Consider the following 57671-nt stretch of genomic DNA (forward strand, 5'->3'; position numbering starts at 1 on the left):
TAGTCCTGCTTGGGTTTTTTCCACATTTTTTCTTTGGTTACCAACAGCTCTTCTTAGCAATAAGTGAAAGGGGTTCGCCCCGTTTGTGCACAGAATGCCTTAGCTTTGTAAGCTGCAAAAAAAACAGCACAGCAAAATATGGCGGGCGACAAATACCAGGATGGCAATAAGCCAGCCTACCGAAAAGGCGGGCGGCAGAAAAAGGAAGAACTTTCCAACTTCGTGTTCGGAAAGGTGCAGCCACAGGCCGTGCCCCTGGAGGAAGCCGTGCTGGGCGCCATTATGCTGGATAAGGAAGCCCTCACCGTGGTCCTTGATATTTTACGGGCCGAAAGCTTTTACCTCGATGCCCATCAGCTGATTTACAAAGCCATGATGCGGCTGTTTGAGAAATCGCAGCCCGTTGACCTGCTAACCGTCACGGAAGAACTGAAGAAAACCAGCGACCTGGAAGCCGCCGGCGGCCCCTACTACCTCATTGAGCTGACTAATAAAGTCGCTTCCGCCGCCAATATCGAATACCACGCTCGTATCATTGCTCAGAAATTCGTGCAGCGGGAGCTCATCACCGTATCCACCAAAATCATCACCGACGCCTACGAAGACTCCACAGATGTTTTTGAATTGCTGGATGATGCCGAGCAGGGGCTTTTTTCCATTGCTCAGCAGAATATGAGCCGGGGCGTGGAGAGCATGTCCTCCCTTGCCGCCAAGGCCCAGAAGCAAATGGAAGAGCTGCGCAAGAAGGAAGATGGCCTGACCGGAGTGCCTTCCGGCTTTACCGACCTGGACCGCCTGACGTCCGGCCTGCAGCGGTCAGATTTGATCATTTTGGCGGCGCGTCCGGGCATGGGTAAATGCCTGGGCAAAGGCACTAAGGTGCTGATGTACGATGGCAGCCTAAAGAAAGTAGAGGACGTGGTGCCCGGCGACCTGCTCATGGGTGACGATTCTACCCCGAGGCGTGTCCTGACGATTGCAAGAGGCCGGGAACGGATGTACTGGATCCGGCAAAACAAGGGTAAGGATTACCGGGTGAACGAAAGCCATATCCTTTCCCTGAAGAAGAGCCGTCAGGAAGGTAAAGGGGAGCGTGGCAGCATTCTTGATATTTCGGTAAGAGACTACCTGGCAAAGTCTGCTAAATTCCAGAGTAATTACAAAGGCTATAAAGTTGCCGTCGACTTTCAGGAACAGGCGGTTCCACTTCCCCCCTATTTTCTGGGGCTTTGGCTGGGTGATGGGTCTTCCTACAAAAGCAACATCATCAATCAGGATGAGGAGGTAGTTGCCTATTTGGAGGAACTGGCTCAGGCAAAAGGGCTGGAGCTGGTCACTTACAAGCAGGAAGGAAAATGCCCGGAACACCGGATCAGCAACCGGGCAGAAGGCCGGCATGGGTACAGTATTCAGGGCGTACTCCGGGAAATGGAGGTACTGCAAAATAAACATATTCCACAAGCCTACCTTATCAATAGCCGTCAAAAGCGGCTGGAGTTGCTGGCCGGGCTGATTGACAGCGACGGGCACTATCTCGCGCAGTCCAATGGGTATGAAATCACTCAAAAGAATGAAGACCTGGCCCGGCAAATCAAATTCCTCTGCGACAGCCTTGGCTACCGGGTGAGCTTCAAGCCCAAGCAAGCGGTCATCAGCAGCATCGGCTATGAATCTACCGTTTACCGGCTCCGGATTTATGGCAATCTGGATGAAGTGCCGGTCAAAGTGGAGCGCAAACAAGCCGCCCCGTGGAAGAGCCTGGTCAACTGGCAAGTCACCGGTATTCAGGTGGAGTACGACAAAGTAGACGATTACTACGGTTTTGAGATTGACGGCAACCGGCGCTTCTTGTTGGAAGATATGACCGTCACGCATAATACCGCCTTTACCCTCTCTCTGGCCCGAAACGCCGCCATGACCTTCAAAAAAGCAGTCGCCTTTTTCTCTCTGGAGATGTCTGCCCTGCAGCTCGCTCAGCGTATCATTGCGATGGAAGCGGAGATCTCCGGTATGAAAATGCGGAACGGGCAGTTGGAGGACTACGAGTGGGAACAGCTCAATGCAGCCCTCGAACGGGTCAGCGAAGTCCCCATCTACATTGACGACACGCCGGGCATCAACGTCTTCGAGCTCCGGGCCAAATGCCGCCGCCTGAAGATGCAGCACGACATCGACCTGATCGTGATCGACTACCTGCAGCTGATGAGTGGCGGCGGGGACAATCAGCGCGGTAACCGGGAACAAGAGGTCAGTGCCATCTCCCGTGCCCTCAAAGGCCTGGCAAAAGAACTTAACGTGCCGGTCATCGCCCTTTCTCAGCTGAGCCGTGCGGTAGAGACCCGCGGGGGCAGCAAACGGCCGCAGCTGTCGGATTTGCGTGAGAGCGGAAGCATCGAGCAAGACGCTGATATTGTGGCGTTTATATATAGACCAGAATACTATGATATCCTAGAAGACGAGGAAGGCATGTCCCTCAAAAACGTAGCCGAACTGATTGTCGCCAAGCACCGGCATGGTGCCCTGGAAACCGTCCGCATGCGCTTTGAAGCCGAGTTCGCGCGCTTTTCCGACCTCGATGACCCTGACTTTGGCGACCTGCCCGGGGATACCTTTGGGGACCCACAGGCGCCCAACATCATCACCCGGCCTTCTAAGATGAATGATGATGAGGATATCCCGTTTTAGTTAAGATTGAGCAGCTGACAATAAAAACACACCTAAACCTGTCTTAGTACCAGGTACAAAACCACATCCCTATTACTTAATGGTGTAGCATTATGAAGGCAGAACAGAGCGTCCCAACCCTCTTATCGTTACTGCACACCTCGAAAAGAACGATCCTTTTCCTGGCAGTAGCTTTTGTCTTTTTCCCGGGCTGCAACAAAACTGCAGATTTTGAGGATTTAGATCTTTTGACTCAGAAGGACTGGCACCTCACTTCAAGGGTGCAAGGTGGCATAGCCTTAACCGATGATTGTGATTTGGATGACGTATTGGTCTTCACAGACGCGACCGATTTCGATTATAATTTCGGTGACCTAATCTGCGGTGACAGCAGCTTCGTCAAAGATGCTGACACCTGGAAAATCATAGATGACTTTACTGTATTAAGAATGAAGTATAGACTTCAGGGTAATGGGACAGGTACCATCATTGAGTATTGGAAAATACTCGAGCTCAATGACACCTTGCTCCTGGTAGAGGATGCATTAGCTGAAGGGAATGATCAGGTGCCTGAAATCCGAACTTATCAGCATTGATCAAAGCTAAGAGCTGTCCTTCAGATCGCTCTAAGAACATATCGTATAAACCCCTGTCATTATGCCTGTTCGCTACTTTCTTCCGGGTATACTGTTCCTGCTTGCTTGTTCCGCCGCCTTTGGCCAAAGCCATCTGGCCCTGTCTGTGTCAGACGCAACATCCGGTGCACCACTGGCCTTCGCCCACTGCTATTTGCAAGAAAATAAGACCGGGACAACTACTGATCTGGCAGGTAAAGCCCTGCTCCATTTTTCGAAAGGAGGGCCCATCAGGGATCAGTTGACTCTTTCTTATGTAGGGTACCGGGACACCATCATTCAGGTGCAACCCTCAGATCAGGAACTGCGCATTGGGCTGCAACCCAAACCCGTACTGCTGGAAGCCGCTGAAATCAAAGGGCAGGCGGAAAATCTGAGCGCAGAGGAAATCGTCCGCAACGCTATCAAGTCCATTCGTAAAAATTACAGCCGGGATGCGGTTCAGCTCCATACGTTTTACCGGGAGTCCTTTTCGGAAGGCGGGCAACTGGCTACCGTAGATGAAGCCATGGCTGATATTTACTACACCCCCTACCCCCGCCGCTGGTTTACCAGGCGCTCCTTCCGGCATTACTACGATGGCGCCTACGAAGGCCGGGCCGACAACCGCTTTGCCAACCACTTTGTGCTGCTTTCCAACCCCGTGTATTTCAAGTACTACAACACAGTGAAGGATCAATGCAAAATGCTGGGCGTCCGGTTAAGTGATAACAGCAGTACCGAAGATTTGCACCCACATGTACAAGGTGGGCCCCTTGCACTGCTTTCTCAGGATAAAGTGAAGTACCGGTCAGATTTCCTGGACCCCACCATGCGCGACAAATATGCCTACGCTAAATCAAGTGCGGTGATGTTTAACGGCCACCCCTGCTACGCCATTACTTTCAAGCCTTTACCTGGTGAAGATCCTATTTTTCAAGGCTGGCATCAGCGTATGAAAGACCCGATCTTTTCAGGAATCATCTATGTCGACATTGAAAGCTTTGCCGTGGTCGCTATCCGGTGTCAGCTTTCTCCCCTGGCCCGGTTTGACAACTATAAACGACACCGCGCCTGGCAGGTCTTTCCCGACCGCAGTACGCTCGCCGTTGATTACCAGAAGCAAAATGGGCGCTGGTTTCTCAAAAACATCAAGACGGAGCAGCACATCAGCCGCGCGGAGTTCCTCAGTCCGGGGCAGCCTGTCTTCCAACGCCTGAGCCACAATTACCGGCTTACCCGGCAGATTTGGGTACAAGGTATTGAACCCGATGCATCCCCATTCGATGAGGCAGATGACCAACTGCTGCATGATCAGCGCGATGCACGCCTGGCCACCTTTCCTTTCGAATACAAAGACTCCCTTTGGCAGGCGTTTGAACAGACCGCGCGGTACCCTGAGTTAAGTGCCGGGGATGTGCAGTCGTTGGAGCGGAAAGGGCCGTTGCATCAGCAGTGGAGCAGGTGGTTCGTCAAAGAGGAAATGCTCCCGCCTGCTGCCAATGCACAAGCCGATACGCTTTTGCTGCCCGATGGCAGGCTTATCGCTGATCCCTACCGGTGGATGGAGAGACGGGACAACCAAACCCAGGCCTACATCAATACCGAAAACTGCTACTTTTTCAATGAATACATCCCCTGGAAGCGGCAGCAGTTTTCCGCTTTCCGCAAAATGCTAATGACGCTGGGGCGCTGCGATACCAATTCCACACCACCCAGGCATCCATATGTCTACCGGGATAACCGGGGCCTGTTCCTGACCGATAGCAGCGGGAGTGATCCCAGAATGCTCCTCAGCTTCACCACTGACCTGCCTGATGGCAAAAGCTTACGCTCCTACCAGCCCAGTCCGGAGTATGGGAGTCTTGCATTTACCCTGAGCAACGGTGATGCCTATGCCAACTCTGCCAGAATAAAAATGCTGGCCTCCAACCAGGTAGACTCCCTTTCTGACCAGTTGTATGAAATGGAATGGCTTAGCGAAAACACGCTGGTCTATACCGTTGTGAATGAAAGCAAACGCGCCTATGCCTGCTATGCTTACCAGCCTCAGCACGGTGACAGACGACTGCTGTTTGAGGCGACTGACCCTGAGTTTGAATTAGAGCTATATGAAGTGCAGGGCACCCTGCTGCTCAGTTGTTTGAACAGCAATGGCAATGAATTATTCAGGATCAAAGAGGGTACCGAAGGTGTAGAACTCCTCCGCCTACATGGCACAGACTGGTACAGCACCGATTTCTATTTCGACGAGGATTTGTACTACTTGGCAGCAAGGGATACCGCATTCCAATCCTGCATTCTAAAAACAGATGGCCATTCGGACCAAATACTCTGGACAGCCCCTCCTACAGTAGCCCTTGACGAAGTACGTGCCACAGCGGACTACCTCCTGGTCAAAGCGATTGACCGGGCCATCGTCAAATTGTATTTATTTTCCAAAAATGGGGTATTGCAGGACAGCCTCTCCCTGCCGGAACTTCATGGATCCGTGCAATTGGACAAAGTTACAGACTACGCTTCCAATACCTGCCGGTATTACTTTGAATCGCCCAATCAGCCCTTCACGCAGTATACTATTAATCTGGCTACCCGGCAGCTCACGGAACAACCAATTGATTGCCTGCGCAACCCACTGGAAGCCGCTTATGAAACCACCCTATATAAAGTCCCGGCGGAAGACGGAGAGCGGGTACCGCTGCGGCTCAGCTACCGGAGCGACTTCAAAAACCTGAAAACCACCAGAGGCGTGCTGCTATCCGTATATGGTGCCTACGGTGGCTTTAGCGAGGCCAACTTTGACGAGTACGAGCGCCTGCTGATGGACGAGGGCTATGTGGTGGCCCAGGCTAGCGTACGGGGCAGCCGTGCTAAAGGCTGGCAGTGGTACCGGGCGGGCCGGGGAGCTAACAAAACTGTTGGCATTTCAGACTACCTGGCCTGCGCCGCTTACGTCCGTTATGAATTACACCTTCCCAGGACCTTTGCTTACGGGCAAAGTGCTGGGGGGCTGATCGCCGCCGCCGCCCTTAATGAGCACCCTCAGCTGTTTGACGCTGCTATTCTGGACTACCCCTTTCTCGATGCCCTCGGTATTTCCCTGGACAGCCTCCTACCGCTCACTAGCCTGGAATACCCGGAGTGGGGCTACCCCGACCGGCCTGCAGAGCTTCAGGCGCTGCAGGCTTACTCGCCCTACCAAAACATCAAAGCACAGGCTTATCCGCCCATCCTGATGCTGGGCGGCCTCTACGATTTGCAAACGCCCTACTGGCAAATCATGAAAGCAGCCGCCCGGTATCGCGCCCTGCAGACCAATGATGCTCCCATTCTTCTGCACTTAGGCAAGAACTATCACCCAGGAGATATCCCCTACCGGACGCGGATCCGGGAGATGACATATCAGTATTTATTTCTTGAGCATGTGCTATCTCACTAACAGTAAATGCTCAGAAGCGGACTTTAAAAATATAGCTCCACCGCTTCCCATTCCACAATACGCCGTTCTGTTGAAGAGAAATTGATGCCTACTGCAATTTTTTGCCGGAGCGAGTCCGCGTAGGGCTCAAGGTATCCTTTATCCTGAATTTGCTGAAGCGCTTCTCCCGCACTTTTATCCAATTTGAACTCAAGCGCATAAACACGATCAGCCGTTTCTACCAGCGCATCGCAGCGACCCCGGGAAGAATGTACTTCTGAGCGAATGTAGGTCCCTAACAATGAAAAAATCAAAGCTACTACAGCGTGGTAAAAATGCTCCGTTTGCCCTTTCCAATGATCGTAAGGAATTTCTGAAAAAGCCGAATTGATAATCTGAAAAGCTTCCTCTAAATGACCGGAGCGCATCGCCTCCCGCAACCGCAAGACCTTTGGCACCGGATTCTCAGACGGATAATCGAGGTACTCTTTCAAAAGCACTTCCTGAAGGGAATGCCGGACTTCCTGGTTGGGGTAATCCAGGGTATAAACCAAGTCTGCCGGCTCATAGTGCTTAATGGTGAGGTATCCCGTTTGAAAAAGGATGGGGATAGGCTGTAAATTACGAAGGTCGAAACTATTGAGGTCATGCTGGGTGGCCAGCGTATCCCTCAGGTTGAAATAGCTGCGCTTCTTCATTTCTTTTACGAGAAAGGTCGGTGTACCGGTCTCGAACCAAAAATTTCGGTACTCTCCCCCACCCCGGAAAAAACTAAGAATAGAGAAGGGATTATACACTCTCTCTGTGCCGCCCCAGGAATAGCCATTGTACCACCGCCGGACCTCCTCCTTATCCACGGTTTTCAAGGGCTGCGCAAAATAGTGCTCCAGCTCTTCCTGTGTGATGCCGAGCAAGGTTCGGGCCGGGGCCACGAGTGAAAGGTTGTACAGGTTGTTGAGGTCAGAAAAGATACTGACTTTACTGAAGGCCGAAACGCCGGTTATGAAAACGAGTTCCAGGTAGGGGTCGCTATCTTTCATAACCGAATAAAACCATTTCAGTGTATCCCGGTTAGCTTCCGCCTTCTCAGGTTCGTCAAGGTAGTCGATAATCGGCTTGTCGTACTCATCAATAAGCAATACCACTTTCTGACCAAAGTGATGATACGCTTTTTGAATGAGCTGTTGAAGCGGGTGCGTAAGTTCACGATTATCCAATTCAATCCCCAAGCTTTCGGCGGCTTCCTCCACGCCTTCCCGAATGGCTGCTTTGAGCTCGTTATGCTTGTAGTTGAAGGAGGCAAACCGCAACCAAATGACGGGCCAGTACTTCCCTTCCCAATCCCAGTGATTTTCAATCCAAAGCCCCTGAAATAACTCCTTGCTGCCTCTATACAGTTCATTTATGGTAGAAAGTAACAGGCTTTTGCCAAAGCGGCGGGGACGGGAGAGGAAGAAGTGTTTTCCTCCTTCAATAATCCGATGAAGATATTCCGTCTTATCCACATAAACATAGCCGCCTTCGCGCAACTCCCGAAAATCCTGTATGCCGATTGGATACTTCATACGTTCAAAGATAAGAAATTAATGCCGCTACTACCCGAGATTTACCTCCCAACTCCTCCCTCACTTCCATCAGGGCAAACCCTGGTGAAGTTACCCCTTTTTCTACCGGCCAGGAGGACAAAAAAGTTCCCGGCAGTACGGAATTCGCCGGGGCTTACTTTACAGGTACTCTACAATTTTTCCGTATTTTTAGAGCAGAAACCCACACTATTATGAAAAAACTACATCTCCCATTACTGATACTCGCCTTTCTGTCCGTGCTCTCTTACCGAAGTTTATTGGCTCAGATCACCATTATTGGGCAGATGCCCGCCGACTATCCCTTTCAAAACATTCTCTACACCAATGCAGGCGAATTCGAGCTGCCCCGAGCTTACGATACGCTGTTGTTAAAAAAGCAGTCCTTCCGACTGAGCCTTCCGGCTGAAAAGATGCGGGCGGTAACTATCGGGCTGCCGCAGGAGTACGCCCCCCAACCCAGGCAGTACCACACCTTTTACCTGTATCCCGGCGATAGCGTTCAGCTGGATTTTCAGTACCTCTCTGGTAGTCGGGAACTTGAATTGCACGTACAGGGCCCTAATGCAGCTGGCTACGAAGCCCGGGCTGTTTTCGACCGGCAATACTCCCCTCCTATCCGGTTTTTGCAGCCGTTTTATGACCTCCAGCCCACGCTGCCAAACATACAGAATACCATCATTGCTAAAATTGAATCCATCCTTCACCCTTACGACAGTTTGCTGCACAGGGATGAGATTGATACCGCTTTTCACGCGATTGTAAGCGCGCACTTCCGGGAGTACATCTGTCAGAGCCTCATCAATAGCCTGTACCATGACCAGTGGGGGAAATCTGACGAGGCGCTTACTACAGAGAAAAAAATTAACCTTTCGGAACAGCTCCTCCGGTATGGGAAGCCCGCAGCAGCTTCTCCTTTTCGGGACGCAGCATATGCGTTTCGCCGTATCGACCGGCTTCGCTACGAATGGCTCCGGGCACTGAAAGCTGAACGATACGCAAACCTGCCCGATACTACAGTGGAAGTTAATGGGCAACTCTTTTACATCCCTGCGAAATATGCACCTGCTATTTTGGAACCCAATGATACACTACGTGAATTTTTGCTGGCCCGCTACCTGCATTTTTCCTACTCCTCGCTGATTGGCCCGGAATTTGACCGTACACGGGAGCCTGTGTTGGCTTACTTCAAGACTATCTACCCGTCGAGCCGCTACTTGCAGCCCTTATCTGCTGCCCGCAATAAGAACCCGGTTCGCTACGCCGAAATCGTTCAGGAATCAGAACCGCAACCGCCTCCGCCCCACGATCAGCCCTGGCGCACAGGCATCATAGACGATATTGGCAGGATGACGGATTTCACTTTTGTGAATCAGGGAGTTAACCTGAAATTAGGCAAGTACTACATCGACCTCTGGGCTACCTGGTGCAAGCCTTGTCTGCAAGGTTTTGCCAATAACAAAGCTGCCGATAGCCTACTCAATGCCAACGGGTACAACCGATTGTATATTTCAATTGATGATCCGGATTATCATTATTCGCGATGGGTGGAAACGATTGAACGCTATCAGCTTAACGGGCGCCATGTGTTGGCGGGGACGGTATTGCGAAAATGGATTGCTGAACAGTTTTATGGAGGTGGCCCAATTGTCCTCCCCCGGCACCTACTGCTGATCGATGGGCAGGTTGTGGAGCCCTATGTCCCCGGGCCGGCGGACTTGAGAGGGCTGGAGGAGAAACTGCGATCGTATTGAAATTCCTTTTCCTGTCGGTGCTGGCTAAAAGGTAGGTTTAAATTATTTCGAACCGGAAGCGATAAAACTCCGGGATCGTTTATGATCTAAAACCTTAAGCAAGCTAACGCAAGGTTAACCCTTGCTCTGATTTCTTCCCACATGACGGAAGACCGTATTTTCGGTCAAATCATCAACTGAATCATTGTTATGAAAACATATACTATATGCTTACTATCTGTCTTTGTGCTCCAAAGCTGCAGCCGCAGCCTCGTCTACAGCCCTGCGGTCAGCCTACCTTTCCGACCGCTTTCAGAAAACCAGATCGACTTGCAGGGCAGTGCTGAGCTTTTACCCGAAACCCGACCTTCCCACAGTGAAGGTTTAGCTGCTCCTGGCATTAGTGGACAACTGACTTATGGATTCTCAGATCGTCTGGCCATTGGTCTACGCGGCTGGGCAGCTACCCGGAACTGGAACAGCAATCTACGCACCGGCTATAGCCTGCATGCACAATACCGATGGCAACGCGCTCCAAACCAGAGTTTATATCTCATCCCGCGGGTCGGTATGGCACTAAATGGCAACTGGATAGAGGGATTGGGGCTTAGCCACTCAATAATCTGGAAGCATCAGCCCCTCGAAAAACTAAGTTATTATTTTGGCTTTGGCGCTGCTTTCGGGCATACTGCATTTAATGGTCAGGATATCCGCATTACGGTTAACCGAAGTCCAATGGGTTTTGCAGGACTCGCTCATCTTGGCATACAATGGGCTTTCGCTGAAAAGGCATATCTCAACCTGGAGGCGAACCCCATTTTATTCTTCAATGCTTATGACCAGGAAAACGGATTGTTACTATCGCCACAATTGAGCATTGGATACACCCTGGGGCCACATTAACCTGAACGATTGCTTACCCTAAGCTCATCTAAAAATGCATGAGCATCTGTTTTACAGAGACCTTCGCTGATGCCCGTATGCTCGCCTAGTGTGCCCTCTGTGCTCTTTTCCGGCCGAACCTGCTGACCAAGGAATTTGGCATAAAGCAGTATCCCCCCAATTTCCGTACCTTAGCCCCTCAAACAAAGCCAAGCCATCCGTATATGCCGCCACCCAAAAAGCACGACCGCAACCGCAAGAAGCACAACCGGCCATTTTCCAAAAAACCGGGCCCACCGAAGCCACCCAAGCCCGGCCCGGTGCACGAAAAGCCAGAAGTGGAGGGCATGCGACTGAACAAGTATGTAGCGCATTGCGGCGTTTGCTCCCGACGGCAGGCGGCCGACTATGTCAAAAACGGGCAGGTGACTGTTAACGGGCAGGTGGAACGTGCGCCGGGCTATCAGGTACAGGAGGGGGATGAAATCCGCTTCAAAGGGGAACTGATCCAACCGGAAGAACGCAAGGTGTACCTGCTGCTCAATAAGCCCCGGGGCTATATTACCACCACAAGTGATGACCGGGGGCGCAAAACGGTACTCGACCTGGTAAGCGATAAAGTCCCGGAACGCATTTTCCCCGTAGGCCGCCTCGACCGGGAAACCACCGGGCTGCTGCTGTTGACCAACGATGGCGACCTCGCGAAAAAACTGGCCCACCCCAGCCACGAGATTAAGAAATTCTATCAGGTCACCCTCGACAAAAATGTTACCCCGGAGCATATTGAAGCCATCCGGCAGGGGCTTGAGCTGGAGGACGGCCCTACCCCAGTAGACGGCGTGGACTACCTGCGTGGCGGCAAGAAAAATGAAGTCGGCATCGAAATCCACATTGGGCGCAACCGGATTGTGCGCCGTATCTTTGAGCACCTGGGTTATGAGGTCAAACGGCTCGACCGTTCCTACTACGCCGGGCTCACCAAAAAGGACCTGCCCAGAGGCTTCTCCCGCCACCTCACCGAGCGGGAAATTATTATGCTAAAGCACTTCATCTGATATGTATAGCAAAGAAGAACAGCAATCGCTTTACAGCCTGTCGAAGGAATTCCTGAATGCGGGCAGTGCCTTGCACCAGCAATCACCGGATGAGCAAATCAATGAGCTCCGGCAGCTGATTGTCTACCATGAATACCGGTACTACATCCTCAATGATCCGGTCGTGAGCGATTATGAATACGATCAGCTCTATAAGTTGCTGGAAAAACTGGAGGCGGACCATCCTGACCTGGTTACCCCAGACTCTCCCACGCAACGTGTTTCCAGCGATCTGATTGAGGACTTCCCGTCGGTGGAGCACCTCACGCCCATGCTGTCCCTGGCCAATTCTTACAATGAGGAAGATCTGGTGGAATTTGATAAGCAGATCAAGCGCTACGCCAATATCCCGGAGGAGCAGGATATCGAATACGCTGTGGAGCCCAAATTCGACGGGGGCAGCATAGCGGTGGTGTATGAGAATGACCAACTGGTCCGCGGCGCTACCCGGGGCAATGGGCAAATGGGCGAAGAGATGACCGCCAATGCCCGTGTGATCCGGTCTGTACCGCTGAAAGCCGCCTTTTCTAAATACGGTATTCAAAAAGCAGAGCTAAGGGGCGAAGTGCTCATCCGGAAAGATGTATTTGAGGAGATCAATGCCACCCGCCAAAAGGAGGGGCTGACGCTGTTTGCCAATGCCCGGAACACCGCCACTGGTGCCCTGCGCATGAAGGACCCTAAGGAAGTGGCCCGGCGCGGACTGGAGGCTTTCATTTACACCCTTGGATTTGCTACCGGCGAAAACGGTGAAAGCGTGCTGAGCAACTTCAACTCCCATAAGGAGAGCCTGGATATGCTGCATCAGCTGGGCTTCAAGGTACCTGCTGAAGGCGACGAGCGGAAGGTTTGCAAAAATATCAGGGAGGTGGTGGATTTTTGCCTGAAGTGGCAGGAAAAGCGGGAGGAATACCCCTACGAAATAGACGGCATGGTGGTCAAAGTGAACAACCGGGAACTACAGGAGCGGACCGGGTATACAAGCCATCATCCCCGTTGGTCCATCGCCTTCAAATTCAAAGCCAAACAAGCGACCACCAAGTTGTTGAATGTAGAGTATCAGGTAGGCAAAATCGGATCCATCACTCCGGTGGCTAAGGTGGAGCCTGTACAACTGGCGGGCGTAACGGTCGCTTCTGTTTCCCTGCACAATGAAGACTTCATCACCGGCAAAGACCTGCACCTTGGAGATACGGTGCTGGTTGAGCGTGCCGGTGACGTCATCCCCTACATCGTCAAAGCGATGGACGAGCTCCGGGACGGTTCCGAACAACCGATCAAATTCCCGCAGACCTGCCCGGTGAATGATACGGATGAACCGGTGGAGCTGGTCCGGGCAGAGGGAGAAGCCGCATGGCGCTGCCCTACCTGTGTGTGCGGAGCGCAAAACCTGCAGCAGATCATCTTCCACGTCTCCAAAAACGCTATGGACATCGACGGTATGGGCAAGTCCATCATCGAGCGGTTCTACGAGCTTGGGTGGTTGCGCACGATTGCCGATGTTTACCGCCTGGACTACGACCAAATTGCCCAACTGGAAGGCTTCGGGCAAAAGTCAGCCGACAACCTAAAAGCCTCCATTGAGAAGGCCAAACAAAACCCCATTTACCGGTTGCTGCACAGCCTCGCCATTCACCACCTGGGACGCAAGGTCTCTAAAATTATCGCAGCGGAGATTAAGCATGTGCTGGACCTGCGGGAATGGACCACAGAAGATTTCACCAATATAAAGGATGTCGGGCCGGTAGTCGCGGAGAACATTGCCCACTACTTTCACGACGAGCACAACATCAAAATGCTGGAGGAGATGGAAGCCCTTGGCGTCAATCTGAAGCAGACTGAAGACGATATCCCCAAAGCGGCTTCCGGTGACGGGCCCTTTGTCGGCAAAACCATTCTCTTTACCGGCTCCCTTCAAACGATGAGCCGTAAGGAAGCGCAGGCCAAAGCGGAAGCAGCCGGTGCCAAAAACATCAGCGCCGTAAGTGGCAACCTGGATGTACTGGTGGTGGGTGAGAAAGCCGGGGCTAAGCTCAAAAAAGCGCAGGCGCTGGGTACTGTTCAGGTCCTAACGGAGGAGGAGTTTCTGGCGCAGCTGGGTTGATTTCCCCAGCTTAACTTTGGTAGTGAACGTTCAAAAGCTTTGCATTACCGAAGGGCTGCGAGGGTGATATGCAAGATTTAATGTTTTCGGCCAGTTGCTCTGGTGCGCAAAAAAAATGTTGGATGCTCCAAAGCAGGAACATCCAACATTTAAATTATCATAAGCTGTTTTAAAACTTACGATTCGTCATCAATGATTTGCTGGATTTCTTCCTGGGTCAGCGCCCTGTTGAAAATCCGCAATTCATCCAGTTGACTTACGTCAGAGTTATGGTTCCAGTGTGTGAAGTTTGGTGCGCCAGACATGATTGACATGATTTCAACACCTTCCCAGCTAGGACCAGCAAAGTCACCCGTTCTCACCACGTTTCCGTTGATGTAGACTGTGTTGCCTTCCGGGGAAATGGTGAAAGCAAGGTGCTGCCAGTCGGTGTCCACTGCCGGATTCAGGCTGGCATCCTGACCACCATCAAACCAACTATTCCCCTCGCCAGTGCCGGCATTCAGCTTGAATACCTGATTGTCTCCTCCAGCTTCTCTGAAGAATTTAAATCCATTGTTCAAGGTAGCAGGGGGAGCATCCTCCCCTTCAGGCCCCATAACAAGGACACCGGCGCGGTTGGGCTCTGCATTCAACTTATACCACATTACAGCTGTAAATTCCTCATTGACCAGCCCTGCTGCCGGAAATGTGAGGTACGCGCCTTCTGCACCAGCATAGGCGCCAGTTCCAACTTTGGCATCTGTAGTAAATCCTGGGCTACCTACTTCCGTAGCAGGTGTCAGGGTAAGCAGCTCCAGATACTCATTGTCAAAAGGCATGTAGAACACTTCACCGTCATACTTAGCGCTATAAGGTTCTGTTTTTTCGAAGTCTACTGAAGCGGAGCCTGTTTTGCCCTCTCCATCCACTGCCGTAATGGTCAGGGTGTGCGGGCCATTGGTTAGATCTTCATAGACTACATCTTCAACTACCCTTCTAAAATCTTTGAAATTAGACAAGGTGGCAAAAGTCGTACCATCTAACTGTAGGGTAACCTCTTCCAGAAAGATGTCATCAGTCACTTCGAAGCTAACTGTAATGTCGGTCAGGTCTTCTACCACCCGAATCAGAGTCCCGTTTGCAGGGAAATTGATGGTCACCTCCGGGTTTTCCGTATCGGAACCAGCCTCTACGGGAGTGATATCATCGATGTAGCCTTCGTCACAACCAAAAGCTAACACGATGACAAAAAGCCAAATATATTTTGAGAGTTTCATATCAAATTGTTGTTATTATTCATTGTTGTTGTGGTCCTTCAATTGCGGCAGCAGGTCTAGCTGCAACAGTGGGTACGGCAGATACCGCTCGTTCCGCTGGTAGGTTACCTGCTCACCATTTATTTCATGGTCAAGCTCCTCAATGCGATCGTGCCGCACCAGGTCATAGAACCGGTGGCCCCATTCCATTGCCAATTCTGCATACTTTTCATCCAAAACAGCATCCAGGTCGACAGAAGTTAAGGCAGGCATTCCTGCTCTTTCTCGCACCATATTGACCGCTTCCTCTGCGCTCATCACACTGCTTGATGCTCCGGAAACCAGTGCTTCTGCGTGCATAAGCAGCACCTCTGCATACCGAATGACCCGGAAGTTGTTGTTATCTCCGAAAGTCGTTCTGCCCGGTGTGTATTGATTCGAAGGCATGTAGTGCTTCGCGCTCTGGAAGTTATACCTCGGGTGATTGTTGAAAATGTCTCCATCAGGTGAAACATTGGTAACAAAATCAGGTAGCGGGCTGTATTGAGGATCGCTTTCGAGGCTTGCTATCCCGTCAGGCGTAAAGTTCACACTACCAATAAGGCGCGTTTCTTCACCCCGGTCAAGCATAAACTTGATAAACTTCTCATTAGGCTCCCAGAAGCCCCAGCCTCCACCGATGCCTTCTACTGCAGGTGAGTAGCTTGAAGGCCCGAAGAAGTTCCACAGATAGCGGGTATTGGTACCTGAGCTCTGCCCAAAATCGGAGTACTGCAGTTCCAGAATGCTTTCGTTGCTGTTCTTGCCCGGAATATTAAAGGCGTCGTAAAAATCCGGATACAGTTCAAAAAGCCCAGAACTGATGATCTCATCGGTTGCGTTTACCGTTTCCTGCCAGTTCTTCAACTCCAGGTTTGCGTAGGCTTTAATGGCCAGTGCAGCATATCTGGTTATGCCATTTTGAATATCTGTCCGTTGGTTAGGACGGGCATCGGGCAGGTCAGGAATCGCCAGATCCATCTGATCTGAAATATGTTGCATGACTTCTTCAAACTCAGCTATTTCCATATCAACAAGTGTTGTAGGATCACTTGATTCGAAGATGAACAAATCGCCCCACAAACGGGCGGCCTGTAAATAGGCAAAGGCTCTCATCACACGGATTTCCGCGATGTACTGATCAGCCAGCTGAGCGTCAGCTCCATTCTCCTTGAACCTGTTGATACCCTCAATCAGACCATTGGAGTTGATAATATCTCCATAAAGGTTGAGCCAGCTGGAGTTGTACATCCAAAAGCTCCTATCGTAGCGGAACGCATCCGTTTCTATGAGCGGGAATTGGTCGCCAGCAGCATTCACATCATCTCCTCTGACACTTATCAGGGGGTAAGTTTCCCACTGTAGGAAGTTGAATTCGCCATAAGCGCCCTGAATAAGGAAAACCATATCCTCAGACCTGGTGTAGTCTACTTCCTCAGCAGGCTGCACATTTTGCAATGGCTCGTCGACAATGTCTTGGCACGAAGGCAGTATTATTGCAGAAAGCAACAATGCCGTCGTAACTTTAAATACTATTTTTATAGTCTTCATCATTTCAAAAATTTAAAATTTCACATTCAATCCCAGTGTGTAGACTGCTGCTACAGGATAGACCTGACGATCGATTCCGTTAGGTACTTCCGGATTAAATCCATTATAATCAAACACAGTAAGTGGTCTTTCGGCTGTTGCATATACCCGAATTGTCGGCATATTGGCATTTGGGGAGCGATCATTTCCAAATGTGTAGCCAAGCTGAATATTTTGGATGCGCCAGAAGTCTCCATCCTCAATGTAATACTCGCTACTGTTTTGGTTCCAGCCTTTTCTCAGGCCCGCGGCAGAAGGATAGCGGTCAGATGTTCCGTTACCCCGCCACAGATTGTTAAACAACTCGGCATCAATATTGGTATCATTGGTGAAAATGATTTCCCCCCGCTTACGGTTAAGGATTTGATGCCCCATCTGCCCTTGTAACAACATACTGAAATCAATGTTTTTCCAGGAAAAGCCCAGGTTGGCTCCGAATGTCAAATCAGGCAGGAAGCTGCCCAATGCGACCCGGTCCTCATCATTGATCTCACCGTCTCCATTTTGGTCTCTGAAAAAGAAATCTCCGGGAGCCAGATTGGCATTCGCGAGGAATTCTTCGGTATATCCACTGTTATCGATATCTGCCTGGCTCTGGAAAACACCGTTGATCTCGTATCCAAAGAAGGCCAGGTAGGAACCGCCTACGGTGGAGCGCTGCAGGAACTCTCCTCCCGTCTGCTGGAAATCTGCGCCGCCAAGGCTAAGCACCTCGTTGTTGAGCGTTGCAAAATTACCTCCAATATTGTAGCGGAAATCTCCGGTGCCTCCTGTCCAGTTGGCTGTAACCTCAAGCCCTTCATTTCTAATCTCGCCGAGGCTCCTTCTCACAGCACCTCTGATCAAAGGCTGCTCAATAAAGATGGCCAGGTTTCTGGTATCACGAATAAAGTAATCTGCCGTAACCGACAGTCTTTCATTGAAGAACCGTGCGTCTACTCCAAAGTTGGTTTCAACTGTAGTTTCCGGGCGGTCGATCAGGTCAAAAGTCGGGTCAAAAATCCGACCTTCTACCGGTGCCCCGTTGAAAACCGTCAATCTACCTGGATTTAGGGTTGGCGTTCCAACAGCAGGACTAATGGCATCATTGCCCAGTTGTCCCCAGCTGGCACGCAGTTTCAGGAAGTCGACTCCGGATACATTAAAGAAGGGTTCTCCGGACACAATCCAACCCGCCCCTACCGTGGCGAAATCATTCCACTTCGTTTGGAATTTGTTGTTGCCATCCGTTCTGTAGGTACCATACAGCAAGTATCTGTCGTCAAAATTGTAGGAAAGCCGGCCAAAATAGGACATGAAAAATAGGTTTGATCCAAAATCACCGATTCCATCCTGCTCAAAATTGAGGGCCCGGTCCAGGTACCAAAGCTCCTCGTTATCCCGTGTAGGGTTAGGATCAAGCTCTGTACCCCGCGCGAACAGGCCTTCCACGAATTCGCTTCTGTAGGACTGTCCCGCTGTTACCTTCAAATTGTGTTTCCCAAAATTATCGGTATAGGTCAGGAAGTTATCCCAAACCTGATCGAAGCGAGTCTGTTGGCTTCGGCGAAGGCTGGAAACCCGATCCGTTACACCGTCATTAAAGGCAAAGCTGACCGACCGGTTGTTGAAGTTTTCAAAGTTGTAATTGTACTGTGTTTTGAAAGACAGCTTGTCGGGAATGATCTGCGCTTGTGCGTAGAAATTACCAACCACGTTGATAATATTGTTCCGGTTGTCGTTGTAAATCAGGGAATAAAATGGATTCTGCAGACCTCTGTACCCTAACAACTGCGCGTTCGCCAGCTGAGGTTCAGAGGCGGCTGTATTAAGCGTATCAATCTTCGGAAGAATCGGAACAGAGTGATAGGCATTGAACCAGGCTGCATTACTACCATCATACCGTGTGGCATGACTTCCGTTAATGTTACCTCCCACGGTAAGCCAATTGGTCAGGATAGCATCAACCCGCGTTCTGATGTTGAAGCGCTGGAACTCGTTGCGCGTCTCATTCAACAAGCCTTCCTGGTCAATGAATCCAAGCCCTATGGAGTATTTGGTCTGATTGGTGCCTCCACTAAAGGACACATTATGGCTCTGCATAGGCGCAGGGCTCATGATGAGGTCATACCAGTCTGTATTCACCGCAGGAACATTCGGGTCCACCGTACTTCTGCCGTAACGCTGCATGGCGTTGTCAATAAACCCTTGGTCTGCGGCTGAACCCGTCTCCTGGATATACTGCGCAAACTGCTGAGCATTAGACATCTGAATGACGTTCTGCGGATTCTGGATACCATAATATCCGTCATATGTAATCTGAGGGGCCTGGTTAAAGGAGCCGGACTTTGTCGTGATCAACACGACGCCGTTACCTGCCCGAACACCATAAATGGCTGCTGACGATGCATCCTTCAGAACTGACATCGTTTCAATGTCGGATGGGTTAAGGAAGTCAATGTCGTCCACGAACATCCCATCGACAACGTACAGGGGTGCTCCGGCCCCTTCAAAGGAACCTACCCCACGGACCCGCACCGTTGGTGCGCCACCGGGAGCGCCGTTACTTACGATTTGTACGCCGGCTACTCTGCCTTGCAGCGACTGCATCGCTTGCGGTGTGGGCGTTTTCACGATATCATCCGACTCCACGGTAGAGATGGCAGAAATCAAATCGCGCTCTCGTTGGGTTCCGTAGCCAATAACGACGACCTCCTCCATGTTAACTGCGTCGGTTTCCAACGCCACATCTATAGTGGTTTGGGCCCCAACCAATACTTCCTGGGGAAGAAAGCCAACATAAGAAAAGATGAGTGTGTCACTTTCGGTTGCCCGAATGCTGTAGGCCCCGTCAACGTCCGAGATCGTTCCGGTGACGCCACCTTTGACCTGAATCGTTGCCCCTATAAGGGGTTCATTTTCCTCTGCCGAGAACACGGTCCCGGTAATCGTCCGCTGCCCAAAAGAGGTGAAGGCCGTAAAGCTAAAGGCAATCCCTAGCAAAAGTGCCCTCACAACAGCTGAGTTTTTGAAAATCTTGTTCATAAACTAAGAGTGAGTTTAAATAATTTTGTACTAGATCGTTCTCCATCGAAATCCAAAGTACTAAGCTAACAATAAATTGTAAGTCGGCGAAGAAGTATTGTACCTAAATTTTATTTGGAAAAACACCTTCAAAATCAATAATTAGCATTGTTTTCCGACATAGAGGGGCCTTATATATTCAGGGTTTCCTATCTGTCCCTTTTAAAATCGGTCTTTGCTTACCAAGGTGCCTAAATGGCTTCTAATCTTTTGACTCAAGCCCAACTTTTAGCGTGTACGCTGCTGATAATCTTCCTTTGCAGGGTACTGAAAGGTGGGGCGCTTGCTTTGTATTGAAAACCGTAATGCTTATCAGGGAATGTCCAGCCGCTATTTATCGCCATTTCATCCCGGGAACTTTTTTTGGTAGGATAAAGCGTAAAGCGTTTTTTGGCTATGAGGGTTTTAACGGTAAAGTAAATTCGGTTTCAACCATCGATCTTTTCTATTAATTCAATAATCATTTTAGGGATTCCCGAAAGGTCCTCTATTGTTTGAGCGGGGTTAGTCAACAGTTGGATCAATATTTTGGGAAGGACTAAAATGATCTCCAGCCCGATTGCAAAGACTGGCAATAGCAAATACGACCAAACCGGATACCTGAATTTGGTGCTCATGTTGTGCCATACCGATTCCCAAATGATTTTCATCCGCTCTTTGTAGTGCCAAAGGATCAGAAGGTCAAGCAAAATATAAATGCCTAATCACCAGGCGAATGCCCCTGACATGCCTGCCGACATAAAAGACAAGTCAATAATCAAAATAGTAGTGGCGATGGGTAAGAATAGGAATGCGCCAATCAGGGCAGTTCTGTTGATCAACAACAAGAGGCCGCAAAGAACCTGAGAAACGCCAATAAAAGTTTTAAAGGGTTCGTGGTCAAACAAATACCAGGACACCCTGAAGAGCGATAAGTCTTGTAATGGAGTCGCCAATTCAGCTTCGCTGATGCCAAATTGTCCGGCAGTCAATTTACCGTATCCGTAACCAAGGAACGTCCATGCGAGCAGGAACCTTGCTGTCAGGATGAAGTAATCCCAGAGTTTTGCTTTTGATATTTTTAGCTTCATTTTTATTGATTGATGGTAGCCCGTGCATAAACCACCTCCCAGAATCTACAATTCCCCACGCTAGCCACAATTGCAACTGTCCAAATTCCTTCCCACACCGCGCAACATCCAGAACCTAAAACCCCACCCTAACCACTCCACTAGGCCGATACCCAATCCGATGCGCCTGCACCAATAGCGTATCTCCCACTTGTGGCTCAACCGGGCCTTGATAAATCGTCCAGTTTTGCCCCGCCGTTTCCGCGTTTCCTACCCACTGATAAGCCAGTTGCGCACCCTCCGTAGGGCAACTTAGCTTGACCTTTGCACCTCGCTCTACCTGAGGTGGCTCGGTCACAGGTTGTTCCCCGCCCGGCCAGATGCTTTCTACGTACGCCTTCTCGCTCATGCGGCCCTTGTCTTGGGTATCCTCAATCCAGCGGTCCAGGGCTTGACGCAGTTCTTCTATTTTGTCGGCGTACTGTGGGTCGCCGGCAAGGTTGTGCAGCTCGTGGGGGTCCTCCAAAAGGTCGAATAGCTCCAGGCTGTCCTTGGTGGGGCGGAACCACTGTGCCTGGTAGGTAGTCAGGCTGTCTTTCTCGTGCAAGCGCAAGAGTTCTTTCATAATCGGCATGGTCTCCCGGTACTTTACCGGCAGGTAGTACGGCTGGTCCAGGTTGTAATAGCGGATCAGCTTATACCGGCGGCCGCGTACCGCCCGGACTTTGTCGGTTTCATTGTCAAAACGGTCGGCCGCGGCGAAGATGTAATCGCGTTCTGTGGTGTCCCGGTACGTTCCCATCCAAGCCTTGCCATCCACGTAGGCCGGGGGCTCCATCTCAAGCAAAGACAGGACAGTGGGCTTGAAGTCGATAAAGCTCAGTAGCTGACTATCTACCTTGCCGGCCAATTGCTGATGGGGAAAACGCACCACCATTGGCGAATGAATACCAGAGTCATAAATGGTACGCTTTTGCCGAGGCAAGGGGCCGCCGTGGTCGGTATACCAAAAGACGATGGTGTTTTCCAGTTCCCCGGTTGCTTCCAGCTCTTCTAGTATCTCCCCTACCCGCCGGTCCATCGCTATCACATGCGAGTACAGGCGCCGCACATCGCGCTTCGCTACCTCCGTGGTGGGCAAGTAGGGCGGAATGGGCACCTCCAGGGTAGAATCGATCAGCAGGGAGTCGTTCGCCCGCCGCCAGATCATAGACTCGTGGGTATCATCAAGGTTGAAAATGGCGAAAAAGGGCTGCGTGGTATCCGGTCGATGCTTCCAGTGGGCTTCGAAGCCGCTTTCGTCCCAGGCTCCGAGCTCGCAACGGAACTGATAATCCTCCTTGGGGTTGTTGGTGCAAAAGTAGCCCGCCCGGCGCAGGTAAGAACTCATCATGTGCACTTCGGGCAGCGGCATAGCTTCGTAGGCAGGACGGGGAAAGTTCTCAATCGCCCGGTCTTTGATGGTAAAGCGGAACCAGGGCCCGGTCCGCATATGGTGCGCGCCAATCCGCGTGGGGTACATGCCCGTGGCAATCGCAGCACGGCTCGGTGCGCAGACTCCGGAAGGGGAAAACAGATGGGTGTACAGCACCCCTTCCTCCACCAGCCGGCTGATGTTGGGCGTGGCCACTGTAGAGTCACCCCAGGGCGGCAGGATCGCGCTCAGGTCTTCCGCTACGATCCACACCACATTGGGGCGCTCCGGCAACTCCAATTGTGAATAATCCGGTTGATGCGGGGCGCTTTCCGGCTCAGAGGTGGTGCATCCCCAAAAAAGCAATAGGAACAAGACGAAAAGGTGGCCAGATTTACTCATTCTGTATAGATGATTTCACTCCGTTCAGAAATGCCATTTTCGTTAAAGGCCTCCACCTGATAGTAGTAGCCTTGGTCCGTATTCAGCGCCCGCAGTTCGTAAGATGCCTGATCGTACATCTGTGCCGACAGGTTGAGCTTGTCTTCAGCGATACCCCAGTAGATGACGTACCCCATCGCTTCGGGGTCCGGCGTCCAGGATAGCAGGGCATTGCGTCGGTCTTCCTGCCGTTCTACGGTGAAGTCAGCTGGCGCAGCGGGCACCTCCTCCTTACCATTGCCAAACACCCGGAACTCAGAAATCGCCAGATTTTTGGTGCTGCAATGCACGTGGTCGTATTTGATATAACGAGCCTCCACCGCCTCCGGCAGTTCGATGTAGCCGTGCGGCATGTCGCGCTGGTTTTCCGAGTAATCGGCAATCACTTCCCACTGCTCGCCGTCCAGGGAAGCGCTGATGACGAATTGCTGCTTCAAAGTATCTGGCCGGCCGAAAATCTCACTTTTGAAATCCTGGAAGTTGATTTGAATGGCTTTGACGTCCATTACTTCTTCCAGGTCTACCTGCACATAAATGGAATCGTGGTTCGCTTCAGACACCCAGTAGGAGCGTATCTCCTCATCATTGACTTGCGCGATGCTGAAATCAGTGATCTGCTCAAGCATGTAGCCCTTGTCGCTTTCGTCCACCACATTCACATCAGATTCCACCAGCTTGGAGTTAGTCGTTACCGGCTTTCCAAACGATAGTAGCATCCAGCCCGTAAAACGGTTTTTATGCTGATCCACCTCAGTATCCGGCAAGTAGTGCGGGTAGTCGCCATAAGCGGTATTGACGTACATCTGACCGTCCTCCTCAAAGCCCGCCGGGTACATACCGATGCGGCGCTCAAACTTGAAGTTGACCGAGATCGCCATAGTGGCAAAGTGCCAGTAGTTGCCATTGTTGTCCTGCACCGTACTGCCGTGGCCAGAGCCTTTCAAGAACCCTCCCGGTTTGTAAGAGATGGGGTTGTAGGGCGCATACTCGAAGGGGCCTAGCGGAGATTTGCTGGTGTATACCCCATCTGCGTAGACGTTCCACTGCGTACCGGGCGCACCGTATTCGAGGTAATACGTATCGCCGTGCTTCATCATCCAAGGCCCCTCGATGAAGGGTTTCAGGTCCGATTTATGGTCTTGCCCGAAGCGCTCCCAGCCGTGCTTTTCCGGGTCCAGGTTGAACAGGTCCACCTGCTCGCCAATGGGTACATACCAATTGTTGGGGTCCAGCTCAATACCGTGGATAGGCCATTTGTTGGAAGACTCTTCGTATAGGTAAACCCGTCCATCGTCATCTACGAACAAGTTGGGGTCCTGTACGCCCCTCGGTACGTTGATGACGGCGAAGTTGGTTGTCCAGTCTCCCAGCTCGGGATTGTCCGTCTCAATTACCGCACCCCGACCGGAAGGGTCTCCCAGCAGGATGATTTTGCCATCCTTTACCGCCGCAGCGGGGGCATTGCAGCCATTGAAGTACCAGCTCTGCGGGCGGATAAATTTCCAGTTGCTCATATCATCGGACACCCAGTAGCCGTGGGAGCGGGTGACGAAGAGGTAGTACTTGCCCTTAAAGTTGACTATGGCCGGGTCTGCCCCGGAACGATAGGAGACATTGTTCCGGGCCCGGTAGTGCGACATGTAGGAGTAGTCGATGTCTATCGGGTTGCAGTAGGTTTTGTAATTGCGTTCTGCAACAGAGCTTACTTCACTTTCGGTTGCTTTGCTGCCAGGCTCCGCGCAGCTACCCAAAACGACAAGCGGCAGTACACAAACCAGCCAGTATAAAATGGGCTTATTCATCATCGTTTTGTTTTGGCATACTCAAAGGATAGCATCTGCACATCCCGGGAATTCGGGCCCACAAACACCTGAAACTCGCCAGGCTCCGCCGCCCATCCGCTCTCGGGGGTCCAAAATTCCAGCAAAGATTCATCGATGGCAAAACGGACCGTTTTTTCCTCTCCGGGCTTCAGCAAGATTTTTTCGAAGCCCTTCAGTTCTTTGACCGGCCGGCTGATGCTGCCTACCACATCGCGGATGTACAGCTGTACGACTTCCTGCCCTTCGCGCTCGCCCGTGTTTTTGACGCTTACGCTAACCGTCACTTTCCCGCCTTTCTCCATTTCTGTCCTGGAAATAACAGGCGTTCCATACTCGAATTGGGTAAAGCTCAGCCCGTAACCGAAGGGATAAAGCGGCTCGTTGGGGATGTCCAGATAATTGGACAGGAACTTCCGGCGGCCTCCTTTCACGTAGGGGCGCCCAGTATTCAGCATGCTGTGGTAAACGGGGATTTGCCCCACAGATACAGGGAAGGAAGTAGTTAATTTCCCGGAAGGGTTCACCTCGCCGAACAGCAGGTCCGCCACCGCATTGCCCGCTTCGGTGCCTGGGTGCCAGACGTCGAGTATGGCGTCCATGTTTTCGTCTTCCCAAGTTAAAGTCATCGGCCGGCCGTTGAATAGCACCAGCACAATGGGCTTACCGGTTGCCTTGAGGGCCTTCAGCAGTCGTTCCTGAGCTGGTTGCAACCCGATGAAAGCCATGCTTGAAGACTCTCCGCTCATATCGGCAGCCTCCCCCATTACTGCTACAATCACATCCGACTGATTAGCGATATCGACCGCCTCCGCAATCATGGTTTCTGGTGAGCGCTCGTCAATGACAATCTGCGGATTAAAAGCATTTACCCGTTTGGCGAAGGTGCTATCATCAGAAATATTGGCTCCTTTGGCGTAGCGGATGCTTCCGTTTGCTCCAAGCTGTGCTTCCAGCCCCTGACGTACGGTGATCGACTTTTTATAATCTCCGGATACACTCCAGGTACCCAGCATATTGGTTTGGTTGTCCGCCAGTGGGCCGATCAGCGCGATATTCGCCGATTTGTTCAGCGGCAGCACACCACCTTCATTTTTTAGTAGCACTGCCGATTGGCCTGCCACTTCGCGTGAAAAACGGCGGTTCTTTTCCGATAGGATTTCCTTTGGCGCCCGGGTTTCATCGAAGTAACGGTAAGGGTCATCAAATAGGCCCAGCCGCTCTTTGGCAATCAAAATGCGCTGGCAAGCCAGGTCAATCTGCGCTTCCGTAATCAGCCCCTCTTCCAGGGATTTTTTCAACGTGGTTACATAACCTTCCCCTACCATATCCATATCGACACCAGCCTTGAGCGATAAAGCGGAGACCTTCTGCAAGTCCCCCATGCCATGTTCGATCAATTCGTTGATAGTCGTGTAGTCGGTCACTACGAACCCATCGAAGCCCCATTGGTCCCGCAGGACGGTTTGGAACAGGTATTCATTAGCCGTAGCGGGCACATAATCAATGACGTTAAAAGAGGTCATGATGGAGCCCACGCCAGCATCCACGGCCGCTTTGTAAGGCGGCAGGTACTCATTGTGCAGGCGCACCCGGCTCATGTCTACGGTATTGTAGTCCCGCCCCCCCTCTGAGGCACCATAAGCCGCAAAGTGCTTTACGCAAGCCATGACGGTGGTGGGGTCAGTGAGGTCATTCATTTGGTAGCCACGCACCATGGCTTCAGCGATCCGCGCTCCCAGGAAGGGGTCTTCTCCAGCGCTCTCCGCCACCCGCCCCCAACGTGGGTCGCGGGCAATGTCCACCATAGGCGAGAAGTTCCACATCACACCATCGGCCGTGGCTTCCCGGGCTGCTGTACGGGCCACTTGCTGCAGCAGATCAGGATCCCAGGTACAGGACATACCGATTGGGATTGGGAAGATGGTCTGATGCCCATGAATGACATCCATTGCCGTCAGCAAGGGGATGCCCAGGCGGCTTTGCTCTACGGCAATCTGCTGAACATCCCGCATCTTTTTAGCGCTGCGCGAGCCGAAGATGCCGCCCACGTTTCCGTCTTTGATCTTTTGCTCTACATCGCTGCTGATGACCGCTCCGGTTACGGCTCCACCTTGTGTGACGAGGTTAAGCTGTCCAATCTTTTCTTCCAGTGTCATGATGGAAAGCAGGGAGTCTACCAACAAAGAATAAGGCTCCCCTTTGTACTTTGAAAAGAGCCAGGGCAAATAGTCCGGCGTGGCAAAAGTAGGGTCCCAGGAATTGTGGTTAGCGTCCGGAAACAGGGTGATTTTGGCTAACCCGCCTTCGCGCTGCACCGCCCGCACCATATTAATGGAAAAGCGGGGCTGCACGACATCGTCTTTCAAACCATGAAACGCCCAGATGGGCACCTCAGTCATCTTGTGCGCCATTTCCGGTGGACCGCCCCCGCAAATGGGCGCTGCTGCGGCGATCTTCTCAGGCATCCGCCACAGGAGCTCCCATGTACCCATACCGCCCATGGAAAGCCCCGTGACGTATAGGCGGTTTTCATCTACATACGGCTTTTTCAATTCCTGGTCTACCAAGTCCATTACTGCTGACAGTGCGGGATTGGCAGGCCGGTCAGAGGGGAATTTGAATTGCAATCCGCCGCCATCTTTTTCAATGCGATCGATATTCGACCAATAATCAGAGGTTGGGCATTGCGGAAAAATAACAATAGCCGGATACTCCGTTTGTGCTTCTAAAAACAACGAACTGCCGTGCACGAGCTGCTTTTCGTTATCATCGCCGCTTTCGCCCCGTCCGTGCAGGAATAAGACGATTGGGTAGCGTTGATGGTCATCAAACCCTTCCGGATAAAGCACCCGGTAATTGAGCGTATAATCGCCATGTTGATGCTGCCGGTACAGATAGGTTCCGGTCTCTGTCTGGCTCCACGCCAGATTAGCGAATAAAAGTGAGACAATGGAAAGAATAGTGGTACGGTTCATTATTTTGTGGTTGTATGCTTTTGTATATCCAGTTTTTTCAACCCCTCCTGTATTTCAGGGGCAGACATAAATAGTTCCCAAATCAGTCCTGAGCGGTGGTTTTCTATCATTACCGGAATCGGCAATTGGTCGATGGCCAGGTAGCGGGGCGGGCACCAGCCGGACTGCTCGCTAAAGGCATCGTAGGGGCCGTATTGCCCGATATAGTCTGGGTGATTAGTGTACAGATGCCGCAAAAATGCCATACTCTCTTCCGGTGTGTAGGGAAAAGAGGAAAGCGCCGCGGTGGGCGTAATCACCCCCATGTCATTCGAAGGGTGATGGGCTGTGTACCCACCCAGGGAATAACTGGCTGTCATTCCCCAACAGGCTTCCGAATAGCCCTTGTACTCCCTTGGATTTTCAACAGCGTAGGCGTGGTGGATCAGTGCGTGACTGCGGTTCAGCTCCCAGTAGTCGGCGTAGGAGTCATGCAGCTCCCTTGGGTCCAGCCCCAGGAAGGAATAGTGGGCCCAAAACAGTGGCCCTACCGGAATGGCCTGCTCGCCGTTGTGGTCGAGTACCACATCATAGCCATACGCGCTATCATTGGAGACAATCTCTCCATCCCTCATATAGCCTTCGTGCCAGGCGGCGGGGTCAATCGGGTAGGTGGGCGAGGCGGCGGCCAGGATGTACATGATGGTGCACTCATTGTAGCCCGTTACTGCGAAGTTCATGCGCCATCCATGGGTGGAAGACCAGTGCCAGTACAGCACATTTTCACCCTGAGTGTACCACGACCATTCTACCTCCCGCCACAGCTGATCCATCAGTTCGGCCAGCTCGCGCTCTTTTTTAGTGCCGTTTCGGAAATACTGCCGCGCCACAATCAGCCCTTGCACCAGGAAAGCCGTTTCTACCAAATCGCCTCCATCGTCGTACCGGCTAAAGGGTTTGACCTTGCCGGAAGGGTACATCCAATGCGCCCAGGCACCGTGAAAGCGGTCGGCATCGCGAAGCCATTCTGCCAGTTTTTGCAGGCGCTTTCGGCCGGCATCCCGGCTAATATAGCCCCGCTCAATGGCAGCGACCGTAGCCATAATGCCAAAGCCCGTTCCGCCGCTTGTGACTACATCAGCATCGTCCTGAGGGTAGATGTCTTCGTGTATGCGTTCCGGTGCAGCGCCTGAAATTGGCTCTCCACCCTCCCAAAAGTAGTTGAAGGTTTGCTGCTGTACCCGGTCGAGCAGCGCTTCGTCGGACTGCGCAACGACCGGGCTGCCCAATAAGGCGCACAGTAAGCCTAGTGCAATGTATCGAATCATGTTTTTTGTTTTTTAGTAGGTGAAATCTAAAGCATCCAGCCCCTGCTGTACTTCCGGAGCGGTCATAAACAACTCCCATAACAGCCCGGTGCGGTAGTTTTCCATCATACAGATGATAGGGCCCTGATCGATTGCCAGGTAGGAGTCAGCTACCCAGTTTTCGCCGGGGTGGAAGGCGTCGTAGAAACCGTACTCGCCCCAAAGCCGGTCTCCCAAATCGTAATAGAAATGACGTAAAGCAGCCATGCTTTCTTCTGGGGTGAATACAATAGATGACAAGGCGGCTGTAGGGGTAATAACACCGCGATCGTTGGTGGGGCTATGCGCCGTGTATCCGTTGAAGCTGTCACTTGCGGTCAAGCCCCAGCACTGTTCAGAGTAGCCAAAGAATCTCCGTGGATTATTAGCACAGTACAGATGATTGATGAGGGAATGGTTGACATTTTGTGTCCAGTAATTGGCGTATTCGTCAGCCAGGCTGCGGGGGTCAAGCCCAAGATAAGAATAGTGTGCAAAAAACAGAGGACCGCCAAAGTCACTATTGCCCAGAGGCAGCGGAACCCCATAAAAGGTGTCGCCATTGACCATTGCCCCTCCCCTTGCGTAGCCCGAATGGTATACCGTTGGTTCGATAGGATGAGTTGGCGAAGCAGCTGCCAGGATATAGGTCATCTGGGTTTCGTTGTGCCCGCGTATTGGCAAATTGATTTCGAATTCGTGATCCGGCGACCAGTGCCAGTAAAGTACCTGGTTCTGACCTTTCGTATACCAGTCCCACTCTACCCCTTCCCAGAGCACTGTGATACGGTCGATCAGATCAGTTTGTCCTGGCACTTCTTGTTTCAGGTACTCGCGCACGGTCAGCAGGCCCTGTACCAAAAAAGCGGTTTCTACCAAATCTCCCCCATTGTCCAGTGCGCTGAATGGCCGGGCTGCTCCGGTTTCTCCATCCATCCAGTGCGCCCACGCCCCGTGGAACCGATCGGCATTTTCCAGAAACCCAACGACTTGCTCCCAGCGACCGATGGCCTCGCTCAGAGTGATAAATTCCCTTTCTACCCCCACGATCATCGCCATAAGACCAAAGCCACTGCCGCCGCTCGTCACGGTATTCAGGCTGGTATTGCGCTCGCGGGCCATACCCGAAACCGGGTGCCCGAAGTCCCAAAAGTAGCGGAAGGTTTGCTCCTGCACTTTGGTCATTAGGTCTTCATCTGACAACAACGGGAAATCCAGCTCTGCCGAGGCCCCGGTGTAGAACGCCAGGTCTAAACCATTAAAATCACGCCCGGCGACTGCTCCCAGGCTTGGGGACACCGATAGCTGGTAGGTTGTAAAATCGGCCAGTGGCTGCGCAAACTGCAACTGAAAAACGGAGTCATTCTGTGCCACAACGGTAAAGTCCACCGCCTCAGGCCCTTCTATAGCCATCTGATCCCCCAGTTCCTCCGGCGAAATAGACAAAGCGTGCGAAAAAGCGATGGTAAATGGCCCCGCCACCGGAATATCATCATTAAGGGCCTCGCCATCGAGTGCAAAGGCGACTGTATCAGACGTCAGCGCTTCGACAGAGAGCGCTCCAAGCCCAATGGTAAAACTAATGGAGAAAGCTTCCTGAGGCTCCAGCCCCGGGCTCGTGAGCGGGGCACTCGTCTGTAAAGTGTAGGTCTCGCCCTCTACCCAATCTTCCTGCAACTGAATGGTTACTCTTTCATTCAGGGAATTCCAGGATTCTGTATCCTCCAACAGCACACCATCTGCGTATACCTGGAACAAATCGTCTGAAGTCACCTCCACCGGGCTGGAAAACCGCATGGCAAGATCTCCGTCGCCGTCCACCGTACTCATATCGGAAATATTCTGGCTCCCCAGGCGGATAAAATTGATTGTCAGGCGCTCCATCCCCATACCTGAAGGGTCTTCGTCCTCTTCACAGGATAGGAAGCAAAGGGACGCGAATAGCAGTAGTGCTAAGAAAGGAAACAGGCGGTTGGTCAGTGGCATATTACGAAACAGGTATTTCGATGATTGATGGATTGTTCTGCAACTTTAGGGCCTACACAACGCTGCGCAACCCTCTTGGACAAGCTAGGTGCTGCCTTATTTCAGCTTTTGAATAGCTGTTACAACCATGGGCTAGTGAATTATGAAGATATACAATTACCGGAATCTCCTTGAATAAAGACACAATATTTTGAAATATTCGGTAGCCGCCCGACATGACAATCTGCGGAGATCGATTTTGTCATTCCTGTGACAGGCCAATGCTTACCTGCAAAAAACCGCCTGCAACCTGAACAGATTGTTGTAAGGCAAACATATAAGCAAGGGCAGCCAATGACAGTCTTGCAGATACGAAGCGGTCTTTTTATGTTTGATCTATGCCTAAAATAAAATGCAGCTGTGACGAGCTCCGAAGTTGGGGGAGACCAACAGGTCTAGCCTGGTGCACTTAATAAGGTTAGGTCAAAATTGAACTAGTAAGGGTAAAAGGTAGATTTTTAGTCTACAGCTTTGTTATACGCAATACGAAGTGGTCACCTACTGGCGCTGACGGCCAGCACGGGGAACGATAAATGTCGGGTCGTTGATCCAGACATTCATCGTCTGGGGCTTACAGTCCAGACATTCATCGTCTGGAATCTTGGATTTGCGACATCGGCCCATGACGAAGCATAGCTTGTCAGGGCAGGCGCAAGCCACTTCCCAGCGTAAATGCTGACCCTCCTGCCTTTAAGCTGGTCAAAGCCCAAAGGCGACGAGACGCGGGCAAGCATTGAGTAGGTTTGCTATGGCAAACCACTTAATCGTCAGTATAGCTATCTTAAAGTCATTTCAACTTCATGAGTTCAACAGAGGCAATCTTGTTATTTGCGGCTGGCATTATCACCGGAATGGTCAACACCATTGCCGGCAGCGGGACGATATTTTCTTTGGGTGCCATGGTATTTCTGGGCATACCTATTGAAATTGCTAACACCACCAACCGGTTGGGCGTACTATTTCAGAATATTGCCGGGGCCCTTTCCTACCGGCGATATGAATCACTGTCGCATCTGCGGCTGCCCTATGTGGCGGCTGCCGCCACTTTTGCGGGAGCCTTGGTAGGTGCCTATTTCGCTGCGAATGTGTCCAGCGGCACCTTCGAACTGCTGGCATTAGTGGTTATCCTGGGGCTAATCATGCAGTCTGTGCTCGAAATTCGAGGTACTGCCCTGAGCTTTTCGCTTCGTTTCTCCCAAAAATCTCCCGTTGCCGAAATTGCCACATTTTTCCTTATCGGGTTGTATGGGGGGTTCATACAAATCGGTGTCGGGATTTTATTGCTGCTCGGCATCAGAGCTTTTTTCCAGCTTTCCTGGAATGCCTCCAATTATTTCAAACTACTTATCGTACTGATATACACAGTCCCAACAACCATTTACTTCGCAATGGTCGGTATGATCGAATGGCAAGCGGGTACCTTTCTGGCCCTCGGGCAAATTATCGGTGCCTACGGGGCAGCCAGGTTGTTCAGCCTAAATTATAGGCTTAAGGCCTACATTCCTTTTTTCGTTTTGGGAATGCTGATCCTAACTGCCTTGCGGATTCTATTGTACTGAAGGCAATGATGCGTTACTGCTTCTCTTTAATGATCCCCCGCTCCCGGTACAATTCGATGTATTTCTGGTCCAGTTCTTCTGAATCCTTGTACTGCTCCCGAAGCTCATAAAGTTTTTGCGTAAGCTCTTGCACTACTTTGGCGTAAGCCGGGTCATTGTAGACATTATTCAGCTCTTTGGGGTCTTTTTTGCGGTCGTACAGCTCCCACTCATCAATATCGTAGTAAAAGTGCGCCAGTTTATAATCCTCAGTGACGATACCATAGTGGCGCTTAACCATGTGCGCACCGGGGTATTCGTAGTAGTGGTAGTAGGCGGCATCGCGCCCCCACTGTCTGTTATCACCTTGCAGCAAGGGCATCAAGCTTTCGCCCTGCATATCTTCGGGAGCTTCCACACCTGCCGCCTCCAGGAAAGTCTGGGCGAAGTCGAGATTTTGAACCATTGCATTAGAGACAGAGCCGGGCTTGATCTTTTTGGGCCACTTGACCAGCAGCGGAGTCAGGAAAGACTCATCATAGATGAACCGTTTATCGAACCAGCCATGTTCGCCCAGGTAGAAGCCCTGATCGGATGTGTAGACCACGATGGTGTTGTCGCTCAGCCCATTTTCATCGAGATAATCGAGCACTCGTCCAACGTTTTCGTCTACAGCTGCCACGCAGGCCAGGTAATCCTGCATGTAGCGCTGATACTTCCACCGCATGAACGTAGAATCGTCCATAGTGGGGTACAGCTCCGCAAATTCGTCGTTTATAGGCCCGTAGACCGCATCCCACTCCTGCTTTTGTTCTTCGGTGAAGCGGGAGTATTTGCTCTTGAACACCCGGTAGCCCCATTCGCTGGGCTCTTCCACGCCGAGCTCTTTAGCCAGTTCGGGGTAGATTTTGTTATCGGCGGATATGGTCATGTGCTCCAGCAAATTCATCTCCGCCTCTTTAGCCGCTGTGCCCCGGCCTTCATAATCGTCGAAAAGGGTAGCTGGCTCCGGGAAGGTGCGCTGAGTAAATTCCTTGTAGTGGCGTGGAGCTGGGAACCACTCCCGGTGGGAGGCTTTGTGGAGATAGAACAGCATGAACGGCTTGTCTTCCTCCCGGCGATTGCCCAGCCAGTCGAGGGTCATGTCCGTAATGATATCCGTCACGTAGCCTTGTATGCTGGTATCGCCTTCGCTGGTGATGAAATCCGGGTTGTAGTAATCACCTTGCCCGGGCAAAATTTTAAATTCATCAAAGCCTTTTGGGTTGTTCCCAAAGTGGAGTTTGCCGAACATGGCCGTTTGATAGCCATTATCGTGCAGGATTTGTGGAAAAGTGATGTTGGTCGTATCGAAAGGAAAGACATTATCAATTTTCCCGTGGATGTGGGCGTGCTTGCCAGTCAGTATAGTTGCCCGGGACGGTGCACAGATGGAATTGGTGACCGACGCATTCGTGAAGAGCATGCCCTCTCTGGCGAGGCGGTCGATATTGGGCGTATTGATCAGGCGCTCATCGTAGGCGCTAATGGCCTGATAAGCATGATCATCACTCATGATGAATACGATATTGGGGCGCTCTTCCGCCTCTTCGGCAGCTTGCTGGCAGGCCGAAAGTGATAGTATGAATACCGTAAAAAATAACAGCAATCTCATAGTGCTAAGGTTAATACTTGTTTTATATTTCCTGAACTTCAATCTTTTATTATCGGCCCATATACAACTACAGCCCTTCAAAAAAAGTATGCCTTACGGCTATGCCCCAGTTGAAGGTGCAAACCGTGAAGGTATCCTCTTTAAATGAGAATGCCCCCAATATCTACTGCTTCAGCAACATGCGCACCGCTGTACCACCATCCTTCTGTAGGAACCGCACCCAATATACCCCCACCGGCAGTTCTTCAATAGAAAACTGCTGCCTGCCCGCTGTTTGCAGCGGCACTTCTTCCAGCAGTTGACCGGTAGTACTCCAGAGCTGTATTCGGCCAGCAGCCTCTGTTTGCACCCAGCAGTACGTTTGGGCGGGATTTGGGAATAGCTTGAAGGGCGCTTCATCAGTTGCCTCAGCGCTCGACAAAGCCGGATCGAAGTACAAACCGACCAGGTCTACCCAAACCTTATTGGCAGCGGGTTCGGTAACATCTTGTACGAATTCCATATCGATTTTTTGAATCTCCCCCATATTTGGCAGGTTGTCCGCCCAGCTTGCCAGCGCAAAGTCTTCCACTGGAATATCAATCAGCGTCCAGTCTGTTTCGATGTCGATAAAAGTTTCACTGCCACCGTCCTGACCATTGACACCTTGCGTATCCTGCAAATTAATTTTCACATCTGTAGCCGGGCTTTCCGCCCGGGCAACAATGACAATGCGGTTGAAGCCGCTCAAGTCCACAGGCGGAAAAGCCCACATGTAGTAAACGGTGCGCGATGTGTTTAGGCCGGTATCAAAATCCAGCTCTACCGCTACGTTGCCATACTCGCCTACGCCTGACTGATCCACCGCTGTCATACTGCCTGCTGAGAAGCTGGCAACCTCACGAAAGCCGCCCACATTGGTGTATTCCCTCCCTTCCTCAATAATGCTGAAATCGGAATAAACGAAGTAGTCGGCAGGCTCCACTGCTTGCCCGGCCAGGTCAATCTCCACGCCCTGAATGTGCAAGGTTGCCTGTTTTGCACCGACTGTCTCCGGCGCGAAGGCGATGGAAATACTGGCCTCTTCAAGCGTCGTTAGCGTAACCTCCTGAGAGATATTTTCCAAGATAAAATCGTCGGCATCCGCTCCGTCGATGAAAATATCTTCTGGTTGAAAGGTCAGCTGGCCGCCCCCTGCGTTGCTGAAGGTCAGTGCAGTTGGCGCAGAAGCATCGCCGGTCTCCTGTTCACCAAAGTCGATGGCATCCATGCTCACTGTCAGCTCCGGATTTTCGGGTATGAAGCCCAGCATAATGTCATCAATATCCCATTGGGTAATATTATCGGTCTGCCCCTCAAAAATCCAGGCGAAGCGTAGATCATCCGCGCCCAACCCATGCTCCTCCTGAGTGAGGATGGCTGAAAACTCAGCGGCATCAATGAGAGGTGGATCCACCCATTCTGCGATGAGGTGCTGCTCGCTCCCGGTAATGGCTACTACCTTCAGGGTATAGATACCCGGCGAGCCAAAGTCACGAATGCGATACCTGAAGGAGAACAGAAGGCTGTCTGCATCCCCCGTCAGCACCTTGGGCGAATACAGCGGGAAGGTACCCTGGGTTTCCGGCTGCCACCAAAAAGTCATCTCCGGGGATTCACCGCCGGCATTATTTGCGTTAAAGGCACCCCAGTTCTCCACTTCTGCATCCCAGCCGATAGGCAGCCCACCGCCAGCCAGCCCGTCGAAAGGCTCGATCCATGGCAGCTCAGCTATGGTAGGGTCCACGCTCGTTCCCGTGAGGGGAATGCTCAGGTGCTGCACTTGTAATACGGCTTCTTGCAGCCCTTCCCCCATCGGTAATAAAGACACAGCAACAGAGACCTGATCTCCAGCGCCCAGCGCTACTTCTTCCGTCAGGTTTTCCAATACATACGCCTGCGCTGCCGGACCGGATATGGCAATATCCTGAGGACTTACCCGCAGGGTATCGCCCCCGATATTGCGAATGGTGAAGGAGATGGGCTCGGAAACCTCTTCCAGTACCACCGCACCAAAATCAGCAGAATCAGGGCTGACGCTCAGCGCCGGCAGTGCCCGCAAACCTATATCGTCGATATCCCACTGTGTAATGTCTGCGGTGTTGCCTTCGAAAACCCAGGCCAATTGCAGGGGCGCTGTTCCGATACCGTGCTGTGCCTTGTACAATGTAGTCTCGTACTCATTGGCAGCAATATCAGAGGGGTCCGTCCATTCTTGGATCAGGGACTCCTCACCTTCAGCGATGGCAAGTACCTTCAAAGAAAAGGGGCCAGGCTCGCCAGGGTCAACCACCCGGTGTTTGAAGGAGAAAGCCATACTGTCCAGGCCACTGGTAAAAATACCAGGCGTGGTCAGCCTCAGCTCGCCCGTAGTGATGGGTTCCCTCCAGAAGTTCATTTCCGGCGCACTGCCACCAGCCGAATTGGCATCGACAGCCCTCCAGTTCGGATGGGTCCGCGCCCACCCCTGAGGCAAACTGCCATCAGTCAGGTCGTCAAATCCCTCGAACCAGGGGAATGAAAGCACACGCGCATCGAAAGCCGTGCCGCTCACCGGTATTTTCAGGGTATCAACGACCAGAAAGATTTCCTTGAGCCCCACCGTCTCAGGCACAAAGCTTACTTGTACTGTGGCGCTTTGATTAGGTTGCAGGACCACTTCCGCATCCAGGTTTTCCAACACGAACTCATCAGCATGAGAAAGCACATCAAAAGATGCCCCGACAGCGAAGTGGTCTGAGCCGTAGATACCGGTAGGCGATGGCTGATCCAGCAAAACATCAGCTTGTAAAGGCCGGAGCTGCTCAGCGCTCTCCCTGCTGAAGAAGATGTAGTCGATACGCCGCTGTTGATGATCCAGGTTGAAATTAAGCGTACCATGCTCGGGTGCCAGATCGTTCTCGTGAAAGAGTGGATAAACGTCGATGAAGTCCTCATACACCAGCTCCATCTCTTCCCAGTCGGGATCGGCGTTGAAGTCACCGCAAAGAAAGGTTAGATCACCTGTCTGTGTTTGGTCGATAAAGCTCTTCAGGTCCTCGATTTGCTCGACCCGGATCTGCTGGCCTACTGCCGAGTTGTGCAGGTGCGTATTGTAAATATCGATCACATTGCCCCTGATCTCGATCTGCGCGTGGATGGCGGTGCGGAAATCACTAAGCGGCGACAGGTCCACCGCGTTACTTTCCTCAATGGGGTAGCGTGAGAGAATGGCATTGCCGAAGCGGGTCGGCGCGCCTTCCGGGTCACGCGAGGTAAATACGTAGAAATAGCCCAGCGAGTCCGCCATTGAGGCCGCCTGATTGGGCAGGTTGGGCCGTTGGATGACTTCCTGCAGGCAGATCACATCCGGATTGGCCTCTCGGATTTCGCCCAGCATGAAATTGAAGCGTGCCGGCCAGTTTTGAGAATCAAACCAGAGGTTGTAAGTCATGATAGAAAAGGGAGCCGACTGTGCGCCCTGAGCCTCCAGATAAATCTGGTCGGGATGAAGTGCCAGAGGAGCCGAACCCGTATTTTGAATGTCGAAAGCCTGTGGGGCAGAGCTCTGGAAAATCTGCTGATCGGGAAAGAAGTGGCTGGCCGGGCTCACTGCAAGCTCTGTCATCATGCCAGGTGCCGTGTGCAGAACGTCAGCGCGGTTCACCTCACGAGCATTTCGGTTGGCATTGACCAAGCTGAATGTGCCTTGGTTGGTTACAGCGATGCCTGTATAGCTGTCCAATGACGCGCCATCAGACAGGTCATTGAAAGCTTGAGGCGAGGGAACAGGTTGCGCTGCGGAATACCCGCAGGAGAAAAGCACCAACGAAAAGGCAAGGACTGTTTGCCGGATAAATGTATTGCTCCTTAGGTATTGGAAAAATATCAATAGCTTGATCATAGGTATCTGATTTATTGTTATGCCCTTTGCGGACCTGTGCCATTCCAACGTCAAACCCGGAAGCTTAGTCCTTCACCGCTTGCTGCCGCAGCACACCCTAACAATAAATATACTTTTATTCCTGCACAAATACATTTGGTGTTAATTAGAGGAAAAGTATGGTTTTGTTATCTTAGCAACAATAAAAGAATGCGTCAGTCTATTTTCTTCTCATACTTCTGCAAAGCCCAACGCAAAATGCCCTATACTCAAGTCTTCTTTGTAGTTCCTCAGACTCAGGTGTGACTGGAACTAAAATTAGACCATAATCCTGGCGCTTGAGCTTGTTTTGATGCCTGGCATCCAACTATCAAATATTCAGGGCAATCCACTAGCATTTTAGTTTCGTCACTTGGTGGACGAATTGTCATTGAAAATCGTTACACAAAGGAGGCTAATGAAAACATGGCTTCAACACAGAGACATGTAAAAAACACGATACTTGTAAAACCAGAATTTCTTTCAAATAAAGACAACTATGAAAAATTGGCATTTTTTGTTATTTGGTATTTTAGCCGTTTCTGCCCTTACTTTTGCGGGCTGTGATGACGATGGTGATGACACGATATCAACGGTAAACTTTACAGAAGATATTTACAATCTGACCACCAGTGACCTGAGCCCAATTGAGGTAGAACTGGCCATTTCTCCGGCAGCTACCACTGACTCAGAGATTGAAATTGAGATCACTGGCGCAGATGCAGGCGTAGCTTTCAGCACTGACCCTGCTATCTCAGGTACTACGGTTGTGATCCCCGTACAGTCCGGTGCCAGCACTGCCTCTTTCACCTTTACGCCCATCGAGGCGGGTATTGAAGGGCAGCTTACCGCCAACCTTATGCTGACCAGCACAGGACAGGGCCTTACGACCGGCCTCACCATAGAGTCTATCATTACGATTGTGGATGTAGGGGCTGACTTGCCGCTTATGGAAGATTTTGCAGGATGCGAGGAAGACCCACAGCAGCCCATACCTGACGGATGGACCGAGGCCGTAATCCAGCAGAACGGCGAGGGCTCAGCGACCTGGGTCTGTGGCGATGCCAACTTCCTTGGCTCAAATGCTGTGCAGGTCAATGCTTTCGTCCCCGGCTCAGCCGACAATATGAGTTCAGAAGTTTGGCTGGTAACGCCCCGCCTGAACCTGACCGAAGCAACTAATCCAGTACTTAGCTTTGATGTTGACCGGCGCTTTGACCCTACTGCTGATTTCCCTTATCCGGAAGGGGCTTACGACGTACTGATTTCTACTGACTATTCAGTTAGTGTGGAAAATGCCACCTGGCAGCGTTTTGAGGCTGGTCATACCGCTATGGTTGATAATGATCCTGGTGTAGATAACCTCGCCAATACCGGTGACCTGGACCTTTCTGCTTACAATGGCGAAGTGATTGCCATTGCATTTGTGTACCGGGCAGGTGCTCCTGCATCTTTTGACGCTACGATACTCAGAGTAGGCAACGTATCCGTTACGGATAACTAGTAATTGCTCTGTAAAGGATTTAAAAATGGCTACGCTCTTCGGTGACTTTCGCTTGAGGGCGTAGCTGTTTTTTTTATCGTTTCATTTGCACACAGTTCGATTCTGCTTGTTTTTTATCCCTTCCTGTCAGGTCAAAAAAGCTATTAAGAAATGTACCATACAATTGCCTCATATATCAACCGCCCATCAATGAGGAGCCTACTGCTTGCCGTACTGGTAGGGTTTGGCTTGCTGCAGTGCGCTTTTGAAAAAAAGGCGGTAGAAGTCACAGGTAAATCCACTACCCGGGATCAGGTTAAAGCGGCTTCTTTTAATATCCGGTTGGACCATGCTGGCGATGGAGCCAATAACTGGCACAAACGCAAGGCAGCAGTGGCGGCCTATATTGAGTCGGAAAACCTGCACATCGTCGGCATGCAAGAGGTGCTTGACAATCAGTTTCAGTACCTGAAAAATGAATTGGACCAATACAAAGTCATCGGCGTAGGCAGGGAGGATGGCATTAGTAAAGGAGAGTACGCTCCTATTTTCTACCGGGAGGACATGTTTACCGTTGTACACAGTGGCACCTTTTGGTTATCCGAAACGCCGGAGCAGCCCTCTGTAGGTTGGGACGCAGCCATGGAAAGGATATGTACCTACGCTATTTTGAAAGACAAGCGTAACGGCCGGGAAATACACTTCTACAATACCCACTTCGACCATGTTGGAAAAAACGCGCGCCAAAACAGTGCAGCCCTGATTATGGATTCCATCGCGGCGAAAAGCGAAGGGCAATGGGTCATCTTAAGTGGGGACTTCAATGTCGAACCCAGCACCGCAGCCTACAAAACGATCGTAGAAACCGATTTGCAAGACAGCTACGAACAAAGCAAGGTCCGGTTGGGGCCAACCGGCACCTTCAATGGCTTCAACCCGAATGTCAGCCATGATCGCCGCATTGATTATGTCTTCTTCAAAGGGTTCTCAGTGGAGCTTTATGAAACCAATAACCTTTCTTACAACAATAACTATTTGTCTGACCATTTTCCGGTTATTGCCCTGCTGGAGTATCAGCCGTTATAAATACTTGGTCCCTCTTGCTTTGCTCCTCACTTCAATAGCCTCAATGGCTTAAGAAATGTCTTTTTCCCATCTTGACATGAGCTCAAGAGCAACAATACTGCCAAATAAATGGAAATGCTTTTCATGCTGTGTTATGTTTATTTGCATTTTTATTTCCCCTCAAGGATAACTTCCCGGCTGCTATACCGACGATTAAGCGGTTGGCCTCGGCAAACCTGCTCAATGCCTGCCCGTGTCTCGTAGCCTGTAGGCTTCGGCCACCGGAGACCGTACTGAATATTAAGGCAGGCGGGTCGGCATATACGCTTTGAAGCCGTATGCACTGGAGTAGCATCCCACTTCGTAATGCGTACAACCACAATTTTCACCAAAAAAGGAATCCCAAAGGCATGGGCGCAGGGCACGGTTCAAACGCCAACAGTGTCAGAATTTCTAGAACAGCTCAGGTAAATTGTGTAATTTCATTCCGCAGGGCTTTTTCTGCAACGATTATAACAAAAAACGAAGAACTATGGGTTTAATCTACACCTTGATCATTGGGCTCATTGCCGGGGCGCTTGCCAAAATGATTACGCCGCAGAATGAGAAGGGCGGCTGGATCTCTTCTATCGTGATTGGAATCATCGGCTCCTTTGTTGGCCACTTTTTAGGGGGGCTTCTCGGTATTCAAAGCACCCATTTTATTGGCAGGATCCTGATTGCTACGGGCGGTGCTGTTCTCGTGCTGTTTATTTATCACCGTTACTTAGCAAAGGAGTTGAACCTGCCGGTCTGAAACAACGGTAGGTTTGACCCAAAAAATTGTCTGCGGACTACTACAGTCCTTGAACATATATTGCACATCATTCATGATACCAAGCGCTTTGAACAGCATTAAATTTAAGGTTGCCTTAAGCCTGATAAGCCTGGGGCTATCCTTGTTTTGGGCGGTCAGAGCGAGTGGGCAAACCTACCACTTCAAACAATACACAGCTAATGATGGGCTTCCCACCAATGCCGTATACGGGGGCATTCAGGACCGGGAGGGCTTCATCTGGTTCTACACCGAACACGGCATCAGTCGTTTCGACGGACAGGAATTCCGCAATTACACTGTGAAAGACGGGTTGCCCGTGAATGATGTCTGGCACCTCGCTGAGGACAGTCAGGGGCGTATATGGCTGAATACTTTTGGGACGAAACTTGTTGCCGTAGAGGGCGATAGCGTTAAAACCTACTATGAAAGTACAGACCCCCGCTTCCAACGTTTTGAACTTATCATAAATGAGCATAATCTGGCCATTTACGAAAGAGGTACCGAACAACTGCTCATTCCGGAAGGTCGGGGAGGCGTACAGCAGCTGCCAGTCCCTGAAATACTGGACAGTATTCCGGACTATCTGCTGTTGCCCTGTTCCCGGGACACTTTTTTGCAGTTTCATAAATCGTTATCTCAATTCACCTTGGTTGCCAATAATGGCTTTCGGGAGAGCTACCTCCTCGATAAGAAGGACGCTGCAACCTGGAGCCGATTGAACTATGACCACCAGCAGAGCCGTACCTGCTGGAAAAAACAACTCTTTGTCTGGCCTCATCGGGACAGCCTCCTGCACTATTTTTCCCTACAGACCGGAAAACTACAGCACTTCAGCCTCAAACAGGTTTTTGGCGAAACCCCTCATCTGTTAAGGTATCAGCAACTAAATGGGCAACTCCAGATTCAGACAAATTTGGGGCTCTTCATTCTGGATGACCAACTGAATGGTGTAGATACCCTAAGGTTCCAGCTAACTGCTGACAGTGATATACACCGGTCTTTCCGTGACCGGGAGGGCAACTACTGGATTTGCACAAAGGACCGTGGCGTATTCTTTCTCACTGCCCGTCAACGGAACGCCAAACTATTCACCATTGAAGGCGATTATAAAATTGGCATTACACACATCCGGAAATCTGGTGACGGCACCATCGTAGCCGGCACTCGGAAAGGGGCCTTACTGAGATTAAATCCAGAGGAGGAATTTCAACTGACCCTCCCTGAACTAAAAGGGCAACTGAATGACAGCCGGAATGTCAACGCTATTTGCTTTCGGGACGATCAGCATTTGTGGGTGGCACGCCCGGTCCTCCCGTTGGAATATGTTGAACTCAATGGTAAGCAAACCAACGCACAGCCCATTAATTACGAAAAACTCCCCCTCGAAGACCACGGTATCCCTCATTTTTTCGACACTCCTGCAAGAAAGCGCGCTCTGGGGCTGAGCATCAAAGACCTCGCCTGGCATGCCCCTTCCCAAAGGCTTTGTGTTGCCCGTGGCACCCACCCTTACATCCTTCATTTCGAGGAGAAAGACAAGCCCCAACGGCTGGAACTCCTAACCAGTAAACGCACTTATGCATGTGCCTTTTCACCAAACGGACAAATCTGGCTTGGCCACATTGACGGCCTGGCTACCTATACAGCGGAGAAAGGATATCAGTCCGTCATGACTCCCGAAATCGTAAAGGGGCTTTACATACAGGAACTCATCTATGACCCCAGCCATGAAACCCTATGGATAAGTTCTGATGGGGCTGGGATCATTGCGCTGTACAGAGACACCGCCTTCACCGTCAAAGGCACAGAGGGCCTAAGCATCAATGACCTTCATCTGGAAGATAAGACCCTCCTGGTCGCTACCAATCAAGGGGCTAAACTCATTAAGATTAATCCGGATGTCATCAGTTCACAGGTCGTAGAAACCTATGGCATCCGAGAGGGGCTTCCCTCCGTGGAAACCCAGGCCATCACCTCAGATAGCGGTGCAATCTATATAGGCAGTTCCATGGGGCTTGCGAAGATTTCAAAACAGGAAGCCTACTTCAATTACCGGCATCCACAGCTCTACTTCTCAGGTTTAGAGGTCGATGAAGTACCGCTCCCTCCGGATACCAGCTATACGATGCAGGGCGTGCCTTATCAGCTTTCGTTTTCCTTTGTAGGGTTGTCTTTTAAAAGCCTGGGGGACATCCGCTATTTTTATCAGCTGAAAGGCGTAGACGACCAAGTCATGCAAACCTCTGACCGGCAGGTTCGCTATACTAACCTTTCATCCGGCAAATATACCTTCACGGTGCTGGCAGAAGACAACAATCAACAGCGCAGTGAGATTAACACGGTTAACATTACAATCCACTCTAATTTTTGGCAACAGTTCATGCCGGTGATCATTACCATGATCGCCGTGACTTTTGTATTATGGGTATTTTACCGATGGCGGTTGCATCGCCACCGCCAGCAAGCCGAACAGGAAAACGCCATTAACCGTCAGTTTGCGGAGTTGGAATTACAAGCGCTACAGGCGCAAATGAATCCGCATTTCGTTTTCAACTCCTTAAGTGCCATACAATATTTCATTGCGGCCAATGAAAAGCAGCGGGCCGACAACTACCTGTCCAAATTTGCGATGCTCATGCGTCAGTTTTTGGAGTCTTCCAAAACCCGCTACCTCAACCTCCATCAGGAGTTGCACCTGATCCGGCTTTACATTGAACTCGAGCAAATGCGGTTCCCCAACCGGTTTGAGGCAGAAGTCACGGTAGCGCCGGATATCAATCCACATACGACCTTGATCCCCACTATGCTACTACAGCCTTTTGTAGAAAATGCAATCAACCACGGCTTGTTCCACAAAATGGCAAATGGTAAGTTGAGCCTTAACATTACAAAAAATGAGAACCAGATGTTAATTTGTACGTTGAAAGATAATGGGGTTGGGCGTGCAGCAGCAAAAGGCATCCAGCAAAAAGCAGGTAAAGCTTACCGCTCCCGCGCTATGCAAATTACCAGCGAGCGCCTGCACGCTCTTCGGGTCATAGAAGGTTATGATGTGAGAATAAAAGTAACCGATCTCGAAAACCAGGATGGTTCTGCAGCAGGAACTCTGGTTAGGATCACTGTACCTGAAATTGAGTAAGTACCCTATGATTGAAGCCATAATCATTGAAGATGAAGCCCACGCGAGGCTTACGCTAAAGAGTAAACTCGAGGAGTTCTGCCCAGAGATACAGCTGCTGGGCATGGCTGACAATCCCCAAGAAGGCCGGATGCTCATCCAAAATCTGAAACCAGAGCTGGTCTTTTTGGACGTGGCCATGCCCGGTGAAAGCGGCTTTGATATGCTCAGTCAACTCGACAACCTGGATTTCGAGATTATCTTTGTCACGGGCTTTGACAATTTCGCTATCGATGCGATTAACCTGTGCGCTATTGGGTACATTCTAAAGCCCATCCAAACCAGTGTTTTAGTCAAAACCGTTCACAACGCAGCCCAACGCATCCGCCAGAAGCGAGACAACCAAAGAAACCAGGAGCTCATCCGAAACCTCCAAAAACCTGGCAGTACTTCCAACCGGATTGGCATACCCACTGAAGAGGGGCTCGAATTCATCCCAACCTCGGATATCATCCGGTGCGAGGGGCAAAAAAAGCTAACCAAGCTATTTCTCACTCCCAGCCGGGCTATGGTCAGCTCCTATAATATTGGAGAATTCGTCCGCCTATTGGAGCCTTATGGCTTTTTCCAAACCCACCGGTCCCATCTTATCAACCTCAACCGTATTCTCCGCTACAACCGCGAAGGCCAAGTCACGATGGAGGACCAGTCTCAGGTCCCTGTTTCTAAGCGCAGAAGAGGTGAATTCCTGCAACAGCTCACCCGCTTGTAGGCATTATAGCCCTCTTATTCCGTTAAAGCGCCCGCTAGTCAGATGTGGGCTGCAAACCCGGTTTTTTACTGCTACCTTTGAAATATTAGCCTTGCAAGCAGGTACTCACCTTCTGCAAGCAACCACCTAAAAACCTTACCGCATTTCTCTTTTTCTTTTAGTCCCAGGACTAATCGGTTAGAGAAATTTTTTCACTCAGTTTGATATTGTCTGTACTATGCAGGCTAATACGCTCTCTTAGCATAGCCGGGAGAGCCATCTGCAAACGATGGCTCTTTTTTCTTATTCTGTACACACAAATCCAGTTTGAGGCGTTATGATAGGTAAATGCTCAATCATGAATGCTTCTCCGCTTTTTTTCCTGTTCAGCGTATTCACTCTACTGACAGCTGTGGCCTGTAATTGCCCGCCCGATGAAGAAATCGGGCAGCTCGGCCTGAGTGAAGCCGGGCGAAATTTCCTGCCCTATGATGGCACTGAAACGTTGCGCTTTGTGAATGCCAGTGGACAAGTCATGGCTTTTGCTGCGCCCCGGGGCGAGGAAGCCGGGAAGGATCAGCTCTGTGTGAATATCATTTGCACCGAGGCCCGCTTCAACAGCCCCTCCAGTTGCGAGTACTACCTAACAGAAAACCTACGTTATATTTTTGTCTCTGATGACAATGAGCGCCTGCTCGACCTTGCCGTATTCACCGGGCTTTACGAATGGGAAACGGAACATTTTTTTGATGCCCTTCAGGCTTCCTACTCCTCCGGAACGCCTTCCATTCAGGCCGGGCAGGTGATTGAACAGCGCTTCGATGGCACGCTCGTACCAGAAGAGACGAGTATTACCAACCTGATGCAGAAGCGGGAGTCAGTTGAGCTCAATGGCACAACCTATAATGGTGTGTGGAGCTTTGAACAGGACAATCTGGGCTTTTATCTACAACCGGGAAAGGGCGTGATTGCGATCAAAGAGAATAGCCAGGTTTGGGTTTTAGAGGAGTAATGCTTTTCTTGAGCAGACAAGCATCCATGATCAACAATGAAATATCCGCTTTTCTACCTCAGCCTACTGCTTTTCCCCATTTATTTGCACAGTGCGCAACTGCCTGCAGGATTCGTCGAACAACAAATAGCCATCGGGCTTGATCCCACCACACTTACCATCGCCCCAGACGGGCGGGTTTTCATTGCCGAAAAATCTGGCCGTATCCGTATTGTAGAGGATGACACGCTACTCCCGGCCCCCTTTTTGAGCATTGAAGTAGACAACTACAACGAACGCGGGCTAAGCGGGCTCGTACTCGACCCCGACTTTGAGGCCAACAACTATTTCTACGTCTTTTACACCGTGCCCGGCGGCAACTACAACCGGATTAGCCGCTTTACGGCAAACGGCAATCACACCCTGCCTAATAGCGAAACCATTCTCTTTGAACTGGCCCCCCTTAATGGTACCATACACAATGGTGGGGCGATGGTTTTTGGCAACGATGGCAAGCTCTACATCGCAGTAGGCGATGGCGCCAACCCACAAAGCGGGCAAGACCTGAATACCACCCTGGGGAAAATCCTGCGCATCAACCCGGATGGGAGTATACCCGAAGACAACCCATTTTACAATGAGCTCAGCGGACAGCAGCGGGCTATCTATGCCTACGGCTTCCGCAATCCATTTACCATGGCAATAGACCCTATGACGGGCACTATTATCACCAACGATGTGGGCAGCAATAACTTTGAAGAAGTGAACGCCGTGATTGCCGGCGGCAATTACGGATGGGCGCAGGAGGAAGGCCCGGGCACCGCTCCTTTCCCCGACAACTACGTCGCTCCGCTCCATGCCTATGATCACGGAGTCGGCTGCGCAGTTATAGGCTCTGCTTTTTACCGACCAGCACTGCAACACTTCCCACCTGAGTATACCGGGCGGTACTTCTTTGCCGACTATTGCGAAGGTATCATTTGGACCATGGACCCGGCAACTGGCAATGTATCCCCGCCATTCGCTACCGGCATTGAACGCCCCATCGCCCTGCACACCGCACCCGATGGCAGCCTGTACTACATTGAGCGGCGAGGACTTGGCGGCGGTTCAGAAATTGACAACACCAGCACTGCTAATGGCGTGCTTTGGAAAGTGTCCTATACTGGCAGCGGAGCTCCCTTCGTAGCGGTGCAGCCCCAGCCGGTACTGCGGGTAGTGGGGGAAACGGCACATTTTTCCTGCACAGCTTCCGGTGCCCCTACCCTCTCCTATCAGTGGCAACGCGACGATATTGATATCCCGGGAGCAACAGACTCCATCCTGACTTTGCCCGCCGTCACCCTAGCGGATGATGGCAGCGCATACCGATGCCGCATTAGCAATGATGAGGGCGAAGTATGGACGAGCGAAGCACTGCTTTCGGTAACAGCCAATAACCGCCCGATACCTGAAATCACACTGCCTGCTACCGGGCAGACCTACCGGGCCGGCGATGTGCTGGCTTTTGAGGGCACAGCATCGGACCCGGAGGAAGGCGAATTGCCATCCGCCCAACTTACCTGGCGCATAGACTTCCACCACGATGACCATACCCACCCGGGCTTGTCTCCGCAAACAGGAGCAGGAGGCAGCTTCAACATTCCTGTTATCGGTGAGACTTCTCCCAACGTCTGGTACCGCATCCACCTGACCGCTACCGATGCGGAGGGGCTGTCTCAATCCATCTATCAGGACGTCTTACCCGAAAAACGCAATCTGGAATTACTGACCGACCCACCTGGCCTACAACTCCGCCTTGACGGCCGCGCTCTGACCACACCTCAGACCGAGGAAGGTGTTGTTGGTGTCTTAAGGTCACTGCAAGCTCCCGGTAGTCAGGTGATTGATAATGTGCTGTACACTTTCAACGGATGGGCTAATGCTGGTGCAGACCCGTTGCTGTCCTTTGCGATGCCTGAAGCCGACCAAACGTTCCTGGCTTACTACGAGGAAGCGCCCCTGGGCACCGGGACGGGACTCACCGGAGCCTACTACAGCAGCCCGGTGCCTGACTTTAGCGGCAACCCGGCATTTTGGCGAATTGATACGACCATTCAGTTTGACTGGGGCGATGGCTCTGCAGCACCTGCCCTGCTCGGTACTGATTTCTACAGTATTCAATGGACGGGCAGTATCGAAGTGCCTTTTTCTGAAACTTATACCTTTTATACCCATTCGGATGATGGAGCCAGACTTTGGGTGAATGACGAGCTGATCATCGACCAATGGGTACCACAGCCACCTACCGAGGTGAGCGGCGAGATTTTCCTGCAGGCGGGGCAGCGCTATGCCATCCGGCTCGAATACTTTGAAGAAGGCGGTGGTGCAGTTTGTGAGCTTCGCTGGAGTAGTTTGAGAACGCCCAAGGCTATCGTCCCGAAGTCACAGCTCTACCCCAACCTCCCTTCCTCTGGTACTGAAGCTAAGGCCGCTGAGCACTTTCAAATACTGCCTCAGCCCGCCAGCGAGTCAGCAACGCTCTGGATTAAAACCCAGGACGACCAACGCTTTCATGCCCGTCTGTACCATATCAATGGGCAGGAAGTATGGCGGGGGATCTTTCAGCATTTGCCTCCAGTCAGCCGGCACAATATTCCGGTATCAGCATTGCCTCCCGGCTTGTACATTTTGCAACTGCAATCCCGGACAGGCCAACAGAGCCTTAGGTTATTGGTTGACTAGCGAACATAGCTGACAGCACACCCGTTGCAGAACAAAAAGTATTCATGAGAAGAACAGCAACCTCCGTTTGGAACGGAACCGGCACCAAGGGCAGTGGTCATTTATCTACGCAAAGTGGCGTATTTGACCAGCAGCCTTATTCTTTCAAAACCCGCTTCGAGAATGAAGACGGCAAAAAAGGGACCAACCCCGAGGAGCTCATCGCCGCAGCCCACGCCGGATGTTTCAATATGGCACTGGGCGTGCAGCTGGAACAAGCTGGCTTTGAGCCGGAAGAACTAAATACACAGGCCGCTGTCCAACTGGAAAAGCAAGGGGAAGGGTTCGCCATCACCAAAATCCACCTCACGCTGAAAGGGAAAGTCCCTAAGATTTCCTCTGAGCAATTTCAGGAGCTGGCGAATGGCGCAAAGGCCAATTGCCCTATTTCTCAAGTCCTCAATGCAGACATTTCGCTGGAGGCAGAACTCATCAGCTAAATCAAATTACCCGGGGCTCGCTTCGTCCGGGCCTCCGGGAATTTTTGACAGCAGCCAGCTTCGTTCCGTGAGGGGTTGCATATTTTCCACTTCCTTTCTTACCCTTGCTCTGCCCGATACATCGTAGGGGGGCAGAGCGACCAATTGCCGGACTATCCGGATGATATTACCATAATTCTCCCGGTGGTACTGGCTAAACTCCCGCCGGGCTACAAAACTGCGCAGCCGCTCCAAATGGGCTTCCAGCAGTTCATACTCGCCTTGTTCATAATAGATTTTCAACAATAAGGTCCGGGCAATCAAATCATTAACCAAGTCTGTAATTTCCGTGGTCAGTAACAGCTGCCGGGCCCGGTCGTAGTCCTGCTCTGCGAAGTGCAGCCTTGCCTGATTGAACTGGCTGGCTGATTTCCGGTACGCTTCTGGTAATCTGGGCGAATATTCCGTGATCAATGCCCGCACCGCATCCAGGTAGCCCAGCCGTATCCCAACCGCCACGATATTGTTGAAGGTAAACCTCGAAAGCATCCCACTATCAAACAGAACTTCCTGCGTCAGCCCATCCTGGTACAAACGCCAGCTTTCTTCAGCGTAGAAGATATTGCCGGTATTGATCTGCCGGATACAAAAATTCAGCGCCAACATGTACAGGTCCTTTTGCTCTTCAGCCGTGAACTGCCCCTGACAGGCCTGCTGCAATTCCCGAAACGCCAGGAAATGCTTCTCCTGCTCCGTACTTCCCAAAAATCTAAAGCAGTGGTAGTAGAGGGCAACTGCCGGGTACTGCAAATACCCTCCTGCCTCAATTTGGCTGATTAGCGGTTCCAACAACCCATAATCGTAGGACTTTTTGAAGACGGCCTCGTGCGAGCGTTGGGTACAGGCATGCCGAAGCTTCCGCGCCAGATAATCCACGTCGAGCGTATCGGCAATCTCTTGCAGCTGTAAAGGCTCTGTGCGTCTGTTGTCAGCCTGATGCTCCAACTCGCTGACCTGGTACGTCAGTAAAGCCTGGTAATAGTCCGCATTGCGCAGCGGCTGCCGTTCCAACTGCTGTTTTTGCCGCCGCATGGTGCGTTGGAAGTGGCGCCCGAGGCGGCGCTGCCGGTACAGCTTGGCCAATTGGCGGGTGCGGGGCAGACCTGAAGCCCGGGCTTCTTCCATCAATAGGAAATCTTCCAGTAAAGCATGCAGCTCGCTCATGGCATTCCGGAGCTGCTGATTGTCGTAGGGCTGACCGGGGAAAGCATGTTTGTACAGTAATTTCAGCTCTGGCCAGGGTCTTTTTGCAGCTTTCCTTTCTACAAGGTAGCCCAACATCAGGTGTAGTTCTTCCCGCTTAGTGGCGTAGCCCGAGCTCAAAAACCACCTCAATTTACGGATCTCTCCGCTGGTAAGCGCCCCCAGGAGTTCGTACAATTGATATTTTTCCATACTAAAATGTAGCTTCCGTTTCTACAATATAGAAATAATTGCATTGCAGCGGGGCGTTAAACCCTGCACTTTTGTGAGGCAATCAATACCAAACTCATGAAGACCCAGTATATCTACCTTCTACTCTTCAGCTTCTTTACCCTCCAACTCGCGGGGCAGGGCTGGCGGCAGACTTATAACTTCCCAAGCAACTCCTACCGGGTATACAGCCTTGCCCAACACCCAGATGGAGGCTACCTGGCGGCTACCTCTGCCTCCCTGACCACCTCTTTCAATGCAGCCATTCTAAAAACCACAGCTGAAGGCGATTCTGTTTGGCTTAAAAGCTACCCTGGCGGGTACGGTATTTTTATTGCGGAGAACACCGATGGCACCTTCTCTTTTGTCACCGATGAATACGTCAATATCATTGACACCGAGGGCGAGGTGATTAGCACGGCTGCTATTCCGGAAACAGACAATTTTGACTTTCAATTCACGGCAAACCAGGCAGTCGCTTCCGCAGGTAATGGAGATTTACTGCTGGGCGGGCATAATAATACCGGGCACGCCATGATCACCAGGCTGACCCCAGCCGGGCAGGAAATCTGGACGCGTACCTTCCCCCACCCCAACGAAGAGGAAGTACATGCCTTAGCAGAAGATGAAGCAGGCAATATCTACCTCGGGCTCCAAAGTACCCCACCGGGCGAACAATTCTCCACCCGCATCGTTTTGAAAATCGACCCGGAGGGAAATACCCTCTGGCGCACCGAGCTGCCCAATGATGGCAATGCCAGTGATACACCGGATGGCATTGTGGTGATGAATGGCACAGAAGGCATTATTATCGTGGGTTCCGGAGTACCACAAATTTCAAGGCTTAGCACCTATGGAGATCTGCTTTGGAGTGATGCCCTTTCCTCCATTTACTCCCCATCTTCAATCGTTGAAGATCAGGAAGGCAACTTTACCATAACCGGCGTACAGGTTTCCAATGGTATCTACAGGAATGACATCTTCCTGCTAAATATTGATGAGAATGGCAACCACAATTGGGAGCACACCTACACCCGCCTGGAATTTGAGGGTGGTGATGCGATTTTGCCCACAGCCGATGCAGGTTTTTTAATTGGTGGGAACACCGTGTCACAAGGCTTTTCCTCAGGTAGTATGCTTCTTATGAAAACCGATGCCTTCGGCAATCTTTTCACCAATCAAGTTAGCGGGCAGGTCTTCCTGGACCTTAACAACAACTGCCAGAAAGATCCCAATGAGCCTCTATTGCCCAATACCGGGCTCACCGTGACCAAACCGGGCTTTGAGAGTATCGCCATTACAGACACGGCGGGGCAGTTCACCATGCAGGCGGACACCGGTGCCTTTACCCTGACGCCCTACTTCAACTCGCCCTACTTCAACTCAGAATGCTCTACGGATGTGCCCCTGTTCACCGGCTTTTTCGATACCCTTTCCATTGACGTGCCAGCCACACCGGTTGTCTACTGCCCGCTGCTACAGGTCAATCTGAGCACGCCTTTCCTGCGCCGTTGCTTTTCCAACACCTACACGGTGGATTACTGCAACATAGGCACAGCATCTGCCGGGAACGTACATGTAGAAATCACCCTTGACCCCTTTTTAGAGCTGGAGGGAGCGTCCATCCCATTTGAAGAGCTTAGCCCGGGCCGGTATAAGTTTGATGTGGAAAACCTGGATATTGGGCAGTGCGGCCGTTTCAATATGACCGTTTTAGTGAGTTGTGAAGCCGAGCTCGGGCAAAGCCACTGCACCGAAGCCCATATTTTCCCGGATGAACTCTGCCTGCCACCTGTGCCCGGTTACTCTGGCGCTTTTCTGGAGCTGGAAGCCCTCTGTCTGGACACCACCGCCTTTTTCCGGATTCAGAATACCGGCGATGGGGATATGGCCGCACCACTCGAATATATCGTCATTGAAGACGCCGTGCTGCTACAGCAGGAAACCTATGATCTGGCGCAGGGGCAGGAAACCCTGTTCAACTTCCCCGCCAATGGTAGCACCTATTACTTCAATACACCTCAGGAACCGGGCGCACCGGGCGCAGATTTCCTCAGTGTTGTGCTCGAAGGCTGTGGCACCAACGCCGATGGCAGCTTCAGCACCGGCTTTGTCAACATTTTTCCTCAGAGCGACAGCGACCCCTGGCTTGATATCGACTGCCGGGAGAACATTGGCAGCTTCGACCCCAATGACATACAAGTCTTCCCGAAAGGGTATGGGGCTGAAGGGCAGGTAGAGCCGGGCACAACGCTGGAATACCTCATCCGGTTCCAGAATACCGGTACCGATACTGCCTTCACCGTAGAAATACTGAACCCCTTCCCACCGGAGCTCAACCTTAGTACATTACAGCCCCTGGGAAGCAGCCACGACTATAAACTGACGGTACAGGAGGACAACCTGCTCAGCTTCCGGTTTGATAACATTCTGCTGCCCGATAGTACCACCAATCTGGAAGCCTCACAGGGCTACGTACGCTACCGGGCGGAACACCGGGAAGAGCTTCCACTGGGCACCACCATCGAAAATGATGCCGCTATTTACTTCGACTTCAACGAGCCCATTTTCACCAACACGGCATTAACCACTATTGATGAAAACTTTATCCTGGTCAACATGGAAGAGATCTACGTACCCGGCTTGTCCCTGAATGCCTACCCCAACCCCTTTACCGATTTCCTGAACATTTCCTTTGATGGCTTGTCAGGAAATACAGTACAAATCCTGATTTACAACACGGAAGGCAAACTCGTCCGGCAACTGGAGCAGCCGTTTGCGCCGGTCGTAACCCTCCGGCCGGGAGCAATGCCCAATGGGCAGTACGCGCTACAGGTCTGGGTAGACCAAAAGCTAACCGCCGCCGGCACCATTATTAACCACTAAACGCTGAAGCTATGAAAAGGCTAACCATCGCTAGTTTTCTAATGATCCTATTTGCAACGATCACAACTGCGCAGGACTCCCCATGGAGCGTACAAACCTCACTGGGCTACCAGCAGTTTGAAATCTTCAACGACTTCCGAACGGAGCTTATGACCTTTGAAAATGGCAACTCTGGCCGGAGCACGGGCAACGTGACCTACCCCATCCGAAGCCTGCAATTTGGGCTTGGCCTGAATTACGCTATCCATCCAAGGTGGACTGGCAGCTTACAGGCCAACTATGCCGGCTGGAAAGGCGAGTACGGTACTGACCGTTCCATGACTTTCAATGCAGGTGCAGAGGATGAAGTCACACATAGCCCGAGGAGCCCGCGTGCGCTACGCCTCGCACAGTTCAACCTCATAGGCTATTACCACCTCAACGGCATCGGAGCTAAAAGTCAGTGGCAAATCGGTACCGGTGTGAGCGGGGCCTTCCGCAGGCACCGCTATGAGACCCTTGCGCGATACAATATCACCTCCACCTATGACCTGGAAGTACTGGAGAGCCGTATTGAGACCGTTGACAAATGGATAGTGGGCATTCCACTCAGTGCCCGGGTACTCATCCCGGCAACGGAAAGATTGCAGCTTGGCGCACAGCTCGACTTCACCTTTTTCGCCAGTGAAGCGTTTCACCGGAGCTTGGTACTAATCGCTGCGCATACCTTCTAAAGAACACCTGACCTATATACCCCAATCATTAAAGAAGCCATCCCAAGGCATTTTGCCCGGGATGGCTTACTTTTTTCAAATTATCTCAACAGAGCAACAGGCCTAGCTCGCCAGTTCCTCGCGGATTTTGTTCAGTGCAGAACCAGCGCTTACCCAATCGATCTGCGCCTGATTGTAGGTGTGGGCTACCTCAAACTCCTCCGTTGAGCCGTCCTTGTGGTGCAGCTTCACGGTCAGGTTCTTATCCGGAGCCATCTCATTGAAGCCGAGGATGTCGATTTTGTCGTCCTGCCGTACTTTTTCGTAATCATCCGGATTGACGAAAGTAAGAGCCAGCATACCCTGCTTCTTCAGGTTGGTCTCGTGGATACGTGCGAAAGACTTCACAATCACCGCACGGACGCCCAGGTGGCGCGGCTCCATAGCAGCGTGCTCACGGGAAGAACCTTCACCGTAGTTTTCCTCACCGAATACCACGGTGCTGATGCCTGCGGCTTTGTACTTACGTGCGGAGTCTGGCACACCCAGGTACTCTGCTTCGTCTACACTGTCTACGTAGTTCGCAACCTTGTTCATTTCGCCATTGAAGAAGTTGATGGCGCCGATGAAGCAGTTGTTGGAGATGTTATCCAGGTGGCCACGATACTTCAACCATGGGCCCGCCATGGAAATGTGGTCCGTCGTACACTTGCCCTTCGCTTTGATCAGCAGGCGCATGCCTTTCAGCTGCTCCTGAGTGATCGGCTTGAATGGGGTTAGCAGCTCCAGGCGGTCTGAATTGGGATCCACCTTTACCTCAATGCCACTGCCATCAGCAGCAGGTGGGATAAAGCCAGCATCCTCAACGGCAAAGCCCTTTGCCGGCAGTTCCACACCAGAAGGTGGATCCAGCTTTACGTCCTCGCCGTTTTCATTCTTCAGCGTATCCGTGAGCGGGTTGAAGGTCAGGTCACCGGCAATCGCCAGCGCCGTCACGATCTCCGGAGAGGCCACAAACGAACGGGTCTGCGGGTTACCATCGTTACGCTTGGAGAAGTTCCGGTTGAAAGAGGTGATGATGGAGTTTGCCCGGTTGGGGTCATCGGTGTGGCGAGCCCACTGACCGATACACGGCCCGCAAGCATTAGCCAGCACAACGCCGCCCATCTTCTCGAAATCTTTCAGTTGGCCATCGCGGTCTACGGTAAAGCGGATTTGCTCCGAGCCGGGCGTCACTGTGAACTCCGACTTCACCTTGAGCTTCTTATCCACCGCCTGACGTGCCAGAGAGGCTGCCCGGTCGAGGTCTTCATAAGAGGAGTTGGTGCAGGAACCGATCAGCCCTACCTCCAGCTTCTGCGGGTAGTTATTTTCCTTTACGGCCTGAGCGAACTTGGAAATTGGCCATGCCAAATCCGGAGTATAAGGGCCATTGATATGTGGCTCCAGCTCAGACAGGTTGATTTCAATCACCTGATCGAAATATTTTTCCGGATTAGCGTAGCACTCGGCATCACCGGTGAGGTGCGCTTTCACGCCATCTGCCAGGTCGGCAACTTCGGCACGCTCTGTAGCACGCAGGTAGCGGCCCATAGCCTCATCGTAACCAAAGGTCGAGGTGGTCGCGCCAATTTCGGCACCCATATTACAGATCGTGCCTTTTCCGGTACAAGACAGCGACTCTGCGCCATCACCGAAGTATTCAACGATGGCACCGGTACCGCCTTTCACAGTCAGGATACCCGCTACTTTAAGGATGACGTCCTTGGCAGAAGTCCAGCCACTCATTTTGCCTGTCAGCTTCACGCCGATGACTTTAGGCATCTTGAGTTCCCAGGGCATGCCAGCCATCACGTCTACGGCATCCGCACCGCCCACGCCAATCGCAACCATACCCAAACCACCCGCATTAGGAGTGTGAGAGTCGGTACCGATCATCATACCACCGGGGAAAGCGTAGTTCTCCAGCACAATTTGGTGGATGATACCCGCGCCCGGCTTCCAGAAACCAATACCATACTTGTTGGACACAGAAGACAGGAAGTCGTATACTTCCTTGTTCACGTCGTTAGCTTTGGCGAGGTCCTGTGCAGCGCCCTCTTCGGCCTGAATCAGGTGGTCACAGTGCACGGTGGAAGGGACAGCGACGTTATCGCGGCCAGCCATCATAAACTGCAACAGTGCCATTTGTGCGGTCGCATCCTGCATAGCAACCCGGTCAGGCGCAAAGAAAACGTAGTCTTTGGCACGGGAATAATTTTGCAACGGCGACTCAGGGTGCAGGTGGGTATAGAGGATTTTTTCCGTAAGGGTGAGCGGGCGGCCAAGGGTTTTCCTGGCTTCCTCTACTCGCGCAGGCAGTGCTTCATACACTGCCTTGATCATATCGAGATCGAATGGCATAGCAGATGAATTTAATTTGTTTATTGTAATGTGGGACTAGTGCGACTAGACCGGATTATCTGATAGTCTTTTCACGCCTGAACCGCTTTTGTTGACGGGTCTTAAACGGTCAAAATTTGCGGCTCAATTCGTCAGGCATTCGTTCATGCCCTACGCGGTTTTTTATTTGGTGTTTTCAACAGCTGCCCTAAATAACGCCACGTGTTAAAAACAAGCAGGCTGACCGGGGCAAAACCCTTATTTTTTCAAGGATTTTGAAAGGTAGGCAAATGTACAATTTTTACCTCTTTCTGGCAATGCATATGTAATATAGATAGGATGGACCGAAATATTGTTTTGCTGGTTTCCACTTTTCTGCCTACCGTTCCACCGCCCAGAGGTTTTGGTAGGCACGCCCCCAGCAGGTGACCTTGCGCAGGTTGGGGATGCGGGGCAGGCAGCCTTCTACCATAGAAGCGCCAAAATACTCGTACCCGCAGCGATAGTTGTCCATGTAGAGGATGTCGCCACCGGTATTGTCGGCAAGGCAGGCGTATTCCGCGAATGCGTTGGTGTTGCGCTCCGTAGCATCCAGAAAAGTGAGGATATTGATGGTGATTTTCCGGCTGGATAAACGGCTGGCCCA

34 protein-coding genes (2 of these 34 cut by a window edge) are annotated in these 57671 nt (G+C 51.5%); 19 read left to right on the forward strand and 15 right to left on the reverse strand.

Features of this window, described 5'->3' with window-relative positions:
- From MRY86_RS03425 to MRY86_RS03440, 4 genes are all read left to right on the forward strand, one after another.
- Nucleotides 1–3 carry the 3' end of a hypothetical protein gene (locus tag MRY86_RS03425; protein WP_293563112.1) on the forward strand. It extends 573 nt beyond the left edge of the window, so the window shows 3 of its 576 coding nt (coding positions 574–576); its start codon lies off the left edge, out of view; its stop codon occupies nucleotides 1–3.
- A gap of 135 nt (nucleotides 4–138) precedes the next feature.
- The gene (dnaB, locus tag MRY86_RS03430; protein ID WP_293563111.1) at nucleotides 139–2685 is read left to right on the forward strand and encodes a replicative DNA helicase; all 2547 of its coding nucleotides are present in this window, start codon (nucleotides 139–141) and stop codon (nucleotides 2683–2685) included.
- Between the two features lie 92 nt (nucleotides 2686–2777).
- A complete protein-coding gene (locus MRY86_RS03435) occupies nucleotides 2778–3260 on the forward strand; it encodes a hypothetical protein (protein WP_293563110.1) in 483 nt (160 codons plus the stop codon).
- Nucleotides 3261–3321: 61 nt separating this feature from the next.
- Nucleotides 3322–6717: a prolyl oligopeptidase family serine peptidase gene (locus tag MRY86_RS03440; protein ID WP_293563109.1), complete on the forward strand. Its 3396-nt coding sequence runs from the start codon at nucleotides 3322–3324 to the stop codon at nucleotides 6715–6717.
- A gap of 23 nt (nucleotides 6718–6740) precedes the next feature.
- On the opposite strand, the gene MRY86_RS03445 is transcribed toward MRY86_RS03440, so the two are convergent.
- A complete protein-coding gene (locus tag MRY86_RS03445) occupies nucleotides 6741–8261 on the reverse strand; it encodes an ATP-binding protein (RefSeq protein WP_293563108.1) in 1521 nt (506 codons plus the stop codon).
- Nucleotides 8262–8473: 212 nt separating this feature from the next.
- On the opposite strand from MRY86_RS03445, the gene MRY86_RS03450 reads away from it, so the two are divergent.
- The 4 genes from MRY86_RS03450 (at nucleotide 8474) to ligA (ending at nucleotide 14092) form a co-directional block, all read left to right on the forward strand.
- Complete coding sequence (locus tag MRY86_RS03450) at nucleotides 8474–10033, forward strand: hypothetical protein (protein WP_293563107.1); 1560 nt, start codon at nucleotides 8474–8476, stop codon at nucleotides 10031–10033.
- Nucleotides 10034–10222: 189 nt separating this feature from the next.
- Nucleotides 10223–10915, forward strand: a complete 693-nt coding sequence (locus MRY86_RS03455; protein ID WP_293563106.1) for a hypothetical protein — start codon at nucleotides 10223–10225, stop codon at nucleotides 10913–10915.
- 203 nt (nucleotides 10916–11118) lie between these two features.
- Nucleotides 11119–11949 carry a pseudouridine synthase gene (locus MRY86_RS03460; RefSeq protein WP_293563105.1) on the forward strand — a complete coding sequence of 277 codons (831 nt, stop codon included), beginning with the start codon at nucleotides 11119–11121 and terminating at the stop codon, nucleotides 11947–11949.
- A gap of 1 nt (nucleotide 11950) precedes the next feature.
- Nucleotides 11951–14092, forward strand: a complete 2142-nt coding sequence (gene ligA, locus MRY86_RS03465; RefSeq protein WP_293563104.1) for an NAD-dependent DNA ligase LigA — start codon at nucleotides 11951–11953, stop codon at nucleotides 14090–14092.
- Nucleotides 14093–14268: 176 nt separating this feature from the next.
- Here the strand turns inward: ligA and MRY86_RS03470 are convergent, their stop codons facing one another.
- The 9 genes from MRY86_RS03470 to MRY86_RS03510 all read right to left on the reverse strand — a co-directional run bounded on the left by MRY86_RS03470 (nucleotide 14269) and on the right by MRY86_RS03510 (nucleotide 31035).
- Nucleotides 14269–15351 carry a LamG-like jellyroll fold domain-containing protein gene (locus MRY86_RS03470; protein WP_293571019.1) on the reverse strand — a complete coding sequence of 361 codons (1083 nt, stop codon included), beginning with the start codon at nucleotides 15349–15351 and terminating at the stop codon, nucleotides 14269–14271.
- A 15-nt stretch (nucleotides 15352–15366) separates the two neighbouring features.
- Entirely contained in the window at nucleotides 15367–16923 is a 1557-nt protein-coding gene (locus tag MRY86_RS03475; RefSeq protein WP_293563102.1) for a RagB/SusD family nutrient uptake outer membrane protein, read from the reverse strand.
- A gap of 9 nt (nucleotides 16924–16932) precedes the next feature.
- On the reverse strand, nucleotides 16933–19983 hold the full coding sequence (locus MRY86_RS03480; protein ID WP_293563101.1) for a TonB-dependent receptor: 3051 nt from the start codon (nucleotides 19981–19983) through the stop codon (nucleotides 16933–16935).
- Between the two features lie 743 nt (nucleotides 19984–20726).
- Nucleotides 20727–21092: a DoxX family membrane protein gene (locus MRY86_RS03485; RefSeq protein WP_293563100.1), complete on the reverse strand. Its 366-nt coding sequence runs from the start codon at nucleotides 21090–21092 to the stop codon at nucleotides 20727–20729.
- Between the two features lie 115 nt (nucleotides 21093–21207).
- Nucleotides 21208–22887, reverse strand: coding sequence for a sulfatase (locus tag MRY86_RS03490; RefSeq protein ID WP_293563099.1), 1680 nt, complete (start codon nucleotides 22885–22887; stop codon nucleotides 21208–21210).
- Nucleotides 22884–24728: a family 43 glycosylhydrolase gene (locus MRY86_RS03495; RefSeq protein ID WP_293571021.1), complete on the reverse strand. Its 1845-nt coding sequence runs from the start codon at nucleotides 24726–24728 to the stop codon at nucleotides 22884–22886. The genes MRY86_RS03490 and MRY86_RS03495 overlap by 4 nt, the downstream gene beginning before the upstream one ends.
- The gene (bglX, locus tag MRY86_RS03500) at nucleotides 24728–27724 is read right to left on the reverse strand and encodes a beta-glucosidase BglX (RefSeq protein WP_293563097.1); all 2997 of its coding nucleotides are present in this window, start codon (nucleotides 27722–27724) and stop codon (nucleotides 24728–24730) included. Before bglX ends, MRY86_RS03495 begins: the two co-directional genes overlap by 1 nt.
- The gene (locus tag MRY86_RS03505) at nucleotides 27724–29031 is read right to left on the reverse strand and encodes a glucoamylase family protein (RefSeq protein ID WP_293563096.1); all 1308 of its coding nucleotides are present in this window, start codon (nucleotides 29029–29031) and stop codon (nucleotides 27724–27726) included. Before MRY86_RS03505 ends, bglX begins: the two co-directional genes overlap by 1 nt.
- Nucleotides 29032–29043: 12 nt before the next feature.
- Nucleotides 29044–31035 carry a glucoamylase family protein gene (locus MRY86_RS03510; RefSeq protein WP_293563095.1) on the reverse strand — a complete coding sequence of 664 codons (1992 nt, stop codon included), beginning with the start codon at nucleotides 31033–31035 and terminating at the stop codon, nucleotides 29044–29046.
- An 839-nt stretch (nucleotides 31036–31874) separates the two neighbouring features.
- Between MRY86_RS03510 and MRY86_RS03515 the strand changes: the two genes are divergently transcribed.
- On the forward strand, nucleotides 31875–32633 hold the full coding sequence (locus tag MRY86_RS03515) for a sulfite exporter TauE/SafE family protein (RefSeq protein ID WP_293563606.1): 759 nt from the start codon (nucleotides 31875–31877) through the stop codon (nucleotides 32631–32633).
- 13 nt (nucleotides 32634–32646) lie between these two features.
- On the opposite strand, the gene MRY86_RS03520 is transcribed toward MRY86_RS03515, so the two are convergent.
- On the reverse strand, nucleotides 32647–34266 hold the full coding sequence (locus MRY86_RS03520; RefSeq protein ID WP_293563605.1) for a sulfatase/phosphatase domain-containing protein: 1620 nt from the start codon (nucleotides 34264–34266) through the stop codon (nucleotides 32647–32649).
- Nucleotides 34267–34429: 163 nt separating this feature from the next.
- Nucleotides 34430–38167, reverse strand: coding sequence for a choice-of-anchor D domain-containing protein (locus tag MRY86_RS03525; protein ID WP_293563604.1), 3738 nt, complete (start codon nucleotides 38165–38167; stop codon nucleotides 34430–34432).
- 517 nt (nucleotides 38168–38684) lie between these two features.
- Here MRY86_RS03525 and MRY86_RS03530 point away from each other — a divergent pair.
- From MRY86_RS03530 to MRY86_RS03565, 8 genes are all read left to right on the forward strand, one after another.
- The gene (locus tag MRY86_RS03530; RefSeq protein WP_293563603.1) at nucleotides 38685–39689 is read left to right on the forward strand and encodes a choice-of-anchor J domain-containing protein; all 1005 of its coding nucleotides are present in this window, start codon (nucleotides 38685–38687) and stop codon (nucleotides 39687–39689) included.
- A gap of 189 nt (nucleotides 39690–39878) precedes the next feature.
- Nucleotides 39879–40754 carry an endonuclease/exonuclease/phosphatase family protein gene (locus MRY86_RS03535; RefSeq protein ID WP_293563602.1) on the forward strand — a complete coding sequence of 292 codons (876 nt, stop codon included), beginning with the start codon at nucleotides 39879–39881 and terminating at the stop codon, nucleotides 40752–40754.
- 511 nt (nucleotides 40755–41265) lie between these two features.
- Complete coding sequence (locus MRY86_RS03540) at nucleotides 41266–41529, forward strand: GlsB/YeaQ/YmgE family stress response membrane protein (protein ID WP_293563601.1); 264 nt, start codon at nucleotides 41266–41268, stop codon at nucleotides 41527–41529.
- A gap of 88 nt (nucleotides 41530–41617) precedes the next feature.
- Nucleotides 41618–44689, forward strand: a complete 3072-nt coding sequence (locus tag MRY86_RS03545; RefSeq protein WP_293563600.1) for a histidine kinase — start codon at nucleotides 41618–41620, stop codon at nucleotides 44687–44689.
- Between the two features lie 7 nt (nucleotides 44690–44696).
- A complete protein-coding gene (locus MRY86_RS03550; RefSeq protein ID WP_293563599.1) occupies nucleotides 44697–45440 on the forward strand; it encodes a LytTR family DNA-binding domain-containing protein in 744 nt (247 codons plus the stop codon).
- 337 nt (nucleotides 45441–45777) lie between these two features.
- Nucleotides 45778–46431, forward strand: coding sequence for a hypothetical protein (locus MRY86_RS03555; protein ID WP_293563598.1), 654 nt, complete (start codon nucleotides 45778–45780; stop codon nucleotides 46429–46431).
- A 36-nt stretch (nucleotides 46432–46467) separates the two neighbouring features.
- Nucleotides 46468–49134, forward strand: a complete 2667-nt coding sequence (locus MRY86_RS03560) for a PQQ-dependent sugar dehydrogenase (RefSeq protein ID WP_293563597.1) — start codon at nucleotides 46468–46470, stop codon at nucleotides 49132–49134.
- Nucleotides 49135–49178: 44 nt separating this feature from the next.
- Nucleotides 49179–49613, forward strand: a complete 435-nt coding sequence (locus tag MRY86_RS03565; protein WP_293563596.1) for an OsmC family protein — start codon at nucleotides 49179–49181, stop codon at nucleotides 49611–49613.
- A gap of 6 nt (nucleotides 49614–49619) precedes the next feature.
- On the opposite strand, the gene MRY86_RS03570 is transcribed toward MRY86_RS03565, so the two are convergent.
- Nucleotides 49620–51047 carry a hypothetical protein gene (locus MRY86_RS03570; protein ID WP_293563595.1) on the reverse strand — a complete coding sequence of 476 codons (1428 nt, stop codon included), beginning with the start codon at nucleotides 51045–51047 and terminating at the stop codon, nucleotides 49620–49622.
- 96 nt (nucleotides 51048–51143) lie between these two features.
- Here MRY86_RS03570 and MRY86_RS03575 point away from each other — a divergent pair, with 96 nt between their 5' ends.
- A complete protein-coding gene (locus MRY86_RS03575) occupies nucleotides 51144–53951 on the forward strand; it encodes a T9SS type A sorting domain-containing protein (RefSeq protein ID WP_293563594.1) in 2808 nt (935 codons plus the stop codon).
- An 11-nt stretch (nucleotides 53952–53962) separates the two neighbouring features.
- Nucleotides 53963–54664, forward strand: a complete 702-nt coding sequence (locus MRY86_RS03580) for a hypothetical protein (RefSeq protein ID WP_293563593.1) — start codon at nucleotides 53963–53965, stop codon at nucleotides 54662–54664.
- A gap of 102 nt (nucleotides 54665–54766) precedes the next feature.
- Here the strand turns inward: MRY86_RS03580 and MRY86_RS03585 are convergent, their stop codons facing one another.
- On the reverse strand, nucleotides 54767–57046 hold the full coding sequence (locus tag MRY86_RS03585; RefSeq protein WP_293563592.1) for an aconitate hydratase: 2280 nt from the start codon (nucleotides 57044–57046) through the stop codon (nucleotides 54767–54769).
- A 358-nt stretch (nucleotides 57047–57404) separates the two neighbouring features.
- A protein-coding gene (locus MRY86_RS03590; RefSeq protein WP_293563591.1) for a VWA domain-containing protein crosses the window boundary here: on the reverse strand, nucleotides 57405–57671 show its final stretch. The gene runs 1122 nt beyond the window's last position; only the last 267 of its 1389 coding nucleotides appear in the window; the start codon falls outside the window, past its right edge; its stop codon occupies nucleotides 57405–57407.

Origin of the sequence: Phaeodactylibacter sp., assembly GCF_022763345.1 — a bacterium.
Taxonomy (GTDB): domain Bacteria; phylum Bacteroidota; class Bacteroidia; order Chitinophagales; family Saprospiraceae; genus Phaeodactylibacter.

Coding starts and splice junctions, on each gene's coding strand:
- MRY86_RS03435 (WP_293563110.1), top strand. CDS start 2,778: ATGAAGGCAGAACAGAGCGTCCCAACCCTCTTATCGTTACTGCACACC.
- MRY86_RS03550 (WP_293563599.1), top strand. CDS start 44,697: ATGATTGAAGCCATAATCATTGAAGATGAAGCCCACGCGAGGCTTACG.
- MRY86_RS03515 (WP_293563606.1), top strand. CDS start 31,875: ATGAGTTCAACAGAGGCAATCTTGTTATTTGCGGCTGGCATTATCACC.
- MRY86_RS03440 (WP_293563109.1), top strand. CDS start 3,322: ATGCCTGTTCGCTACTTTCTTCCGGGTATACTGTTCCTGCTTGCTTGT.
- MRY86_RS03580 (WP_293563593.1), top strand. CDS start 53,963: ATGAAAAGGCTAACCATCGCTAGTTTTCTAATGATCCTATTTGCAACG.
- dnaB (WP_293563111.1), top strand. CDS start 139: ATGGCGGGCGACAAATACCAGGATGGCAATAAGCCAGCCTACCGAAAA.
- MRY86_RS03455 (WP_293563106.1), top strand. CDS start 10,223: ATGAAAACATATACTATATGCTTACTATCTGTCTTTGTGCTCCAAAGC.
- MRY86_RS03570 (WP_293563595.1), bottom strand. CDS start 51,047: ATGGAAAAATATCAATTGTACGAACTCCTGGGGGCGCTTACCAGCGGA.
- MRY86_RS03445 (WP_293563108.1), bottom strand. CDS start 8,261: ATGAAGTATCCAATCGGCATACAGGATTTTCGGGAGTTGCGCGAAGGC.
- MRY86_RS03490 (WP_293563099.1), bottom strand. CDS start 22,887: ATGAGTAAATCTGGCCACCTTTTCGTCTTGTTCCTATTGCTTTTTTGG.
- MRY86_RS03480 (WP_293563101.1), bottom strand. CDS start 19,983: ATGAACAAGATTTTCAAAAACTCAGCTGTTGTGAGGGCACTTTTGCTA.
- MRY86_RS03565 (WP_293563596.1), top strand. CDS start 49,179: ATGAGAAGAACAGCAACCTCCGTTTGGAACGGAACCGGCACCAAGGGC.
- MRY86_RS03470 (WP_293571019.1), bottom strand. CDS start 15,351: ATGAAACTCTCAAAATATATTTGGCTTTTTGTCATCGTGTTAGCTTTT.
- MRY86_RS03585 (WP_293563592.1), bottom strand. CDS start 57,046: ATGCCATTCGATCTCGATATGATCAAGGCAGTGTATGAAGCACTGCCT.
- MRY86_RS03535 (WP_293563602.1), top strand. CDS start 39,879: ATGAGGAGCCTACTGCTTGCCGTACTGGTAGGGTTTGGCTTGCTGCAG.
- MRY86_RS03530 (WP_293563603.1), top strand. CDS start 38,685: ATGAAAAATTGGCATTTTTTGTTATTTGGTATTTTAGCCGTTTCTGCC.
- MRY86_RS03450 (WP_293563107.1), top strand. CDS start 8,474: ATGAAAAAACTACATCTCCCATTACTGATACTCGCCTTTCTGTCCGTG.
- MRY86_RS03555 (WP_293563598.1), top strand. CDS start 45,778: ATGAATGCTTCTCCGCTTTTTTTCCTGTTCAGCGTATTCACTCTACTG.
- MRY86_RS03510 (WP_293563095.1), bottom strand. CDS start 31,035: ATGCCACTGACCAACCGCCTGTTTCCTTTCTTAGCACTACTGCTATTC.
- MRY86_RS03560 (WP_293563597.1), top strand. CDS start 46,468: ATGAAATATCCGCTTTTCTACCTCAGCCTACTGCTTTTCCCCATTTAT.
- MRY86_RS03525 (WP_293563604.1), bottom strand. CDS start 38,167: ATGATCAAGCTATTGATATTTTTCCAATACCTAAGGAGCAATACATTT.
- MRY86_RS03460 (WP_293563105.1), top strand. CDS start 11,119: ATGCCGCCACCCAAAAAGCACGACCGCAACCGCAAGAAGCACAACCGG.
- bglX (WP_293563097.1), bottom strand. CDS start 27,724: ATGAACCGTACCACTATTCTTTCCATTGTCTCACTTTTATTCGCTAAT.
- MRY86_RS03505 (WP_293563096.1), bottom strand. CDS start 29,031: ATGATTCGATACATTGCACTAGGCTTACTGTGCGCCTTATTGGGCAGC.
- MRY86_RS03495 (WP_293571021.1), bottom strand. CDS start 24,728: ATGAATAAGCCCATTTTATACTGGCTGGTTTGTGTACTGCCGCTTGTC.
- MRY86_RS03520 (WP_293563605.1), bottom strand. CDS start 34,266: ATGAGATTGCTGTTATTTTTTACGGTATTCATACTATCACTTTCGGCC.
- MRY86_RS03475 (WP_293563102.1), bottom strand. CDS start 16,923: ATGATGAAGACTATAAAAATAGTATTTAAAGTTACGACGGCATTGTTG.
- MRY86_RS03540 (WP_293563601.1), top strand. CDS start 41,266: ATGGGTTTAATCTACACCTTGATCATTGGGCTCATTGCCGGGGCGCTT.
- ligA (WP_293563104.1), top strand. CDS start 11,951: ATGTATAGCAAAGAAGAACAGCAATCGCTTTACAGCCTGTCGAAGGAA.
- MRY86_RS03485 (WP_293563100.1), bottom strand. CDS start 21,092: ATGAAGCTAAAAATATCAAAAGCAAAACTCTGGGATTACTTCATCCTG.
- MRY86_RS03575 (WP_293563594.1), top strand. CDS start 51,144: ATGAAGACCCAGTATATCTACCTTCTACTCTTCAGCTTCTTTACCCTC.